We start from the raw sequence: 57671 nt of genomic DNA on the forward strand, positions 1-57671 counted from the left end.
ATTTTATTTATTTGAGACATGAATAAGTCCTCAAAAATGAATGTGACATCACTGATTTAAAAAGGTTAAAAAACAATCCACGGCCTGCGGAATCTGCGTAGGGAAAAGTTGCTGGTGATCGCGCATGCTGACAAAAAGATGCTGCCAGCCGCCTATCTCACCAGATAGAGAACATACCCGTCAATCTTAGCTACCCACCCTCGGCCTTTACCACATAACATTTCAGGGAGGGATTCTGGCGTTACACCGTACTTTGCTGAATCCGCCATGGTTGCTTTATTTTCATTTACACTCAGGCGGATGCAAAACATTTCTGTAACATCTGTAATGCCTGCAACTGTTATAAACATCGAGATACCTTACCTTTCCCTGTTTATGCTCCGAGTGGAAACACATATCTGAATAAAGTAGCAGATTTGACAAGATAGCAAAACGTATGCTGATGGCGTGAGGTATAAAAACGATAGGCATAACTTTATGTGTTGATATACCCAAAATAATTCGAGTTGGCTGTGCTCATTCACCCCAGTAACATAGTTATCTATGCTCCTGGGGATTTTCTCTCTTGCTGCCTTCCTGCAACTTATAGATCAACAGCTAAAAACCTCAGGCTAAGGCTTTAGCCTTAAGCTGCAAGTATTCACTCTCCGTAATCGTCCCCTCATCCCACAGTTTTTTGGCATCTGCAATTTGCTCAGCGGGCGATTTCCCGGCAACTTCGCGAATATACTCATTGGTCGCCGAGACATTTTTCTGCACCAGCGCACGATGCCGCTCAGCCATACCTTTACCACGCGTAATCAGGTAAACCAGCGAAGTTAACAGCGGGATGAACAGCAGGAAAATAATCCATACGGCCTTATAAAAACCGCTTAGCTCATGATCTCGAAAAAGATCAGACACGACTTGGAACAGAATAAACAGGTAGGCAATAAAAAAGAATAGCGAGAATGTCGTTGCCAGAACATCCCAAATGGTCAGTAAATGTGCGGTCATTAGCGTTCCTTAACATCAAACAAAGCATAAAAAATCTTTTTTAATCCAAGTCATGTCCGCATAATTTTAACAGTGGCTGGATTATCACCACCTCTTCACTTTCCTGTGCCCTTCGTTCTCCTGAGAATTAACGGCATAACATAACCCGGATCGACTTGATAACCACTATAACTATATGTCACGGTTTCATTTTTTCCATGTTGTGCATTAAAAATAGTGCGGGCTCCCTGCATAGCGTTACCGGCAGGGAACCCGTGAATAATTTCCTGACAAGGAATTTTATTGAGGTTTTTGCCCTATTTCCGGTTTGAAGTAACCAATGCCGATAGTTTTACGAAAACGCCATGGCTGCCACCTTGGCCATAACACCTCGGAGATCATGGCGATCGCTATCCAACGAAACCAGGTGGCAAAGGTATTGCTATACCCCTGAGGCTCTTTATAGCCCTTCACCCAGCCATCATAGCCGCGCTCACCGAGCAGCGTGTCCGGAAAACCGCCATCCGGATTCTGGAAATCCAGCAATTTTGCCAGCATGCCACGCAGCCAGAACTCGATCTCATCGCGCCGGTGTGGGCAACGGGCAACGCCGTGAGCCAGAATATCGATAATATCGACATCAATACAGCCGCTACGAATCGCGATCGGCTGCTCCAGGCAACGACTAATCGACTGGTTGAAATAGGGAATATTTTCATCCAGCGCATAGAAAACGTGGAGATTATGCGTAGCCCCACAGAGCGCAAACAGCAGCGCCTCCTGGCTGAACTGCTGGCCAGGGCCCCAGAAGCCGGAATAAGGCTCACTTTGCTGATTATGCCAGAAGATCATATCATGCAGGCGCTGGGCGGCAGCACCGCTTGGGTTTCTCTGCTGCTCAAGCAGTAAGAAGCTGCCGAGGTTGACGATATTATTCCCTTCCAGCCAGGGATCGCGCATATCGCGCTGGCCTAACCATGCCCAGAAATATTGGGGATCAAGAAACGGGGTTAAAAAAGGCAGTTCTACGCGATCCACTTGCTCTAAAACTTCCAATGCCCCCATGCAATAGTTGGTCGCATGAAAGCGCATATATTGACGAGTTGCTTCAACATCGGGGCGCTTCCAGGTGTCCTCCCAACGTAATCCCGGTAACAGGAAATAGCCCTCTTCCTGCTGATGGCTTAAAATCCAGTCTGCCAGCCGCTTTTTCTCCTCAATATGATCGCCCAACAGCACTCGGGCCATAGTTCCGTCATAAGTGCCGGAAAGCAACATCTGCGGCCACCGTTCCGGCTGATGATATTCGCTAACGCGCAATACACCCGGCACGCCATCAGGCAACTGCATGCTATTCAACCAACGCAGGCTCTGATTTTTAGCCGCCAGAATACGCTCCTGCAACAGGCTATCGGTCAATTTCATCTTATTTCCTTTTAATCGTTAAGTTTCGCCGCAGACATATTGGGGATTAAGAAGTGCATAATGAGGAAGCCAAACAGATAGGCAAAACCGCCCATCAGGAAAATAGACCAATAGCTTCCGGTGGCCTGCAAAATATGCCCCGTGGCCTGGGCAAAAATAATAGAACCGATTGAACCAATTAAGCAGCCGATACCAACCACTGCGCCCACCGCCTGTTTAGGAAACATATCCGATACGCTGGTGTAGAGATTCACCGACCATCCCTGATGAGCCGCAACCGCAATACCGATCAACCCCACCGCCAGCCAAAGATTAGAGACGTTAGAAACCAGCAGAATAGGTAAAACGCAAATGGCGCACAGCAGCAGCGTTAATTTACGTGCCTTATTGACCGCCACGCCACGATTCACCAGCCAGGCAGGAAGATAACCGCCCCCCAGCCCACCCAAGGTTGCCAGAATATTGATTAATACCAGCGGCATGGCCATGTGCGCCATATCAATACCGCGGGCGTCATGCAGCCATTTTGGTAGCCAGAAGAGGAAAAACCAGAAGATCGGATCGGTCAGGAATTTGCACAGCGCAAAAGCCCAGGTCTGGCGATGTTTTAACAGCCCTAACCAACTGATTTTTTGCGGAACCTGCTCAGCCACTTCAGGGGCATCATCCTGATTGATCCAGGCTAACTCCTCCTGATTGACTTTTTTCGTCTTGCCCGGTTTGCCGTATAAAAATAGCCAGAAAGCAATCCAGATAAAGCCCACGGCCCCCGTCACCACAAAGGCTTCACGCCATCCCCATTGCAGCGCGATCCAGGGGATAATAATCGGTGCAAAAATGTTACCGACGTTAGAGCCTGAGTTAAAAATACCGGTGGCGAAAGCACGCTCACGTTTAGGGAACCATTCCGCTGCCACCTTGACCGCAGAAGGGAAGTTGGCGCTTTCCCCCAGGCCCAGAAAGATACGGGCGTAAATAAATCCTACTACCGTACTGGCGGCGCCATGAGCCATTGCCGCCACGCTCCAGATCGCCAGGGCAATCGGCAATACCAGGCGCGCCCCGTACAGATCGACAATCCGGCCACAAATAAATAAACCAACGGCGTAGGCGGCCTGAAACGCAGTAACGATATTGCCGTACTCAATTTCACTCCAACCGATGTCTTTTTGTAACATCGGGGCCAATAGCCCCAAAATAGAACGGTCGAGATTATTAATAGTGACAGAAAAGAACAGTAATGCGCACACGGTCCATCGGTAGCGGCTCATGGTAACGCCCGACTTTACCGCCTGTTCACTGAGCTCGCTTCGTAATTCACTCATCGTATTACCCTCCAGTGCCAGATAGAAACAGCCTAAAATCACGCCATTCCAGTCTATGGGGGCGGATTAAAAACGCAGACGGGCACGAAATAGAATTGAGAACTCAAAAGGCGTCCGATTATTTTTTGTGAGCCACTTCGCGGTTGTCAGACATTATTGTGATGAAGATCACGTCAATAAAAATAACTCTGTGATGAATATCACTCTCCGAATCGGCTGAATTCAGACGTTAATCACAATTTTCTTTTTTCATCATGACTTATTTCCAGGCCATTAGCCTAGACTCCGCAACCGTAAGGCGACAGTGGTTATTCTCCAACAATACTTTAGCGCTGAAGGGAAATACCATGCTTGAAAAGTCTGACCTGGCCGAAAATGCCGTTGAATGCCTGCATAACGAACAATACGATCGCCCCTATAACCGGCAGAATCTTAATCACCACAACCTGCTGTTCTGTGGCGGTCGAGAGCGCGAAAGCCTTGGCGGAAAGTGGCGCTTTACCCTGGATCTGCACGATACCGGGCTGAGACAGAAATGGTTTTTGCTGCAACCGAGCGATGCGGAAACACGCAGAGATCCCTATGACTATGACCCATTCGCCGGGGAAACCATTTCTGTTCCCAGTTGCTGGCAGATGATGAAAGACAAGTGGTTTTATTTTGAAGGCAGCGCCTGGTATACCCGTGAGATTGATTATGTGGTGCGCGATGAGGATGAACGCGTTTTCTTGCGTGTTGGCGCTGCCAACTACGACTGCAAGGTCTTCCTCAACCATCGCTTTATCGGTAATCATTATGGCGGTTCAACACCTTTCTGCGCGGAATTAACCCCGGAACTGCAACCAGGTAATAATATCCTGATGCTGTGCGTGAATAATAACCGCACCACCGACAGACTACCGCTGCGCAATAACGACTGGTTTAACTACGGCGGAATTTATCGCGAAATCGATTTGATCCGCACGCCAGCAAGTTATATACGCGATCTTTTCGTCTATCTGGTTCCTGATGGCGGTTACAACCGCATAGCCGTCAGGATCGCCGTTGAAGGGCAGGCAACGGAGGTTAATTTTACTTTAACTGAGTTGGGTATCAGCCAAAGCTTACCGGTGGTTGAAGGGTTCGCCGAAGCCACCTTCTCCGTGCGGCCGATACTGTGGTCACCCGAGCAACCGAAGCTCTACCAGGTTATGGCATCACTGGGGCGAGATTGGGTGAGCGATCGCGTGGGTTTCCGGCAGATAGAGGTGGTGGGCACCGATATTCGCCTGAATGGCCGCTCGCTCTACCTGCGTGGGGTTAACTGCCATGAAGACGACCTGCTGTTGGGGAAAATGACCAGCGAAGCCGATATTCGCCGCCGCTTTCGCGATGCCAAGGAGTTGAACTGTAATTACCTGCGTCTGGCTCACTATCCGCACCACGAAATGGCCGCACGCATTGCTGATGAAGTGGGCCTGCTGCTGTGGGAGGAGATCCCGAACTATTGGGCTATCGATTTCAGCAACCCGGCCACGCAGCGCGATGCGCATAACCAACTGATGGAGCTGATCATACGTGACCGCAATCGCGCCAGCGTGATTATCTGGTCGGTGGGTAATGAAAACGCCGATACCGACGAGCGACTGCATTTTATGACCACGCTGGTTGAGGCGGCGCGGCAGGCCGATCCCAGCAGGTTGATTTCAGCGGCCTGCCTGGTTAATCACGCCAAAATGAAGATTGAAGATCGCCTGGCGGAACATCTCGATATCATCGGACTGAATGAATACTACGGCTGGTATGAAGAGAACTTTGAGGATCTGATCACGTTGGGGGAAAACTCATCGCCCACTAAACCGGTGGTGATTACCGAAACCGGGGCAGAAGGAGTTCTGGGCGATCACGCGCCACAATCTGGTCCGTTCTCTGAACACTACATGGCGGAAGTCTATCGTAAACAAACCGCCTATCTGCCAAAACTCGGCTACGTGCGCGGCTTCACGCCATGGCTGCTGTACGACTATCGCTCGGAACGGCGGCAGAATCCTTACCAACAGGGGCTTAATTGCAAAGGGTTGATCGCCGCCGACAAACACACCCGCAAAGCGGCTTTTTACATCCTGCGGGATTTCTATCAACAGCTAAAACAGGCTGACTAATCCTGACACAGGCTATCCGCCAGGCTGATGAGCCTGGCGGGATCGAACAGCATCGCCAGATAGTGGGGCTGCTGTTGCTCCTCCTTCTCCAACCATTCATCAATGCGCAGCGCCAACTGCCGCAACTGCGTGATCTGCTGTGCCAGATCAAATGAGAAGATGCCACTCTGGCTGCCATAGCGTTCAAGCATCAACTTCATGGCTACCCCTTTCGCCACGGCATCAAACATATCGGTGTAGTAAGCGACCCGCTCCCAGACCCGTTTGAAGAGCGCGCTCTTTTCCTCAGCAATATCAACACACTGTAATAGCTGATGTAACTGGCTGCGGGAGCTTTGTGCCAGAAAAAGTGCCCGTTGCTTTTCTAGCAGCAATTGCTGGTACTGTTCGCGGCCAGCATCCGGGCTGTCGGTGGGGAAAAGTGACGATGCCCCCAGATACCCCTGCGCATGACGCGCATGCAGTTGCAGCAGTTTCACTGCCTGCGCATAGGTTTCCGGTACTTGGCTGTAGTGATGCAGAACATGGCCCAATATATAGGGGGTTTTCTTCATCCATTCATAGCTGCTGGTATATAACTGATGGAACGCGTTCAGTTCAGCCGTTTCCACTTTATGGTCCAGCATATCGGTTAACCAACTGTGAAACGCCTGTTTTTCTGACAGACACATTTCGCGGCCAAACATCGCCAACCCATGCAGGTTGACGGAATTGACCGAGTTAATCAGCGAACTGTTAGAAATCCATTCCCAACTGAGCCTACCGGTGATGGCCTCCAGGCGATCGCCTGCCACGTTCTCACCCCAACTGAGCCGCCCCTGAATTTCCTCTAGCAGATAACAAGGCAGCAGTGTCCAGCCATACTCCAAGCCCCACATGTCAAACTCGATCCACTTGATGCGACCAGCCAACTGCGTAAGCAACGGGTTATTGGCAAACCCAGGGCGATAGCCGTTCGCCACCGCTTTTAATGACACCCGCACATCCGGCGGCAGCACCTGCAACGCATTGATCAATTGCCAAGGGGCGGCGTCGTCATCCATGTAATCACGCAACACCATTTTCTTACCCAGGCCGCGTAGTGTTTGATAAAGGTAGGGGAGCGTTGATGACCAGTTGGCGCGATAGGCCTGATGCCGGGGCAGATTGACAATCACCCCGTCGATACCGGGTAAATGTTGCAATGCTTCAACCAGCGCCTGCTGATAGAAATTTTTCCAGAACAGTTCATCGGCATGGCTGTTCTCTATCAAGGCATATTCAGGGTACTTTTCCTGTAATTTCCCACCATGAGGAAAAGCTTCACCCTGAAGCCAAACGCCGATACCGGCGAGATTGCAATAACGGGACAAGCGCTGCAGATACAATAGGCGCTCCTGCCGTTCACGCAGCAGGTTCTCACGGCTATGCAGGCAATAAAGAGAGGGCAATACCAGTAAGGCTAACAGATCCTGCTGATGAACAACCAAGCCGTTAAAACGATCCCGCTTCATGACGGCAATCACTTCCTGCAAATGTGGCCAATGCCAGATCAGCGAGGAATTCACTTCCAATAAGCGAAGCGGGATCAGCGTTTGCACGGTTCTAGGTTTTACTCATTCGGTTTACTATTTCGGGCTTAACTCAGCAGCAACCCGTCATCATCGAGCTTTTCGCCGCGCGTTTTTTCAAACATCTCCAGCAGATCGGTCACCTGCATGTTTGCCCGCTGCTTACCGCTGACATCCAGCACCACGCGGCCCTGATGCAGCATTACCGTTCGATGGCCGTGGTCCAGCGCTTGGCGCATCGAGTGTGTCACCATCAGCACCGTCAGCTGCTGCTCGGCAACAATACGGTCGGTCAATGCCAAGACAAAGGCCGCGGTTTTAGGATCGAGCGCTGCCGTATGTTCATCCAGCAGCAGTAACCGGGAAGGCTGTAACGAAGCCATCAGCAGGCTCACCGCCTGCCGCTGTCCACCGGAGAGCAAGCCCATATGATCGCCCAAGCGATTTTCCAACCCCAACTCCAGCGTGGCCAGCTTGTCACGGAACAGCTCGCGCTGTTGGCTTTTTACTGCGCGCTGGAACCCGCGGGCTTGACCACGTTGCAGCGCCAGCGCCAAGTTCTCCTCAATGCTCAAGCCTTCACAGGTCCCCGCCAGCGGATCCTGGAATACCCGAGCCACCATGCCAGCGCGGCGCCAGGCGGGCATTGAGGTGACGTCCTGTTCACCAATAAACAGCTGACCGCTATCGGGGGTAATATCACCGCTGACCGCATTGAGCAGCGTGGACTTTCCTGCCCCGTTGCTGCCAATCACCGTAACAAACTGCCCGGCTTCAATGTTCAGCGACAGGCCGCGCAATACCGGGTTCTCCAATGGAGTTCCGGGATTAAAGGTTTTAAACAACTGCTCGGCACGCATCATGATGATCGCCTTCCTTGCTTGCTTTTGAATTTCTGTTTCAGCTTCGGCAGAACCAGTGCCAGCGTAACCAGTACTGCGGTGATCAAGTTCAGATCCTGGGCCTGAAGACCAATAAAGTCGGCATTCAGCGCCAGCGCGATCATCAGGCGGTATAACAATGCCCCCAGCAAGGTCGCCAGGGTGATCAGATAAAGGCTACGAGCAGGCAACAGCGTCTCACCGATGATGACCGCCGCCAGACCAACCACGATGGTCCCGATCCCCATAGAGATATCGGCACCGCCCTGGGTTTGTACATACAGCGCTCCGGCCAGCGCAATCAGCGCATTAGAGAGCGCCATGCCGATCACCGTCAGCCGATTGGTGGCAATACCCTGAGCGCGCGCCATACGCGGATTCGCGCCGGTCGCACGCAGAGCCAGGCCGATTTCGGATGTCAGGAACGCATCCAGCGCCACCTTAACCAGCAACACCACCACCAGCAGCAGCAACGGCTGGATCAACCAGGCATTATCTTCAACCTGGCTGAGGAAGGGCGTGAACACGCTCGGCAAGCCAATGAGCGCCAAGTTAGGCGCACCCATAATGCGCAGATTGATGGAGTACAGGGCAATCATCACCAGAATACTGGCCAGCAGTTGCAGAATACCGAGCCGCACATGCAGCCAGGCGGTCAGACAACCCGCGCCAGCCCCGGCGATAGCCGCTAACCCACAAGCCAGCCAAGGATTGTAGCCACTGACGATCATGATTGCGGCAACGGCACCGCCTAAGGGGAAACTGCCGTCAGCGGTCAAATCGGGAAAGTTGAGTAAACGAAAGGAAATCAGCACCCCAAGCGCCACCAGCGCAAAGATCAGGCCGATCTCCAAAGCCCCCATCAGGGAAATTAACGACATGCAAACCTCATAAAAAACCTTGGCCCACCAGATCTGGCGGGCCATTCCCTAGAATATACCCTTCATACTTCAAGTTGCTTGGGTGTTGGCCGCGTAACTCGGCCCATACAGGGCCTCGCCCCTTCGGGGCCGCTGCAAGCAGCGGTCAAATCTGCCAAGCAGATTTGTCGTTCACCCTGGTCACATAGTTTATCTATGTTCCCAGGGGTTATGAGCCTCAAAGAGACTCACCCTTCGGGTCAGCGCAAGCGCTGCTCAAATCGGTCTCTGACCGATTTGTCACTCAGTTGCCGCCTACAAGCAACTCGAATTATTTTGGGTATAAACAACTATGCAAATACAGAACATTACTTGATCACTTCCTGCGCTGACTGCACCAGATCCGCAGGCAGGGTAACGCCCTGCTTCTGCGCGGCGGCTGGGTTCACACTCAGGCTGAGCTTGTTGCCTACTTCGGGCGCAATGGTGCCAGGCTTTTCACCCTCTAACAGGCGCACAACGATTTTACCGGTCTGCCGCCCCAGGTCGTAATAGCTCATCCCCAGTGCAGCAGCAGCACCGCGCTTGGCAACGCTGTTGTCGCCCGCGATCAGCGGGATCTTGGCCTGATTAGCTACAGCGACCAGTGACTCGTAGGTGGAGATCACGTTGTTATCGGTGTTGGTGTAGATCACATCAACTTTACCCACCAGGCTTTTCGCCGCCGGGCTCACGTCAACGGTGCGCGCTGCCGGGGCCTCAATCAACGTCATACCGCGCTTGGTTAATTCCTCTTTCAGCTCTTTCACCACCACCGTCGAGTTGACTTCACCAGGGCTGAACACCATGCCAACCCGCTTGGCGTCTGGCTTAACCTTTAAAATCAGATCCACCTGCGGGCCCATGGCAACGCGGTCAGAAACGCCGGTCACGTTGGTGCCGCTTGGCTCCCAGCTTTTGACCAGCTTGGCGGCTACCGGATCCGTTACCGTAGTAAACACCACGGGAATGGTTTTGGTGGCGGCAATCACCGACTGGGCTGCCGGGGTTGAGATCGCCACTATCGCATCGGGCTTGTCACCGATAAATTTACGTGCGATCTGCCCGGCGGTAGCCATATTCCCCTGCGCACTCTGGAATTGAATCTTGACCTTATCCTTGTCATAACCTGCGGCTTTTAACTCATCAATGACGCCGTCACGCGTCGCATCTAACGCCGGATGGTCAACGATCGAGACGATAGCCACCGATTTCGGCGTAGCCGCATAGCTGCTTACTGCAAATAAGGCTGCGGCAACGGCGACAAAAATCTTTCGATTATTTAAAAGCATAGGGGCATCCTTTTAGAGTTATAGTGAGCGCCTGAAATAGCGGCAAATCATCCTAACACAGTGTTTTACCGCCATCCACGAGCCTACATTCCGTTAACATCCAAAATCAGAAGAAATCATTTGAGAAGCTGACTGAGATCGGTGATTCAGCTCACAAATCCCCACGCTTCGGCTCGCCCCTTGCTTAATACCGGTCAGTTAAAGTGGCACTTATTTAAAAATCGCGGTGACCACGTCCTTTTCCCCCGCATAGGCGTAGCCACGGTACATCCCTTCACTGTTAAAGCTGAGGCTGATATTGCCCTGTGCATCAACGGCAATCAGGCCGCCCTCTCCGCCAATCGACGGTAGCTTTTCCATCACCACCTTATCGGTGGCCTGTTCAAGAGATAAGCCCGCATAGCGCATCAGTGCACAAACATCATAGGCGGAGAGCAGGCGCATAAAGGTTTCGCCAGTGCCGGTACAGGAAATAGCGGCGGTGTGATTATCCGCATAGGTTCCCGCGCCAAAAATCGGGCTGTCGCCAACGCGGCCGACCTGCTTATTGGTCATCCCACCGGTGGAGGTCGCCGCGGCCAGATTACCCTGGCTATCGAGCGCCACAGCACCCACGGTGCCAAACTTCTGCTCTTCATTAATCGGCGCGGGTTGTACGGTTAAGGCTTCGCCACTGTGATCGAGCGCGGTGCCCCCCTGATGATCCCGCACCCGATAAAGTTGCTCACGGCGTGCTTCGGTAGAGAAGTAGCTGCTGTCCACCCGTTCCAGACCTTGCTGCTGGGCAAAATCCTCGGCTCCAGCGCCGACAAACAGCACATGCTCGCTGTGCTCCATGATCGCGCGCGCAGCCTTGATCGGGTTCTTGATCTGGCTGACGCAAGAAACCGCACCCGCTTGCAGATCTTCGCCGCGCATGATCGCCGCATCCAGCTCATGGGTTTCCGCATGGGTAAAGACCGCGCCTTTACCGGCGTTGAATAGCGGGCAGTCTTCCAGCAGGGTTACCGCCAGGGTCACCGCATCGACGGCGCTGCCGCCCGCGGTGAGAACCTGCTGGCTCGCCAGCAAAATGTTGCGCAAAGCGGCGTGATATTCCTGCTCTTTTTCTGCGGTAACCGCCTGGCGGCTGATTGTCCCTGCTCCACCATGTATAACGATTACGGGTTTTATGGCATGCATTTGATAACCTTAATAAGTTGCTTAAACAGACTGCTGACAAAGCCCGTTATTAGGGAGAGCGTGCCGAAGGGGTCGTAGCGGCGTAAGCCGCCGGAGTGCCCCTCGGTGCGCTAGGCCCGGGTATCTCGAGCTAAATTAATTAATTCTCTCAACGTGATGGCAAGCCACCCGGGTATCGCCAAAAGCGCGCAACTGCGGCTCATCGTGCTGGCAGCGCTCATCGGCAAACGGGCAGCGCTTATGGAAAGCACAACCAGCAGGCAGATTTAACGGGCTGGGCAACTCCCCTGTGATTTTAATCTTTATTTTCCGATCTTCCGGGTGGATGATCGGCGTCGCCGATAGCAACGCCTTGGTATAGGGGTGCAACGGCTGCGCATACAGCGCAGTTTTGCTGGCGATCTCAACCGCACGCCCCAGATACATCACCATCACGTCGTGCGCTACATGCTCCACCACGGAAAGGTTATGGGAAATAAACACATAGGTGGTATTAAATTCCGCCTGTAGATCCATAAACAGGTTCAGTACCTGCGCCTGAATAGAAACATCCAGCGCCGAAGTAGGTTCATCCGCAATCACAATCTTCGGATTGAGCATCATGGCGCGCGCGATGGCAATCCGCTGCCGCTGCCCGCCGGAAAACATATGCGGATAGCGCTGATAATGTTCCGAGCGTAGCCCCACTTTCGCCATCATTATACGCACCCGCTCTTCTCGCTCTTTGGCATTAAGTGAGGTGTTGATCACCAGCGGATCGCTCAGCTGCGTGCCAATCTTGCTGCGCGGGTTTAACGAAGCATAGGGATTTTGAAACACCATCTGCACTTTGCTGCGCATTGCCTTGCGCTGGGCGGCGTTGGCCCCTACCACGTCCTGCCCGTCCAGCACCAGCGAACCTGAAGTTGGCGCTTCGATCAGGGTTAACTGACGCGCCAGGGTTGATTTACCGCAGCCGGACTCACCGACTACTGCCAGAGTTTTACCGGTTGCCAGCGAAAAACTGACGCCGTTGAGCGCCTTAACGCGCTGGGGTTTGCTCAAGAAACCTTGGCCAACCTGATAATGACGAGTCAGATCGGTGGCCTGCAATATTGTTTTCATCGTTGACCTTCGGCGCTGAGAGGAAAATGACACCTGACGGCATAGTGATCCATCACCCTGAGTTCTGGCCGCTGAATGCGGCATTGATCCTGTACATAAGGGCAGCGCGGAGCCAGCAGACACCCCACCGGGCGATCGAATTGCCCCGGCACGATCCCCGGCAGGGTAAACAGCCGTTCCGTACCTTTGCTGTGCTCAGGGATCGATTTCAACAACGCTTGGGTATAAGGATGATGCGGCTGGCGGAAGATCGCAGGCACCGCAGAGACTTCGGCAACCTGCCCGGCGTACATCACCACCGCTTTATGGGCGATTTCCGCCACCACCGCCAGATCGTGGGTGATCAGGATCAACGCCATGCCCTGCGTTTTCTGCAAGTTCAGCAACAGCTCCATCACCTGTGCCTGAATGGTGACGTCCAAAGCCGTGGTAGGCTCATCGGCGATCAACAGCTTAGGCTTACAGGCGATCGCCATAGCGATCATCACGCGCTGGCTCATGCCCCCCGACAGCTGATGCGGGTAGGCTTCTAAACGACGCGCAGGATCGGGGATCTCCACCAGCGTCATCAGTTCAATGGCACGATCGCGCAGCGCATTGCCCTTCAGGCCGTGGTGCAGCGTCAGCACTTCCATGATTTGCCTGCCCACGGTGTAGCTGGGATTGAGCGAAGACATCGGATCCTGAAAAATCATGGCAATGTCTTTACCAATGATTTTGCGGCGCTCGCGCGGCGACATGTTCAGCATGTCATTGCCGTTAAATTGCAGCATATCGGCAGACACCCGCCCCTGCTTTTCCAGCAGCCCCATCATTGCCATCATGGTGACCGATTTGCCCGAACCGGATTCACCGACGATGCCGACGATCTCCCCCTCTTCAACGGTTAAATTCACATTCTCGACGGCACGAAACGGTTTTGCCCGCGCGCCGAATTCCACAGAAAGATTACGAATCGCTAACAGACTCATGGGTTCACCTTATCCTGCCTGCTTCAGCCGAGGATCTAATGCGTCACGCAGGCCGTCGCCGATCAGGTTGATCGAAACGACGGACAGCAAAATCGTCAGGCCCGGCATGGTGACGATCCACCAGGCGCGCTCCATATATTCACGCGCCGAGGCCAGCATGGTTCCCCATTCAGGTTGCGGTGGCTGAATGCCTAACCCCAAAAAGCCGAGCGCGGCAATTTCTAGAATCGCCGAAGAGAAGCTCATGGTCATATGCACAATCAGCGGAGCCATGCAGTTTGGCAACACGGTGAAAAACATCAGGCGCAGCGTACCGGCACCGCCGACGCGGGCGGCGGTCACATAGTCGCGGTGCAGTTCCATCATCACCGAGGAGCGGGTCAAGCGCACGTAACCGGGCAAGGAGGCAATGGCGATAGCGATCATCGCATTGAGCAAGCCAGGGCCGAGCACCGCCATGATGGCAACCGCCAGCAGCAGGGTAGGCATCGACATCATGATGTCCATTAAACGCATCACGGCAATGCCGATAACACGCGGGTAAAACGCCGCCAGCAGCCCGAGGATCGCCCCCGGGATCAGGGCAAACACCACCGCACAGAAACCAATAAACAGCGATAGCCGCCCGCCGTGCATCAAGCGGGAAAGAATATCGCGCCCCACCTCATCGGTGCCTAAAGGAAAAGCGGCGCTGCCGCCGGTTTGCCACATCGGTGGCTGCATTAAATGATCGCGATATTGGGTAATAGGATCATAAGGCGCGATCCACGGGGCAAAAACAGCGGCAATCAGCACCAACAGCATGAAGAAGAACGCCACGGTCGCGCCACGGTTGGCGAAAAAACTCTGGTAAAACTCTTTCAGCGGCGAAGGGTAGCTGCTGGAGAGATCGTCCGGTTCTGCCGCCGCACCGAGAGTATTCAAAATAGTCTGAGTCATAATCAGGCCCTGTTAAGCGTGGCGAATGCGCGGATTAACCACACCGTATAAAATATCCACCAGCAGGTTGGTGATAATCACCAGCGTCGCCACCAGCAGAATACCGTTCTGCACCACCTGATAATCGCGGCGGCCAATTGCTTCGATCAGCCATTTGCCAATGCCGGGCCAGGAAAAGATGGTCTCCGTCATCACCGCGCCACCCAACAGTGAGCTGACGCTCAAGCCGATAATGGTGAGCACCGGGATCAGCGCATTGCGCAGCGTATGGCCGAAGATCACCCGGAAAGGCGATAACCCTTTGGCATAAGCAGTGCGCACATAGTCTTCACGCAGCACTTCCAGCATTGATGAGCGCGTCATGCGCGAAACAATCGCCAGCGGCACGGTGGCCAGCACGATCGAAGGCAAAATCAGGTGTTTCAGGGCATTCAGGAACGCCCCCTGATTGGCGTCAGGATCCTGATATTGCGCGATCAGCGAGTCGATCAGCATAAATCCGCTGTGCGGCTCAATGTCGAAATCCAGATCGATGCGCCCCGAGACCGGCGTCCAACCTAGCTGTACCGAAAAGAACATGATCAGAATCAGGCTCCACCAGAAGATCGGCATGGAAAAGCCGGTTAACGACAGCCCCATCACTCCATGATCAAAAATAGAGCCGCGCTTTACCGCCGCCAGCACGCCGATCGGAATACCGACGATAATCGCTAGGATCATCGCCAAGGTGGCCAGTTCCAGCGTTGCCGGGAACAGGGTTAAAAACTCATGCAGCACGGTCTCGTTTGAGGTTAACGAGATGCCTAAATCGCCGTGCAACAGGCTGAGCAGATAGTTGAAATACTGCTGCGGCAGCGGCAGGTCCAACCCGAGCTTTTTTAGCATTTCTGCGTGATAGGCAGGATCCAGACCACGCTCGCCCATCATGATCTCCACCGGATCGCCGGGGATCAGGTGCACAAGCATAAACGTGATCAGGGTGATGCCGATAAACGTCGGGATCAGCATCAGTAACCGCTTGATAATAAATTTGATCATTGCAATACCTGCCCGTTACTTACCGCCATCCACCGACAGCGTTTGCCCTGATACCCAGCCCGAATCCGGCGAGGCAAAGAACAGCACAGCATTGGCGATATCCTCTACCTTGCCCAAACGGCGCATGGCGATTTGGCTCAAAATAGCCTGTTGTCTGGCTTCACCAAACTTCTGCCACTGACGTTCGCTGCTAGGGTTGGAACGCACAAACCCCGGCGCAACGCTGTTGACGGTAATGCCGAATGGCCCCAGTTCATGCCCCAACTGGCGGGTCAGGCCAATCTGCGCCGCTTTCGCCGCCGCGTAGGCCTGGATGCCGGTCAGGCTGATACCCAGCCCTGCCCCGCTGGAGATATTGATGATCCGGCCATAGTTGGCAGCTTTCATCGAGGGCGCTACCGCTTGGGCAAACCAGAAGGTGCTATCCACGTTGACCTGAAATAGCGCGTGCCACTGCTGCGCCGTCACGTTTTCCAGCGGGTGGCCTTCCTGGCCGCGCACCCCACCGGCGCAGTTCACCAGCACATCTACCTTACCCACTTCGGCCACAAAGGTGCTGACCTCGGCCTGCACGGTAACGTCAACAACCCGCGCCTGGGTCATCGCCCCGCATTCCTGCTGGGTGATCGCCAAAGTCTCGGCATCAACATCACATACCCATACCTTGCCGCCCAGCGCGGCGAAAGATTTGGCAATCGCCCGGCCAATCCCCTGTGCCGCACCGGTGACCACGATGGTCTGCCCTGAAAAATCGAGATTCATTGGTCACTCCTTTTAAGTAATGCAGCCACCCGATCAAGGTTGGCCCAAGATAGCGCTGCACCCTGTTCGATCTGATGAATACCGGCGATCACCGCCTGCAACAGCGGCGTGGCGATGCCAAGCTGAGCAGCTTCGCGCACGATGACGCCGAGCTGTTGATCGACTTCGGTTTTACGCTTGTGAACGGCTAAATCACGCCAGATGCCGCTGTGGGTTTTGGCTGAACGCCGGTTGAACGCCACCATCGCATCCATTGAGGCATGGCTTTCTGCCAAAGGCGCATTGGCGCTGAACGCCGGGGGATGGAAACCATTAAATCCTTCTAGCGGGATCTTGGCCGCCTCGGCAACCGCGCAAACCTCTTTGCCGATGGCAATCAACACTGCGCGATAGTCAGGATGCGCCAGCACCTCGACGATGGATTCATTGGTTAACGCCGTGCCAAACAGCAGCGCGCCGTAGCCTAACTTGCCCCACAGATAGCTGAAAATCCGCTCCGTTTGCAGCGCGTTCGGTTCAAATACCTGCATCAGTTGCAGAATATCGGCCAACCGTGGCGTTAAAGCACCGTTCAGTTCGCCCACTACCACCGCACCGCGCCCGGCGTAGTGAATGTGGCCGGGCTCCAGAATATCGGCACCAAAGTTGATAAAGCAGCCGATACAGCGTGATTTGCCAACGATCTCGGCGATGATCAGCTCATTTAAGCCGTTTTGTACCGAGATCACTTCGCCCTGCGCCGCGAGATGCGGTACCAGAGCACGGCAGGCGGCTTCGGTATGCTGCGCTTTAGTGCAGAGGAAAATGCGTGGATACTGGTTCGGGATCGCCGCACCCTGCGCATCAACAGAAAAAAGCTGTTCCGGTAACAGCGCTTTGGCAGTAACGACGAACTCTTCTATCGGCCCGCTGATGCGCAGTCCGTGCTGGTTAATCGCCGCCACATGAGCCGGATTGTTGTCCACCAGCAGCACGTTCTTACCGGCACGGATCCAGTAGGCAGCCAGCGTGCCGCCCATGGCACCTGCGCCCCATACAACAATCGGTGAATCACTCATTGCCATGGTCCTTCAAGAATCGCGCGGGTTTCAGCGACTGCGACTTGCCACATAGCTTCCTCCACCTCGGCAGGGCGTTGATAGTAGCCACCAAAGTTGCCGTCACCCAGATAGTCTTTGGCCTCTGCCGCATTCATCACATGGAAACGCTGATAGTCGATTGGCGCTTTGCGCGCATCTGGGCACGGCGCATTGGCTAAACGCGTCCAAGGCAGGTTTTCCATCCAACTGGCGTGAGAAGAGGTAGGGTCCACCGAGCGCACGTTGGCCAAGGTGTTGGGCGCATTCCACCAGTTATAGAAGCGGACTTTAACTTCGGGATGGCTGAGCATCCATTCGGTTGCCGCGCTGTGAGCGGGCTGATTGCCGCCATGGCCGTTGACCAGCACGATACGTTTGAAACCTGAGCGGGCCAGGCTGTCCAGCAGATCGTGGATCACGCGCACGTAGGTTTCGACGCGTAAAGACACGGTGCCGGGGAAAGCGGCAAAATAAGGCGTAACGCCAAACGGTATGGCCGGATAAACCGGAATGCCCAAAGGCTCTGCCGCATCCACCGCCACTTTCTCTGCCAGGATCATATCCACGGCAACGCTTAAATAGGCGTGCTGTTCAACGCTGCCCAATGGCACGACAACGCGATCGTCCTGCTGTAAGTAGCTTTCGATCTGCATCCAGTTCATATCTGCAATTTTCATTATTTCCCCTCATTTTTTTAAAGCTACAACTCATAGTTACCCTAAATAATTCGAGTTGCAGGAAGGCGACAAGCGCGCGAAGCCCCAGGAGCATAGATAACTATGTGACCGGGGTGAGCGCGCGTAGTCAACGCACCTGCGGCTTGAATTATGACGGGTACAGCTTGGTAAATTTCTGCTCCAGATAGTCCAGATACGGCGTGGCATCCAGGCCCTTACCGGTGGCGCGCTGTAATAACTCGTGAGGTAAATAGGTGCGGCCATGTTGCAGAATATTTTCCGTCAGCCACTGCTTGAGCGGAGCGTAATTCCCCTGAGCCAATGCCGTGGCTAATGACGGCTGCTGCTCCAGAGCGGCGGCCATAAACTGTGAGCCCATCACATTGCCAAGGGTGTAGGTCGGGAACGAGCCGATCATGCCTTTTGACCAATGAATATCCTGCAACACCCCCTGGGTATCCGTAGTGGGTTTCACCCCCAGATAGGCCTGGATTTTCTCTGCCCAAAAGCCCGGCAAGTCGCTGACCTTAAGGCTGCCGTCGATCAGCCCCATCTCGATCTCAACCCGCAGCATGACGTGGAAATCGTAAGTCAGCTCGTCGGCTTCCACGCGGATCAGGCTCGGTTCCGAACGGTTAATCGCGCGATGGAACTGCTCGAGCGAAATGTCGTCCAGCACGCCGGGGAAGGTGCTCTGCAAGGTGGCGTAATGGTTTTGCCAGAACGGCAGAGAGCGGCCCACGCGGTTTTCCCACAGGCGTGACTGCGACTCATGCACGCCATAGCTGGCACCGGCCACCGCATACAGGCCAAACAGATCCAGCGTGAGTGCCGTGCCGCTTAAGGCAGGGGAAACATTCTGCTCATAAATGGCGTGGCCCGCTTCATGCAGGGTGCCAAATAACCCAGCGTTGATAAATTGCGGGTTAAAGCGCGTGGTAATGCGCACATCGTCGCGAGTAATAGATATTTCGAACGGATGGGTGGTGGTATCCAGGCGGCCACGTTGGAAATCATAACCAATCATCGCTGCCAGTTGAGTAGAGAGCTCACGCTGCTGCGCCACCGGAAAGTGGCGGTGTAAAAAGGTATTATCGGGTTTAGCTGCCGCATGCACCCGTTTCACCAGCGGTAATAAACGCTCCTGCAACTGGGCAAACAGGGTTTTCAGCGCAGGCACGGTTAAACCGGGCTCATATTCATGCGTCAGCGCTTCGTACGGGTGGTTTTCATAGCCGATGACATCGGCAAAGCGGCGCTTTAAAGCAACAATCTGCTCTAAATAGGGCTGGAACAGGTGGAATTTATTCTGCTCCCGCGCCTCGCGCCAGGCCACTTCGGCGACGGCCACCAGTTGCGCCTGCTCCATTACCAGGCTGGCAGGGACTTTTTTATAATGCGCGATCGCCTGCTCTAACGCCTGATGCGATCGCTGCTGATGCAGGGTTAAACCCGCTAGTTGCTTCTCCTGCGCCAGCGCCGAGGCCAACTCATCGGACAAAATCATATTTTGTGCCAGGCTGCTCAGGGTGGCAATTTGTTGCCCACGATGGATGCTGGCCCCATTTGGCATACCGGTGCTGGCATCCCAGTTTAATAAATTAATCACGTTCAGCAGATCGCCCAGGCGAGTGACCTGCTCTTTTAATGGAGCATGGCTCATGATATTCCTCAAAATAGCGGCCTCATCACCCTTATAAAATAAGGATGATGAGGTTTATCAACAGTGTTAAATAATTACAGCGAAAATTCTCGAATATTATTTAGCAATATCCGCATCGGCATAATTATTTAAGGTTAATGGGCTGGCCACTACCCCGGTGACTTTTTTATTGGTTGCCAGCGCATTAAGCGGATGGAAGAGTGGGATCCAGGGTAAATTATCCTGGAAGATCACCTGTGCGTGTTTATACATTTCCGTGCGCTTGCCAATATCCGATTCTGCCCGAGTATCTTTCAGCAATTGATCGAAGGGTTTATCACACCAGCGCGAGAAATTACTGCCATCTTCCAATCCTGAACAGGAGAGATTGTTTGACAGGAAGTTATCCGGATCGCCGTTATCCGATGCCCAGCCCAATACCACCGAGGTATGTTCGCCGTCACGTGCGCGGCGCAGCAACTCGCCCCACTCGATGGTTTTGATATTGACGTTGACGCCAATTTTCTTGAAGTCGGCCTGCAACATTTCGGCGGTTAATTTAGGATTCGGGTTAGAACCGCTGGTGCCCGGGCGCACCCAAATGTCCATATCAAATCCGTTAGGGTGCCCGGCTTCTGCCAGCAGTTGCTTGGCTTTATCAATATTCAGCTCCAGCGGTTTGATGTCGGTATTATAACTCCACTGCGACGGAGGATAAGGGTTGGTCATTGATGATGCCGCATTGGCGGTAACCACTTTAATCAGGTTAGGACGATCCACCGCCAGGGCTAATGCCTGACGCACCAGCTTATTATCCAACGGCGGCTTCTGAGTATTCACCTGTAAATAAGAGCTGGTCAGCGCCTGGCCTTTAATCAGATTAAATTTACTGTCGGCCTCAAGCGCTGGCCAATCCTGCGGGCTTGGATACAGCATAATATCGCACTCCCCCGCTTTCAGGCGCTGCAAACGCACGGAGGCATCGGGCGCAATACTGAAAATCAGCTGATCGATTTTCGGCTTGCCGCGAAAATAGGTGGGATTGGCCTCATAACGCACCATCTGATCTTTGCTATAGCGTTTAAACACAAATGGCCCGGTGCCAACCGGTTTCACATCCATATCCCGCAGCTTATTTTCTTTTTCTAACTGGGTGGCATATTCACGCGAAAGTATTGAGGTAAAGCCCATGGCTAAATCCGCCAAGAACGGTGCTTCAGGGCGATTTAATTCAATGCGCACGGTAGAGTCATCCACCCTCTCAACGGATTTAATCAACTCTTTAAATCCCATGGCCTGAGCATAAAACCAACCTTGTACGGCGGTTTTGTACCAAGGATTATTCGGGTCAATCTGGCGTTGCAGGCTATAAACCACATCGTCCGCATTCATATTACGCGTGGGTGTAAACCAGGGCGTGGTATGGAACTGCACATCTTTGCGCAGATGGAAGGTATAGGTTTTACCGTCTGGGCTAATCTCCCAGCTTTCTGCCAGCGCAGGCCGGAGTTCAGTGGTGCCGGGTTTAAAATCAATCAGGCGATTATACAGTGCCTCGGAGGAGGCATCTGCCGTGGAGTTGGCATGATATAAGGAGTAGTCAAAGCCATCGGGGCTTGCTTCCGTACAGACTTTCAGGGTTTTTACCGGTTCGGCAGCATTCGCCATGCTCGCCATCAGCAACACCGTGGCACCGACACTCAACGTGAATTTCTTTATCATGATAGCTCCTGAAGAATTAATTAAAATGGCTCACTGAGTTGAACGTTGGCGCGTCTGGCGGCATTTTGCAGATGCAACTCCATTGCCGTCCGCGCTAAATGAGGCTCACCCATTTTTATGGCTAAAAAGATCCGCTTATGCTCCGCCAGCGCCGGTTCCATATCCTCAAAACTGCCGTGCGGCGGGGTTTTACTCTGCTCATAGGGTTGACGGATCAGTTTGATGATCTCTTGCAACAGGCGATTACCCGCAATACGGATGATCTGAGCGTGAAAATCCAGATCGCACAGCTTAACCAGCAGCAGATCGCCCTGTTTTGCCGCCTGATAAGCATCGGCAATCGAGGCTTCCAACAGAGCAATCTCTTCCGCCCCTGCGTTTACGGCAGCATGCGCAGCCGCAAAGCCTTCAAGCTGCTGGCGCATGGTCATCACCTCGGCAAACGAGTAGTTTTCAAACCCCCATTGCCGCTGTTCCGTGGGTAAGCGCGCGGTGACATACACCCCTTTCCCTGGCTTGATACTGACCAACCCTCGCGACTCAAGATGACTGAGCGTTTCTCGCAGTGAAGCGCGGCTGAGTTCCAGCATTTTTGCCAGCTCATGCTGTGAAGGCAGACGCTGCCCCACCGCCCATTCCCCCACGCCAATCCGCGTTTCAATCTCTTGAATGGCTTGTTGCACTACAGACATTTTGGTCGTCACGACAGGATCCTTAGTATTTGGCCTAACAGGTCAGACAGGTTCGACTTGTTAGCATCTAGAAAATGCTGGATAGGATTTTTTTTGTCAATTATTGCTGTGCGTGATTTTTTTACACATTGAAACCCAATTTATTGCATTAAATTCAATAGATTAAATCATAATTGGTTCTTATTGGCTTGGTTAAAAATATGTTAACTACAGAGAGTGATGCTTTTAGACCGGGATAAAACATGATTAATAACCATAGGGAATGAATATTTCAGGATGAGACGGATATCCCCTAAGTCATTTGAGTTGCGGGAAGGCGACAACGCGGATCTAAGTACTCCCAGCAAGAAAATCTGTCAGGCCCCCCAATAGCGCTGGGTGGAGTACTCCACTATTATTTCTTTGATGCTATGAAAGTTCAGAGCACAAGTCAGATACCGACGAAATCATAAGGCAATTCATGAAAAAGCTCCCCAAGTTACAACAAATGCTGGTTTTCCAATCGGTTACAGATATGGGAAGTATACGCGCCGCTGCTGCTGTACTACATTTATCACAACCTGCCTTAACCCGAAGTTTGAGAGAGTTAGAGGAGTTCCTGGGGGTTGATCTGGTTATAAGAGGAACAAATGGAATTACGCTGACGGATATAGGAAAAGTTTTCAAAACCCGAGTACAGCAAATTATTAAAGATGTTGAAAGCAGTATCAAAGAGATTGAACATATTACTCAATTCAATGACAGCACTATTTCCCTCGGATTTTCATCCTCATTGATTTACACGGTCTTACCTGAAGCGGTAAGACGTTTCCAAGAACGTTTTCCTAAAACCAGGATTAAATTGACTGAAGGGCAACTGACAGAGCTGTTGCCTGCGTTACGAACTGGACAATTGGATTTTGCCATCGGCATTATTGCCGACGATATATCAATAAAAGAATTTTCTCTAGATTCACTTTTTACTATCCCATTCTGCATTGTTGCACGTAAAGGACATCCACTAGAGCACTGTACCTCGATTTCTGAGCTGCAAGATGCTCACTGGTGCTTACCATCCGCTCAGTTTGGCTATCAAAAGCAAGTTGAAGCTGTCCTGTTTTCCCAAGGCTGTAATAACCCTGTTTTAAGGGGGGACTCTGGTCAAATCAGAACACATATGGCTGTCAATGCGAATTACCTGACGCTGGCACCAGAGGCTATCTTGAATGACCCATGCATGAATGATTTACTGACAGTTATCAAAGTGCAGGAGAAAATACCTAACGCTCTATATTGCGTGATTTACCAAGACAAATTCCCATTATCCCCAGTATCAAAGTGGTTAATTGACGAATTTAAACGGGATATAAATATATATTGTGTAAATTAACCTGACTATATTTTAATGCTTTGATTTTGATTTATTTTTTATCATCTATCAGCTTTTGTTATCACCGATTGACAAATGTTGTCTTCACATGAATTTAGAAAAATCTTATAGTTCACCTCGTCAGAAAAAATGCTGACAAAGAGGACAGCGATTTTCAATTGCACGCTCCTGAACCTAATTACAGATAATATTGAAATTTTCTGTATAAAAACAACTAACGAGGACGTTTCTTAATGATAAGGACGTCATAACAATTGAAAAAAGGAAATTAATAGTGAAAAAAATCATTTTGTCTGTTATCGCCGCAGCTATTCTGTCTAGCGGCATGGCACAGGCTGCCGATGGTGTAAAAAAAGAAATCACCATCATCGCTACCATTAACGATGCTATCTTTGTTTCCAAGCCAGACGGCAGTACCTGGTATGACAAAGAAGAATTGTTCGCCAAGGATTACACCCAGACCGAATTCGCGTCCAATGACCTGCCAGTCCGTATTTATACTACGGATACTGAAGTTAACGTTTCACTGGTTCAGCCATTGACCATTAGCCGGACCGATGGCGCTCAATTATCTAACGTGACGGTTAACTTTGCAGGTAAGTCTATTGTTCAGGGAACACCGGTTAAAATCACCCAGACAACGACTGCACCCGGTGGTTACAACAACACCTATATTCTGAAGGTGAACGCCAAGGCACCAACCAATGCCACAGGTAGTACCAATGGGCAGTATCAAGGCGATCTAGTCATGATGTTCGAACCAAAAGCCTAAAATGGTTCTGGTTTTGAAAATCTGATCAACAGCTTTTGCATACTCGTCTTACTGCAACTCGAATTATTTAGAGTATATAAATAAAATAGGGTTATTCCCCAATAGCCCTATTAAGTCAGTTATTGATGAAGAGTAATATCTGGGGTTCATTTTTGCCTTATACGACGAGAAATATAAACAGAACAATAGCAGGTTAGCTAATAAATCATTGGCAGTATTATTTATCTTATTTACGGAACGGACTCTCATGGTTAACGTTACTTCAGGATGGGCAACAGGTTTATTATTACTGGTTCCATCAGCTGTTACCTATGCTGAAGGAACTCAGATCGAATATCAGGTGCCCGCCGGGTTTTCCGAGGCTGAACAGGATTCCTCCATGCAATTCCTGACTACCCTCGACAGCACCCCCCTGCCGGGCCCGGTCAGTTGGTCGGCTAAACAAAATCGCCTCTCCTTTGATGAGGCGCTCTATCGGCGGAACGGCGTGTCCGCCGAACAGATAGCGCTACTGAACAAGGTACTGACCCAGATCCCTTATGCGGTCTGCCCCAACGGTTGTGATTATACCGTCAACGGTCAAATCGTCTCGCTGGACAAGGTCAAGCAGTCGCTGACCATATCCGATGGTAACCAGCGTTACGTCCGGCCCCAGACCATGATGGGCTTCATCCACAATCAGTCATTGGATGTGCGTACCGCCTCCAATGAGTACCGTGCCGTCTCGGCTTATGGCCAGGGCTACCTCGGCTTGCCAGCGCAGAGCTATGGTTACCTCAGTTGGTACTACAACGACAGCCAGAACTTCGATACCCGAACCACTGACCAAGGGGTCAGTACCTGGTATCTACAAAAGAACTTTGCCAGCACCTATCTGCGCAGTGGCAGGCAAGATAGCCGCGACAATGCCGCCGGTAGCGTCAGCACCTCGCTCAACCCGAGCTTCGACCAGTTTGTCACCTTGGGCAGTCAGGACAATCTGAAGCGCGATAACCAGTCCGCGGGCAAGATGGTGTTGTTCGCCACCACCGACGGCGACTACGAGTTCTATCGCAATGGGCGGTTGATCCGCCGCTTGCCTGCGGTGATTGGCCGCAACGAGATTGACTACAACCAGTTGCCCGGCGGCTTCTACAGCACCGAGGTACGCTTGGTCAATCGTAGCGGCCAGGTGATCAGCAGCGAAAATCAGCAGATTGCCAATATCAACTACGGTGGCAGCACCGGTTGGTATGTCACGTTGGGTAAAGAGCTTGATACAGAGAAGAACCTCTTTAGTACCGGAGCCAACTTCCAGACCAACTGGTTCGCCGCCAGCAGCGTACTGCTTAAAGGCAGCGGCAAAACTTGGGCAATGGAGCATAACGTCACCCGTCCCATGCAGGTCGCGGACGTGGAAGTAACGCCAACCATGGGCCTGATGGCCGGTGAAAAACGTGTCGGCGGCTATGCCAGCCTGAGCGCGGGTAGCCAGCAACTCGGTTACCTGACCGCCTCGCAGTATCAGAATACGGCAGTATCCGAATTCTACCCGGCAAGCAACAGCACTACGTTTAGCTATAGCCGCCAGTTTGGACCCACCCGATTGGGGTACAACTACAACCGCTATGCCAACAGCGAGCGCCATCAGTGGCAAAGCAGTTGGAACTGGCGTGGCAATGGAGTTTGGGCGGTGATTTCCACCGGAGTGCAAAAAGGTGGCTATAACAACAGCAGCAACAACTACGGGCTGTATCTGAACACCACCATCATGCTGGATCGCAATACCGGCACGCTAAACGCCGCTTACAACAATGGCAAGCTGCACACCGGCGGCAGTTATAGCCGTGAGTTTGAAGACAGCACTGGCACCACCTATGCGGGCGTGGACTTCAGCGAAATCGGCCGCACCAATGCGGTCGGTCTGAACGCCCGCCGCAGTGGTACCCGTGGTGATACTTCTCTGCGTGTGGGAGTGGATGACCATATCACCAGCGGCAGCTTCAACTACAACGGCATGCTCGCCGCCAGTAAAGACGGCATTGCCCTGGGGCGCACCAGCCCAAGCGGCGCGGCGATGTTGGTGACTACCCCAAAACTGGGCGATACCAAATACGGTTTCAAGGTAGAAGGTAACCCGGTCGGAGGGGGCAGCACTTACGCGGTGCCGTTGGCCAGCTACCAGGATGTGATCTTTGCCCAGGCTCAGGCGGTGGATGCCAACATGGACATGAATATCCGCCTACCGGCCAACGTGATACGTGCCCATCCGGGGCAGGTGTACCCGGTGCAAGCCGACATAGAGATGAACCTGCTGTACAGCGGCTTTCTGGTGGACAGCCATGGGGCGCCGGTCAGCGGCACCCTGCAGGAAACCGGCGATCCGGTCTACCCTAACGGCCTGTTCTCGGTGGCCTCTTCGACATTGCTCAAAGAAATCACCGTCACTGGCAAGCAGGGGCGCTATCGCTGTGATCTGAGCCAGCCAAAAGATAAACGATACCTTTGCGTTGCTGACTGAAACAGACAGTAGCAAGCGCTATTTACCCGATTAGAAACAGTGAATACAAACGAGAACGCTATGAAATTGATGATAAACCCACTACGCATTGCTTTGACGCTGGGCCTCCTCGCACTCGGCGAAGGGGCGCGAGCTGATGGTCAGTTGATGGTGATGCCAGCACGCAGCACCGTCGAAGGTCAGCAGACCCGTACCGTACAGGTCAGTAACCTGGGCGACAAGCCGCTGTACTTGAAAGTTGACCTGGTACGAATTGAAAACCCCGGTGAAAACCCAGAACGCAAAACCAACCTTGGTGATATCGCCGTGCCCGAGATGATGGCCAACCCGGCCAAACTGACTCTGGGGCCCGGTCAAAAACGGGATATCAATCTGGTAGCGCTGAAAGTACCAGCCAGGGAGACCCTATACCGACTGTATATCGTTCCGATCTCCAGCATCAAAGTGGTTGGCAATGAGCACAAGGACAAAATCAGCGCCCCACTTACCTTTGGGGTGGCCTATGGCGTACTGGTCCACCATCTGCCGTCCTCTGGATCGCAAGTCCGTAGTTGGGCCCACCAATGTACGGCAAGCGGGCTGCAACTGACTGCAACCGGGAATATGCACACGTTGTTTAATCAATTACAGGTTATCCCGGCAGGCAGTATGCCAGCGGAGCAGAAAGTGTTCCCCGGCACACCGTTGGTGTTCCCGGTGAAAACGCTGAAAGGAAACGCCGATGGCCAACCGTTTGACGTGCACTGCCCATAAGGCCGCAGGATTACTGTTATGCACACTGCCATGGGGAGTGGCGCAGGCACTGATCGATATCAACCCGAAAGTTATGGAAATGAGGGACGACCAGGCAGTGGTCCGGGTCACTAATAACGGCGATGCACCGGAGTTTGTCAACATCACGTTGTATCAAGTCACCAACCCTGGAGTGCCACCAGAAGACGAACAGATGATACCGGTAGGGCTCATTAAAGAGCCTTACCTGTACGCCACCCCTTTCAAACTCTCTCTGGGGCCACGCCAAGAAAAACAAGTGCAATTAACCGCTCTGAAAAGGCCTGAAAAAGAGCGTGTGTACCGCCTGGCGGTGATACCGCAACACAAGGCCAGCATCAGCGGAACCCATAACAATGTGATGTTGGTCAGTCTTGGGTTCAATGGACTGGTACGCCAGTTACCCAGTAAGGCGGTCGCCACCTGGCAACATCGCTGTGAGACAACGGGAATTCGACTGGAGGCCACCGGCACGGTACGGGTGGAGTTCAGCGAACTGAAGCGGAATGGCAATACCGTGGATGACGTTAATGTGTATCCAGACACACCGCATCGGATAGAGGCAAAGAGCCTGAGCGGCAAAGCGGAAGGCAAATCTTTTAGCCTACAGTGCGACACATGAAAAAAGATGATAAAGGGATAAATAATATGACGTTATGGCAACAGGTAACAAGCACAGCCTTGCTGCTATGGGGAGGCGGGATCAATGCAGCCAATCTTCCCCTCGGCGGGGTCCCGGTCAATATTACCCTGACCAATCAGCCGCAAATCACGGTAGAAAAACCGGGCGGTGGCTGGTACGACACCTTGATGCTGAACAACAGTGCGGGCAGTGATACCCGTCGCTATCAGACGCAGGTGCCGGTTCAGGTGAGCATCCGCAATGAACGCCATTTTATGGTATCGCTGGTCAATCCGCTGGTGCTGACGCATGAAACCAATGCGTCACTCACATTTACCACTGAGCATGTTTCTTTCGGTGGTAACACGGCCTCATTGCTCCCCCTGAGCATGATACCAACGGACTTCAGTGCACCGCCCACCAGCGAGGACGTCTCCACAGGCAACTATCTGTTATCAGTCTCTGTGCGGCAACCCATCGGGGAGTGGCGGAATATTTCCGGCAATTACCAGGGGAAACTGGTGTTGCTGTTTGAGGTGAAGGTTTGAAATAAACAACATCAAAATATAACAGCGTTTGGTACGAGTGAAATAGTCGAGTCAATGCTGATTGATTAATTAAAAAGGAAATATATGCAAGCAACATCAACTCTATCCAGATTGCTAACAAGCACTCTATTTTTATTCGTTACCCCGGCCCTCGCCATTCAGTACTCTCCAGGGTTTAGCAATTGCGATATCATCAATATTGGCCCCGACTTATGGCAGGCTAAATTTGATTTGGTCATCAGCAAATGTAGCGATTGTGCAGACTCAACGGATAATACTTTTACCGCTTATGTGCCGGAACTGAATGCACAAGGCAAACCACGGCCAGATACCAGCACCGTTGCAAACTTCAGCCATTTGACAACAGGGTCATCTGTGCGAGGTGGTATTGGTACAAAATCAATCAGATTTGACAGCACCTCGTCAGGGAACAATAAGGTGATCAAAGGAAACTCATCCATTGTTGTCAATTTTAGTACAGCGGGGAACAATGCTTACCCGGCGCTATTTATTCGCTATACGGATATGACTGTAAGTGGTGGGATGTCGTCTTCTCCATTATGGGTATTCCCCAGTTCCTGTTATGAAGGCTCTGCTATCCCCCCAACATTGCCGCCAATTGAAGAAATCAATCCGCCGGAGCCTGCATTTAACATTAAATCTGCTGTCTGGGAAATAAATACGGTAGACGTAGGTGATTTACCTAACGTGTTGGCGAGCGGAACAGGCTATACCGCCTCAATTAAAAATATCGCCAGTAACAATCTATGTGTCAGTTACGTTACCGCAGGGGTTAAAAATAAAGCTTATGCGCTGGGAATAACCAATAGCACCAGTCTGCAAGGAGGACGTGATCTTTTTATGATGCAGGGGGGAACCAGTCAATTATTTTATAACCTGCAGTTGAGCAGTAATGATGGTGTGCCAGGAAATAACTTTGACTTTCCGACAGGAACAGCCAAGTACATTACTCTTTCGCAAACGGCTAGCAGCATAGATAAACGCAGTGAGATGTGTTGGACTCCTAAAATAAACCTTTTTAAGAATGTATCTACTAATGCCGGCATGCATACAGATATGTTAAATTTTGTTATCACCCCAAAAGCATAATGGTGTATTTCACTTGCCATTTCATCAAATAAAATTAAATTATATTATAACTGCATTAAGGAATATGTAATGAGAAAGAAAAAAATTGTATTGCAATGCGATTGCCACTTTATTCGCGCTGGGGTGGAAGGCGTAATAAACAGCCCAGCGTTGTCTAAAAATATTGAAATGATGGCCAGTGTTGATGAGCTTACCCAGTGTGCTGAGCTCTTGTTCGAACTGCACAATATTGACATCGTGATTTTAACGCTGAGTTACAAGAATTATGAGCCTGGGCTCCTGTTAAAGATAATCAGCAATCTCCTACCAAGAGTTCATCCTGGCAGTAAGGTATTAATATTAAACAATCTATTAAATATTGAATCACTGAAGAACTACCTGAGAAAACTAAAAAATGTTCATGCCATTATGGATGTCTCATTATCGATAAATGCACTGCATGAGCAACTTCTAAGCATATCCCAAGATGTCAGTCATTCGGAGCAGAAGACTTCTTGGGTTAGCAATCCACTTTCATCACGTGAATTAGAGATATTACAGCGATTACTCAAAGGAGATGCTGCGCTCCAGATAGCCAGAGACTTACGAATAAACTATAAGACCGTCAGTTGCCATAAACGCTCTGCGTTAACAAAACTCGGTATTCGCTCGCTACAGCCGTTACTGTCACTTCACGCAGGGAGATTATGAATAGGCAGCAAAACATTCCTATCATTATTTTGATTAATCATTACTCATAATATTAATTTAATAATTTTTAATAAAAAATTCTCTAAGGAGAACGGATTAAGTATTTTAAATTAAATGGATAAATCGTACATGATACACTTGCCGAAACCCAATCAGTTACAAATATTCCTTTCGATTATAAAACACGGCAGTTTTCGCGCTGCCGCCAAAGCCCTTAATCAGAGTCAACCAGCATTGACTCGGTCGATGAATGAGCTTGAAAAAATGCTAGGTACCACACTGGTTGTACGTGGTGCTCGTGGGGCACTTCTTACTGAAGCGGGCAAACTTTTCGAACCCCGTATCCAGTTAGTTCTTAAAGAGCTTGAACGGGCAGTTAATGAAGTAGAACAAGTCAGTGATACATCCAAGGGAAGGGTGGCACTAGGGAGTTCATCTCTGCCATCATTTACGATGATACCTGGTGCAATACAGCAATTTCAAAAACGATTTCCGCAGGTCAATATCAATCTCATTGAGGGACAACTCTCTGAACTATTGCCAGCATTACGCATGGGAAAGCTGGACTTCGCCATCGGGGAGAGTTCCGCAGATATTGCACTTAATGAATTTATTGAGGAACCCTTCTTTTCCGCCCCCTTTAGCATACTGGCGCATAGTGAACATGCCTTGGCCCAGTGTACTTCACTAAATGAGTTGAACAATGCCAAATGGTATTTTCCGGCATCAAAATTTGGCTATTATAACCAGCTCAGTAAAATTCTCTTCCCTGAGGGAAAAAGCAATAACAATAGCGATAATATCATCTGGGGAAACACCCTATTTATGGCTCTGCAAATGGTTCTGAATGCAAATTTTTTGACTGCGGCACCCCAGGAAATTTTAAATGCGCCTTATTTAAATGAAAACCTATGCAAGATACCGATTAAAGAATCATTACCGGATATTTCTTATAGTTTTATCTACTCTCAGCGTTTACCGCTGACATTCTTGGCTAAAACACTTATGGATGAATTGCGCTGGGAGCGCAAAAGATACCCAATGGGCCGCTAAAGCAACGACACACAAGAGGCAGAACAGAGAAACTGTACGTCAACAGCAAACCAGCCTTAACATTCGACTCAAATGACCAAGTGCCAAGTCAGCGATAGCCCCCTGTTTACCGTTGAGTGTCACCTCTTTCAATATAGCTGAGGAGAGTAACAGCATTGGCGCCACCGACGCCGTTAAAGTCTACACCGACTATATCGAATCCCCAAGTTCCCGCCGCGTGCCCGCTACAGTACCGATAAAACAGGGCTTAACACTGTTACCGTTACACCAGAAAGCATAACGCCGCACAAAGTTATCACACCATTTCCACCAAGTTATTTACCTCTCCATAGGTTATCAAAAGCAGATACATCATAAATAACCCATATTTATCAAATACATAAAATAAAACATTGTTTCTATTTTAGAAAAACCTGATTAGTCGAACGTTTAAACCCACTTTCCCCTTTTGTGATGTCACTCAATTTACAAAGTTGTATAATAAGTTACTTTGTGTGATATCTGATTGGCTTGTGACATAGTTGGCAACACATTAAAAAACCTACTGATTTGTATGGACGTTAATTGTCTGACGGTCAGCTCACGCCTCAAACAGGCTTATTGAACATGGCTAAATAACGCCGGATCAATATCAGATTAAAAATGATACCTGGGCCACATTTCATCAGGCTTTTGATTCACTGAATCCCCCAGGTTCCTTAGCTCACCTCTGGAGATCTCCCAATGAAACTGTCCAAGACGCTACTCAGCCTTTGCCTCACGTCGGCAACGTTGCTTATGAGCCACTCTTCCATTGCCGCGCAGCAGATCAAAGCCGCAGATGTTCACCCTGCCGGTTACCCGAACGTTGTCGCCGTTCAGCATATGGGTGAGAAGTTAAAACAGGCGACCGACGGCCGCTTGGAAATCAAAACCTTCCCCGGTGGTGTGTTAGGTGATGAAAAGCAGGAAATTGAACAGGCGCAGATCGGTGCGATTGATATCATCCGCGTCTCCATGTCGCCGGTGGCCGCCATTCTGCCAGAGGTCGACGTCTTTACCCTGCCCTATGTCTTCCGCGATGAAGACCACATGCACAAAGTGCTCGACGGCGAAATCGGCCAGGAAATCGGTCAGAAAATTACCGACAACACCAAGTCAAAAATGGTCTTCCTCGGTTGGATGGACGGCGGTACGCGCAACATGATCACCAAAAACCCAATCAACAAGCCGGAAGATCTGCAAGGCATGAAGATCCGCGTTCAGGGTAATCCGGTTGCGCTTGCCACGCTGAAAGCCATGGGTGCCAACGCGGTCAGCATGGGCGTGAGCGAAGTGTTCAGCGGCATGCAGACCGGCGTTATCGACGGTGCTGAAAATAACCCGCCGACCTATGTGGCGCATAACTACATGCCGGTAGCGAAACACTATACCCTGACCGGCCACATGATCATCCCTGAAGTGTTCCTGTACTCCAAAACCAAATGGAACAAACTGTCTGCGGAAGATCAGCAGTTGGTTCTCAAACTGGCGAAAGAAGCACAGGCCGAACAGCGTGAACTGTGGGCCAAATATAACCAGGAATCCCTGGATAAGATGAAGGCAGGCAGCGTAAATATTCAGACCATCGATCGCGATTATTTCTACAAGGCCACTCAACCGGTGCGTGACCAGTTTGGTAAGAATTACCAAGAGCTGATTCAACGTATCGAAGCCGTCAAATAATGGCCTAGGGGTGGAAAAATATACCCAAGCGACTTCAAATTGCAGGTAGGCGGCAACTGAGAGAAGCCCCAGGAGCTTGGTAAACCAAGTGACTGGGGTGAACGAAGGCAGCCAACACCCCTGCGGCTTGAAGGGCGATGGGTATATCCACCCCACTTTTCCTGACTAGGATGTAGGGGATTATCATGTCTCACTCTTATATATCGCTAATGGATTTCCTTTACCGTTGTTCCATCTGGCTTTCTGGCCTTGCTCTGCTGGTCATGACCGCCGTGATCCCCGTCGGTATTTTTGCCCGCTATGTATTGAACGCCGGTCTGTCGTGGCCGGAACCCGTGGCCATTATCTGTATGGTGACCTTTACCTTTATTGGCGCCGCCGTCAGTTACCGTTCCTGCTCGCATATCGCGGTCAGCATGATGACTGATCGCCTTTCAGAGCCGATGAAAAAGGTCTGCTCAGTGCTTACCGATCTGATGATGCTGGCGATCAGCCTGTTTATTCTCTATTACGGCTATAACCTGTGCCTGGAACTGTGGGAACAACCCGTGGCTGAATTCCCGGTGTTAACCGCAGGGGAAACTTACCTGCCGCTGCCAATCGGTTCATTTATCACGCTACTGTTCATTATTGAGCGAATCTTTTTTGGCCCGCAAAATCACCGCCCGGTGGTTATGCTGGGTAATTCCTAAGCGGTCACTAGGAGCCTGTAAATTATGGACGCATTGATTCTGTTGTTAACCCTTGGCGTGATGCTCGCCATTGGTGTCCCCGTGGCCTACGCCGTTGGTATCAGCGCCGTCGCTGGGGCGTTCTGGATCGATCTACCGCTCGAAGCCGTGATGATTCAGATCACCAACGGCGTGAACAAGTTTTCGCTGCTGGCCATTCCGTTCTTTATTCTGGCCGGAGCCATCATGGCGGAAGGTGGTATCGCCCGCCGCCTGGTTAACTTTGCTTATATCTTCGTGGGCTTTATTCGCGGTGGTCTGTCGCTGGTCAACATTGTGGCCTCAACCTTCTTTGGTGCCATTTCCGGTTCGTCGGTGGCGGATACCGCCTCTATCGGCTCGGTGATGATCCCGGAGATGGATAAAAAAGGGTACCCACGCGATTTCGCCGCCGCGGTCACCGCCAGCGGATCGGTACAAGCGATTCTGACACCGCCAAGCCATAACTCGGTGATCTACTCGCTGGCGACCGGCGGCACCGTTTCCATCGCTTCGCTGTTTATCGCCGGGATCCTGCCGGGCATGCTGCTGAGCCTGACGCTGATGGTGATGTGCGTCTGCTTCGCGCACAAGCGTGGTTACCCGAAAGGCGAACGCGTGCCGTTCCGTCAGGCGCTGAAGATCTTCGTTGATACCCTGTGGGGCTTAATGACGGTGGTCATCATCATGGGCGGGATCCTTTCCGGTGTCTTTACCGCTACCGAATCCGCTGCCATCGCCTGCCTGTGGTCATTCTTCGTCACCATGTTCATTTATCGTGACTACAAATGGTCTGAACTGCCCAAGCTGATGTTCCGCACGGTGAAAACCGTCACCATCGTGATGATCCTGATTGGCTTTGCCGCCAGCTTCGGTGCGATCATGACCTACATGCAGCTGCCGACGCGGATCACCGAGTTCTTCACCTCCATCTCCGACAACAAGTATGTGATCCTGATGTGGATCAACATCATGCTGCTGCTGATCGGCACCTTGATGGATATGGCTCCGCTGATCCTGATCCTGACGCCGGTGCTGCTGCCGGTGGCGATCAATCTGGGCATCGATCCGGTGCACTTCGGTATGATCATGCTGGTCAACCTGGGCATCGGCCTGATTACGCCGCCGGTGGGTTCAGTGCTGTTCGTCGCCAGTGCGGTCAGTAAGCAGAAGATAGAACACGTGGTAAAAGCCATGATCCCGTTCTATATCGCCCTGCTTAGCGTGCTGATGCTGGTAACTTATGTTCCGGCGATCTCACTGTTCCTGCCTAAGCTGTTTGGTGTCCATACCGGATAACGATTTCCATTAAGCTGTTAGACTTTGCCCGTTTTTGCCGAAAAACGGGCTTTTTTTGTTTTTAGGCCGCAAAATTTTTAACCCTGTCTCTTTCCATTGAACTGCCCCAGCAACAACCACGGCTTGTTGTTCCTGCTTGCACTGGCTGACGTGAAACAACCAGGTTTGCAGCATCACTACAGCTACATATGACGCAGGGTATTCAGCGTTTCCAAAGCTACTGCCAGAGCATGATCGGCAACCTGAGGGAGGCCCATTAATTCACCAAAATATCCCCGGGCGGCGGGCCCTACCACCAGCAAGCGCGAATTTGCCCTTCCACCGCGATCGATCGCCTGTGAATGTTCGTTAACCAGTAAGCCCAACCCCAGAGGGTCGGGTTGGATAGCCCCGATCTGACTCAGGCTCTGGAATAACTCCTGGCTGGAAGTCAGAGTGCTATGCGCCGGACCGGTGGTTACAATCAGATGTTCTACCTGGCGCTGTAACCGTTTCCCTCCCCGTAGCCCCAACGTCAGCGTGAGGCGGTTTCCATCGGCTGTCGCAGCCAGCAGACGGGCGGCACGGACTTCCAGTTGCCCTTTCTGCCTACGACGATCCAGCATATCAGCCACCTGGGGAGCGATCCGGTAACGATGTACGTCCCACCAACTGCGTAGATGATGCAGAAAACGCTGTTGCTGTTCTAAAGGCAAATGTTGCCAGATACTCTGGCCCTGACTGCGTACCTCATCCATGACTTTCTGCCAAGGGATACCTTGCAGAGTCGCTTGGTGAATATCACGCCGGATAAGGCGTAACCACTGACGGATACAGGTAATGTCATGGCGTTGGTAGTCCCCTGACCAGTCCGGGTAATCCCCAGATAAATTAGGGCGCGGCAACAAACCCCGTCGGGAAAAAGCCAGTATTGAGCCATGATGGCCCCGGTCGTCGAGTGAAGCCACCACATCCGCCATCGTCAAACCGCTGCCGATAATCGCTACACTGGCGTCGGGCGCAATATCATCAAAACGCGATACCTGCCACGGATTAGCGATGATGCCCGGATGATCCGCCAGCGGCCCTAACAGCCCAGGTAACGCAGGAGGAGGATGGCTCACCGCCAGCACCACAACGTCTGCCTTCACGTGTTCTCCACTTGCGGTAAGGACTTGCCCCGATGTGATCGCCACAGCCCGATCCTGCAAGTGGCGTAATGTGATGCCGTCTTGCAAGGCCGCCTGTGAGAAGTGCCAAGCCACATAACGGCCAAACAACTCCCGGCGCGGATAGAGCGCCCCATCCGCACTGAGGGCGGCCGGATCTTGATAATACGCCTCCTGCTCACAGTACCAACGCTCAAAATCGCCCTGCTCCGCCCCGCTCAACTGCATACGGGAGGCGGGAACATTAATCCGGTGGGAGGGTTCAGTGGTAGAGTAAGCAACACCCTGCCCGGGAACCGGGCGGGGTTCCACCAGCGTGAGATTCAACGGCCCGGTAGCCAGACGCGCCAGATGGATGGCCAGTGCTGTGCCGCTGAAACCGCCACCAATGACCACCACATGCGCATCACTCATGAGTCAATTCCTTCGTCAATTGTTGTTCAAGCTCCCGCACCAGAGGGATGATTTCACGACCAAAGAATTCAACTTCTTCCTGAAAATGCAGAAATCCCAGTAATAATAGGTCCACTCCGGCTTTTTTGTATTCAATAATGCGCTGGGCAATCTGGAGCGGTGTACCGATCAGGCCCGGTTTGAAGCCATCGTTATACTGCACCAGATCGTCAAATGTCGACTTCGCCCAGTTACCTTCTTTTTCTGGCGAAGCGCCTCCGGCATTCTGGACTTCATGGCGGAAACCTTTAACAGCCTCAATATCCGCGTGATCGAGAATGGCCTGGAGTTCCGCCTGGGCCTCCTGCTCCGTAGGGCGCGCAATGACAAAGGCGTTCATCCCAATTTTCACCTGATGCTGATGCTTGCTGGCTTTCTGGGCGATATCTTCCACCTGCCTGCGTATCTCTTCAACGCTGTTGCCATTGGTAAAGTACCAGTCGGATAAGCGGGCCGCCATATCCCGTGCTGCTCTGGAACTACCCCCCTGGAAGATTTCCGGACGCGGAGCGAGCGGCTTTGGCTTCAGGCTGTAATCGCGGAAGCGGTAAAAATCCCCGGCAAAATTGAAAGAGGGCTCCTGCCAGATCCCTTTAAGGCACTGGATAAACTCCGCAGAGCGTAGGTACCTTTCTTCATGATCCAGCCAGGGTTCGCCTATCGCCTTAAACTCCCCCCTAAACCAACCACTGACGATATTTACCGCAATGCGTGCGCCGGAGAGATGGCTGATGGTGGCGATTTGTTTCGCCGCCAGTACCGGATTCCACGGCCCCGGTAACAGAGCGGCAATGACTTTCAACCGTTTGGTCGCGGCTAGCAGATCCTGAGAAAAACTGACCGATTCATGTTGATTATCGGCACCGTAACCGGCAGTGAAGCGAATTTGCGTCAGGGCATAATCAAAACCAACCTGCTCGGCGATTTGTGCCAACTTTCGGTTATAGGGGGCATCCCACTGGGTGCGCTGGGGGATCTTGCTCACCACCAGACCGCCGGAAACATTGGGTACCCAGTAAGCAAACTGCAACGGACGTTGTTCAGACATATATCCTCCTCAGCTCGCGCTGACCTGTTTAAACGGACGGCGGTCGCCGCCGATGGTTTCCCCGAACGGACCGGTATTCACCGTTTTTTCTCGCTGCGGGTTCTTCCCGGCAAGCGGCAGAAGCGGCATCACCAGTTCCGCAAAGCGGTGGGCTTCTTCCAGATGTGGGTAGCCAGAAAAGATAAAGCTGCTAATTCCCAAAGCCTGATATTCGCGGATACGTTCTGCCACCTGTTGTGGGTTCCCGACCAAGGCAGTGCCAGCCCCACCGCGAACCAAACCAACGCCCGCCCACAAATTAGGTGCGATGCGCAGTTTTTCACGGGAGCCATTGTGTAATGCACTCATCCGCGCTTGCCCGCTGGAATCCATTCGGGAAAAGATCTGCTGCGCCTGGGCAATCGTTTCATCATCCAGGTGGGCAATGAGCCGTTCGGCCGCCGTCCATGCCTCCTCTTCGGTTTCCCGGACGATAACGTGTAAACGAATACCAAACTGTAGCGTTCGGCCACGGGTGGCGGCGCGCTCACGGATGACCGCCAGCTTCTCTGCCACCTGTTCCAACGGCTCTCCCCAGGTAAGATAGGTTTCCACCTGATCGGCAGCGACATCAATGGCGTCCTCAGAAGAGCCGCCAAACCAAAGCGGTGGCCCATTTGGCTGCACCGGTGGAAATAGCACTTCGGCCCCTTCAACATGAATATGTTTTCCCTGGTAATCCACTTTCTCCCCTTTTAATAAACGGGAGTAGACATCGAGGAATTCTCGGGTGACCTCATAGCGTTCTTTGTGGTTGAGGAAGATCCCATCTCCTTTGTTTTCGACCGGATCCCCGCCGGTGACCACGTTGATCAGCAAGCGTCCCTCTGATAAGCGATCCAGAGTAGCGGCCATACGTGCCGCCAGCGTGGGGGGTTGTAATCCAGGTCGAACAGCCACCAGGTAGCGCAGGCGACGGGTAATAGGTGCCAGTGCAGAAGCCACCAGCCAGGAGTCTTCACAACTTTTCCCGGTCGGAATTAACACCCCGTAATAGCCCAGATGGTCTGCGGCCAGTGCCACCTGTTGCAGATAGGAGAGATCGACAGGTCGCCCACCGTGGGAAGTGCCAAGGTAACGTCCATCACCGTGGGTGGGCAAAAACCAGAGTACGTTGATTTTATCGTCAGTGCGTTCAGTCATTATGCAGCCCTTATATAACCATATCTAATATTTGTATTATTAGATTTCCATTTTGGTTATATGATTGTTAGCGAATTGTGTGCCAACTTTGTATTTTTACAATTACTGTTATTTATCAAAGCATTAAATAAACGCTATTCAGTTCTGTTGTTGCAAATGCAGCAGTTTGTCGACAGAAACTGTTGTATTTGCAGCAATAGCCCACGGGTTTGTACGCAGTCATGAGCATGAACAAGGGATACCGTCAAACGGTCAGCCAGGCAGGAGAATATGATGCAAAACGTACAGCCAGCAGACAGCAGCGCTCCGGTACTTATTGATCCGGCGTCAAAAACCTTCCAGAAATTGCTGGACAAGCTCGCCCCAACTGACGCCACCGTGCTGATTGTGGGAGAAACCGGGACCGGTAAAGAGGTGGTGGCACGTTACCTGCACCACCACAGTTCCCGCCGCCATAGGCCATTTCTGGCGGTAAACTGCGGAGCCTTAACGGAAAGCCTCGCCGAAGCGGAACTGTTCGGCCATGAAAGAGGATCGTTTACTGGCGCTACCCAGGCCCAGGCGGGCTGGTTTGAAGCTGCGGAGGGAGGAACGCTGCTACTTGATGAGATTGGTGAGCTGAGCCTTCCATTACAGGTGAAGCTCCTCAGAGTGCTTCAGGAAAGAGAAATCACCCGGGTAGGCTCCCGTAAACCGGTTAAAGTGAATGTACGGGTTATTGCCGCCACCCATGTCGATCTGGTGCAGGCAATTCAAGCTCGGCGCTTTCGGGAAGACCTCTGGTATCGCCTGAATATTGCTGCCGTTGAACTGCCCCCACTACGCCAGCGGCGTCAGGATATTCCTGTCCTTGCCCACCACTTTTTGTCTCTTTACGCGCGTCGTTTGGGGCGCCCGGTCCAGAGACTGACGCCAGAAACAATAGCCACCCTGCTGAATTACAGTTGGCCAGGAAATGTGCGGGAACTGGAAAACACCTTGCACAACGCCGTGCTCCTCAATAATGAAGAACTGATTACGCCGGATCAATTGCGCTTCAATCTGCGCCCGGATCGCCAAGGTATAGTGAAGAATGAAGATGAGATTGAGCAGTTTATTCTGCGGTTACTGACAGCAGGCCAAAGCAAAGTCTATCAGCGGTTGACCGAGACGTTGATCAGTAATGCCCTGACGCTAAGTGAAGGGAACCAAACTCAGGCTGCTACCCTGCTAGGCATCAGCCGTAATACTTTGCGTACTCAACTGGCTAATCTAGGCACGATCCGTGGCCGGCGCAAACCGGCCACCGCAGTGGTTCCCGCCCCACGTCAGGAGCGGGAATTACGGACCGGGAACAGCGGCGAATAGCGGATCGTTTCTACGCCTTGGGGCCGATTGTCGTGGATCACAAAATCAGGCCCCCCTCGTCACTCCTTTCCGTTGATTTTCATATTCGCCTGAGGAAAAACGCTATCCAGGTCAATCCAGCAGGTCGGAGTAATCACCGCGTTGATAATCAGCAAGTTGCTGCCAGGGCAGGCTCTGCGGATCGGCAAACGGGGTCGCCGTCATGCGTTGGATTGATGTGCCGTGGCTGTCGCTCTGCTCAATACTGCGAGCATACTGACCGGCCACGTCCCAGGCCACCTTGGTGGTGCGTTCCCCCTTCTGCAACAAATAGTGCTGGATGCCCTGTTGCTCCGGCCCCTGCTTTTCCATGCGGCTTAAGGCGGCAGGCTCGATCAACCAATACGCCGCAACCCAGGATCCGCCATACCCCACGTTGCCATAATGGGCCAGTTCCACATCAATCACCCGGCGCAGATTGTGCAATACCGTCTGCACGCTCACCTTCCCGGTTTCAGCATCGCGGCGTATCAGCAAGGGCGCGCCCTGCGCTTCGTTATGCGCATGACCAGCATGGGGAGAAGCGCGATCGTCATGCCCATGTGCTTCACTTTCACGCACACCTTGCGGCAGTTCCCGTTCAATCCACACCAGACCGGCACGACGGTACATCAGATCGGTATAGCGGCTATCGCGGATGATGCCGTCATGCCCTATCGAGCGGTTTTCATAGCTCAAGCGCAGATTCACCGCCGGTGCAGCGGCGGGCTGCACCGTGGTCTGAGCCTGCAAAGGCAGAGCCACCGCCATCAGCAACGCCAGGCTGAATATTCCTCGCCAGTGGATCATAAACCAGCCGCCTCTTTCACTTTAAAGAAGACTTTGGTGTTATCCATGGTGCCTTTGAAGATCTGGGAACCAGCACCGCCTGCATATAACATCACATCGCCACCGGCATGGGTTTCTGAACCCGGCGTACCCAGATTGATTCCAACTTCCTGCAGGAAGTTATCCTGCGTGGTATCAACATCGGTCAGATCTTCGCGCTCTGCGCCGCGTGCCGGTGCCACCCAAGGAGCGTTGCCATCTTCCACGTTAACCTGGCTACTGCCGCTGGCGTTAGGACGCCCACCGTTGCCAAACACCAATGCCGTATAGGGTTTACCGTCGGCAGCCTTGGCCAGTTCACCGTTCTGGTAATCGTACACCTTGCCCAGAATCGGGTTACCGATCTTGCCGTAACCGTTGAAGGCGATGGAGTGGTCATGGTCAGCCGTCACCACGATCAACGTGTTCTTCAGCCCAGGATCTTTGGCTTCCATAAACGCCAGCGCGGTTTTGATCGCCTCATCCATCGCCAAGGTATCTTCCAATGCGCGTTTGGCATTGCTGCCGTGCAGGGCATGGTCGATACGCCCGCCTTCCACCATCAGGAAAAACCCTTTGTCATTACGGCTGAGCACTTCTAACGCTTTTTCAGCCATTTCCGCCAGGCTCGGCTGATCCAGATTCTGATTCACCCGATCCAGTTCGTAAGCCATTTCACTTTGAGCGAACAGCCCAAGCAGTTTATTGACGGAGCCGGTATTCAGACTGCGTAATTGCGCACCGCTGTCGACGTAGGTGTAACCCGCGCCCTGCATGGCACTCACCAGATTCTGGTTGTCGCTGCGCTTGCTGCTGGGATTGAGCGATTTCGGCAGATAGTTGCGTTGCCCACCGCCCATCAAAACGTCTACGCCGTCACCTAACTCGTTATTGTAGTTAGGGTTACCCGGCACCGATTGCTCCGCGATGGTGTTGTAGCCATTACGGTTGCAGATATGAGCATAGGTTGCCGCAGGCGTAGCGTGGCCAACCCGCGTGGTTGACACTGCGCCGACCGAACGCCCTGCCGCCTTGGAGAGCTCCAGCAACGTTTTGGCCCGTTGGCCATTATCCGCTTGGCAGGTGCTGTCTTCACCCGAGATATATTGCTCACCGGTCGCGGTGTAGGCCTGCGTATCCGCAGACATTGAGATCACCTCATTGTTTGCCTTCACGCCGGTCATATAAGCGGCCATCGACGGCGCACTGTCGGTGGTTTGAGCATCATTGGAGAAGGTCTTAACGCGTGCCGCATTGCCCAGCGACTGCATGACCAGTTCTGCGCGCTCACTGCTGCTTAGAGAACCCGGCTCAGCCGCCAGCTGCTTCTCGCCTTTATAGATACGGGCAGCCGTCACGGTTACCGGCCCCATGCCGTCGCCGAGGAAAAAGATCACGTTCTTGGCTTCGTTTGCCGCCTGAGCATGGCCGCCCGCCAGCGATAACAGGCTCAACAGGAACAGTGTGCAGCTATTGATCTTGCCGACAAATTGTCTTTTTTTCATGATTTTGCTCATTCTGGAAAGAGGAATTTACGCTTCGCGTGCGGATGTTCACTGCAAGTCAATCGCTTGTTTAATCAGGCTAAATACCCGATCGTTATTCAGCGTTCCGGTGAACTGCTCAGCACCCAGCCCTTGCGCCGCGAGGAAAACATCGCCGCCGCCATGCGTTTCGCTTTTCATTGGAACAACGGATTCCTGCAAGAAATCGGCACTTTCCAGAGCACTTTCGTCGATCGGCCCACGGGTCGCCTGATGAGCCGGGCCATTGCCGAAGCCGATGATGGTATAAGGATTACCGTCCACGTCCGTTGAGTTGGCTCCGCTGACATAACTCTTCACCACTCCCAGCACGCCGGGGTTGCCCTCTTGCGTTTTACCGGTACGCTGCGCATAGCCGTTCATCTGCAACGTGTGATCGTGATCGGCAGTCACCACAATCAAGGTATTTTTCAAACCGGGATCAAGCTGCTGCATTTTGTCTAAGGCCAATTTGATCGCGTCATCGAACGCCACCGTATCCTGTAACGCACGACGAGCGTTGGTGGCATGCAGGGCGTGATCGATACGGCCCCCTTCCACCATCAGGAAGAAGCCCTTGTCTTTGGCGGCCAGCGCATCAATGGCCTTTTCGGTCATTTCTGCCAGGCTCGGTTCCTGCGCCGGATCGCGATCCAGGTCATAGGACATATGATTCGGGGTGAACAGCCCAACCAGCTTGCTGCCATCAACCGGCAGTTGATCAAACTGCTGCTTGTTCGCCGCATAGTGGTAATTGGCCGCCTGTAACTCGGTAATCAGGTTGCGCTGATCGCCACGGGTGCCGCCCGCCGTCGCTGGCGTGAAATAGCTGGTTCCACCGCCGAGGATCACGTCAATACCGTCCCCCAGCTTGGCGTTGAACCCTTGGCCGCCCGGCACCAGCGCGGCGGCAATGGTGTTTTCCCCATCGCGATGGCAGATATGGGCATAGGTCGCCGCCGGTGTCGCATGGGTAATCCGGGTGGTGGTCACTATCCCGGTGCCGTAGTTGGCCGCTTTCATTTGTTCCAACAGCGTTTCAACCGCATGGCCGTTGTCCGGTGGGCAGGTGCTGTCGAAGTTAACCTGATAAGGCTTGCCCTGTGGATTGGTGGCTTTAGTGTCAGGGGACATCGAGATCACTTCGTTATTGGTTTTGATCCCCGTCATATAGGCCGACATGGAAGGCGCACTGTCGGTGACCTGCGCGTCACTCGAATAGGTGTGAACAAACGCCGTCTCCGGCAGGGTATCGATGGTTAAATCACCGTCTTCCCCGACGCTGTAAATACGTGCCGCAGTTAACGTGGCAATCCCCATACCATCCCCTAGAAAGAACAACACGTTCTTGGTGGGGGTTGGTACTGGCGTCGGTGCTGGCGTTGGCGTTTCGCTGTTGGTACTGGTAACAGAATCACTGTCATTACAGCCCGTTGCAGCAAAAACTAAACCGAGAATCATCAGGCAGAGCATATTGCGTTTCATTCAACCTCCCTATTTAAAGCTTCAGGTAAACGTCTTTTTTGTATTAATTGGCAACATATGAAAACGTATAGACATATAAATTAGAGAGGATGTGTGACAGAAAGATGTCAGAAAAAAAGAGTACAAGAAGATTGGCGCACGACAGTTTGCCGATTATTCCATTGCATTGCTAAACCGGTTCTTTTAAATTAGCTAATATTTGATAAAGCAACTATGCCCTAAATAATTCGAGTTGCAGGACAAAAACGCAACGCGTTTTTGAACAGCACTTGTGCTGGCCCCGAAGGGGTGAGGCCCAGCATGGGCCGAGTAACGCGGCGACGCAGAGAAGCCCCAGGAGCATAGGCCACTATGTGACTGGGGTGAGCGAGGAAAGCCAACGCACATGCAACTTGAAGTATGACGGGTATATAAGGGAAGTCATATGGCTAATCGAGTATGGGTGCTGGGTGACGCCGTTGTCGACCTGATCCCAGAAAATTCAGAACGTTACCTCAAATGCCCAGGAGGAGCACCGGCCAATGTGGCGGTGGGTATTGCACGTCTCGGGGGGAGCAGTGCCTTTATTGGCCGAGTAGGTCAAGACAGCTTTGGCACATTTCTGCGCCAAGTGTTGGATGAAGAACGGGTAGATACTCGTTGTATGATACCGGACAGCAATCACCACACCTCTACCGTGTTGGTAGATCTGGACCCACAGGGTGAGCGTTCGTTCACCTTCATGGTCAACCCCAGCGCCGATCTCTTTCTGCAACCCGATGATTTGCCTCTATTCCAGCCTGAAGAATGGCTCCATACCTGCTCGATTGCGCTGTCACGGGAGCCGAGCCGCGGCACCACCTTCACCGCAATGGAAAATATCCGGGCAGCCGGTGGTTGGGTCAGTTTTGATCCCAATATCCGTGAAGATCTCTGGCAGCAACCAGAGGCGCTACGCCCTTGCCTGCATCAGGCTCTGCAACTGGCAGACGTAGTGAAAATCTCTCTTGATGAACTGCATTTCATCAGCGAAATCTCTGAAACAGAGCACGCCATTGACTGGATGATGGATCAATTCCCGCTGCATCTGCTGCTGGTAACCTTGGGCAGCGACGGTGTCTATGTGCATGATCGCCAAAAGCTCCGCCATTTCTCTGCTATGCCGGTTATTCCTATCGACACCACCGGTGCCGGAGACGCCTTCGTTGCCGGTTTGCTGGCCGCGCTGGCAGAACTGGGGCGCCTGCCTTGCGCAGCAGAATGGACCTGCGTTATTGCTCAGGCTCAGGCCTGCGGCGCACTGGCCACCACTGCCAAAGGCGCAATGACCGCGCTACCCCACGCCAATGAGTTAAACGCTTTTCTGCAACGCCACGCCTAATCCCCAACGGTGAGTCTCCCACTCACCGTTCCCCCTATTTCCCAAAGATTTGCGAGCAGGATCACAATGGCTAAATCGGGTTAGCAAACTTGATTGCCAGTGACCTAGCTTCTCGCTTATCTTTTTCTTGAAAAACCGGTTTAGCAATTTAGCAAACAATAATAATTAACCTCTCGGGTGATGGAAAATCATGAAAAAATTTCGCTATCTGGCTGTTACTACAGGATTATTACTCTCAACCCCGGGAGTAGCCCTTGCCGCCCCCAGCGCCAGCATCGAAGCACGCCTTAATTCGCTGGAACAACGCCTGCAACAGGCGGAACAACGGGTACAACAGGCTGAAGCCCGAGCCGCTTCTGCCGAGCAACGCGCACAGTTGCTGGAACAACGTACGGTCAAAACCGAGCAACAAACCGTACAGGTCGCTCAGCGCACCGCCACGCTGGAGAAAACGACCGCTCCTGCCAGCCAGCTAAAACTGAATAACTTTGGCGATCTGAAGCTGTACGGCGATGTCGAGTTCAACCTCGACGGCGCCAGCCGCAGCGGCCAACTCACTTCGCTGAAAAGCTCTAGTCATAAAGACTGGAAACCCGGCGACGGAGAACGCTGGGATATCAATGGCCGCATTCTGATTGGGCTGGACGGTTACCGCCGCAACCAGGACGGTAATTTCTCCGGCTTCAGCGTCCAGCCGCTGGCAGATATGAGAGGTAAAATGAATCTCGATGATGCGGCCTTCTTCTTCGGCAACGAGAAAAACTGGCAGGCAAAAATCGGCCGCTTTGAAGCCTACGATATGTTCCCGCTCAATCATGACACCTTCGTTCAGTATTCCGGCAACACCGCCAACGATCTGTATGCCGACGGCTTTGGCTATATCTACATGATGAAAGAGGGACGAGGCCGCAGCAACAGCGGTGGCAACCTGATGCTCAGCAAGTATGCCGGTAACTGGTACTTTGAACTGAATACGCTGGTCGAAGACGGCACCTCGCTGTTCCAGGATCAGCAATACCACGGTAATGATTTGGAAAATAAAAAGAACGTAGCCTATCTGCGCCCGGTGATCGCCTGGAAGCAGCAGGAATTCAGCGCCGCAGTGGCGATGGAAAGCAACGTGGTAAACAATGCCTACGGCTACCAGAACGCCGAGGGTCAATGGGTTAACCAGTCAAAGCGCAATGGTTATGGCATCACGCTCGGCTGGAACACTATGGCGACGCATCCTGATGATGGTGTCGTCGCCAACCTGAATACCGCCTATCTGGATGCGTCCGGCGAGCAGAACTTCACTACCGGCATTAACGCACTGTGGCGGCGCTTTGAGCTGGGCTATATCTATGCGCACAACGATATCAAAGAGTTCAATACCAGCGGGATCGCGGCAAACATCGATAACCCACTGAGTGAACCAGGTAAATATGATATCCATACCATCCACACTTCGTATCTCATCCCTAATATTATGGATATGAAGAACTTCAATCTCTACCTGGGGGCCTATTTCTCGATGCTTGAAGCCAATGGCGAGAACAAAATCGCCAATGGCGATAACGATCAACGCTACGGCGTGCGTGCCAGATTCAAATACCTCTTTTGATGCAAATTAATCTGTCTCTACCGTGGGCATTTGCGGGCACTGGAACGCTGGCTGCGGACGCCATGCATGCTAGAATGACGCATCCTATGATGAACACAGATGCCGTCAGTGAAAAAAAATAAACGCATAACCATCAGCGATATTGCCGGGCTGGCTGGAGTGTCGAAGTCGACCGCCAGCCTGGTGCTCAACGGCCGCAGCAAGGAATTCCGGGTTGCCAACGAAACCCGCGACCGCATTCTGGCCTTGGCCAATGAACATCACTATCAGCCCAGCTTCCACGCCCGCTCATTGCGTTCCACTCGCAGCCACACGCTCGGTTTAGTCGTGCCGGAAATGACCAACTACGGTTTTGCCGTCATTTCACGTGAGTTGGAAACCCTGTGCCGTGAAGCAGGTTTACAGTTACTGATTGCCTGCACTGACGAAAACCCCGGTCAGGAGATGATGGCCGTGAACAGCCTGGTGCAGCGCCAGGTTGATGGTTTGATCGTCGCCTCCAGCCAGCTCAATGATGTGGAATACCAGAAGATCAACGCTCATCTGCCAGTAGTACAGATGGATCGCTTGATTCCAGGCTCAAACCTGCCCTTGGTAATTACCGATTCCGTTGCGTCAACCGCCACCTTGGTAGAAACCGTTGCGCGCCAGCATCCTGATGAGTTCTATTTTCTTGGTGGGCAACCGCGTATTTCACCGACCCGCGATCGCCTGGAGGGTTTCCAGCTTGGGCTGGAACGCGCAGGTGTCGCCTACCAGCCGGAATGGATCATTAACGGCAATTACCACCCCAGCTCAGGCTACGAAATGATTGCCCAACTTTGCGCTCAGCTCGGTCGCCCGCCTAAAGCGCTCTTCACCGCTGCCTGCGGTTTGCTGGAAGGGGTCCTGCGTTATCTGAATCAGCACGCGCTGATGGAAAGCAAGATTCATCTGTGCAGCTTTGACGATCATTACCTGTTCGACTGTATGACGCTGAAAATCGACACCGTGGCGCAAGACTGCCATGGCCTGGCACAGCACAGTTTCGATCTGGTTACCGCACTGATTGAAGAGCGCCCGGTCGAGCAGAACAGGCTATACCTGCCAGGCCAGATCCACTGGCGCCACGCAGGTTCACAGGCGCTGTTAAAGCAGATATGACCATCAATTTCGCTTGTTGCCAGATAAAGCAAAAGGGGCATTTAGCCCCTGAGGTTGATGACAAAGTCGCTTTCTAGCCCGAGATACCCGGGTCTAGCGCACCGAGGGGCACTCCGACGGCTTACGCCGTTACGACCCCTTCGGCACGCTCCCCCTAATAACCGGCTTGTCAGCCTTCTGTGAGGCATTTAGCCCCTTCGGATTGTTTTAGCAGCGAGGCGGGTTCGCACCATTACCCCCCTATTTAGCCACGCCTTCCATCCCCACCAGCCCCACTTTCAGGTAACCGGATTTACGCAGCGTGTCCATCACGCTCATCAGCGTTTCATAATCGACGCTCTTATCCGCCTGGAAGAAAATGGTGGTTTCTTTATTCGACTGGGTGCGTTGATCCAGCACCGACGTCAGTTGCTCGGCCACCACTGGCTCATCGCCTACATACAGTTGCTTATCAGCCTTCACCGACAGAAACACCGGTTTTTCCGGGCGCGGCTGCGGCTTGGCGGTCGAAGCGGGCAGATCGACACGAATGTCCACCGTGGCCAACGGTGCCGCCACCATAAAGATAATCAACAACACCAGCATGACATCGATAAACGGCGTTACGTTGATTTCATGCAGTTCGCCGCTGTCGTCCAGATCTTCATTCAAGCGCATCGCCATAAATCACCCCACCCGCAGTTGGTGCTGGTGCTGTGCGCGTTTAGCCTCAATCGTAGCCGCCAGATCCAGATCGCGCCCCAACAGCAGCAGCACCTGCGCAGCCATATCACCGACTTCGGCACGATGGCCGCCAATCACTCGGGCAAAAATGTTGTAAATCACCACCGCAGGAATCGCCGCCACCAGACCGAGTGCGGTTGCCAGCAGCGCTTCGGCGATCCCCGGTGCCACCACCGCCAGATTGGTGGTTTGCGATTGTGCGATGCCGATAAAGCTGTTCATGATGCCCCAGACGGTGCCGAACAGGCCAACAAACGGTGAAATCGCACCGATGGTAGCCAGGAAACCGTTGCCACGCCCCAGTTGACGCCCATAGGCTGCCACGCGGCGCTCAAGGCGAAAGCCAGCGCGTTCTTTAATACCGTTGTTATCGTTGGAGGCCGCCGACAGATCCAGCTCGTTCTGCGCATCGTTCAGCAATACCGCACTGATACTTTCTGCGGAAAAGCTTTGGGCCAGTTCGGTAGCATCGTCCAGAGAGAGGACATCGGCCAGTGACTGTTGTTCACGGCGCAGACGGCGTTTGGAGCGAATCAGTTCGCCGCCTTTGGCAAACAGAATGGTCCAGGTGACGATAGAAGCCAGCACCAGGCCGATCATCACGGTTTTGACTACCACGTCCGCATGCTGGTACATCCCCCAGACGGAGAGATCCATGCCACGGGTTTCTGGCGGTTGGATCGTTGGTGCCGGGTTCACTGGCATCATCCTATTTTCCGCCGGAGCCGTTGCGGCGGCCACGCTTTCAGCGATTGCCGGTGCATTGGCAGGAGCCGCCTGCACGCTGCCCGCCAGCCCAGCCACCAATACCAGTGAAGCGATCAGCTTGCGCCCCAGCGCACTCCATTGCCCACGGCCTGCGCCACAGACTTCTTGATTCATTGTTCTGACAGCCGTTTTCACGCTGTGCCTCCACCCATCTCGACATTTACGGAAGAATTCCGCTGGCGATGATATCAAATTAATCCGCAATTGATAGTGGTTATCATTACTATTTACTCAATAGACTTGTCTTATATCAAGCGGTATGTACGTTGGCTGTGCACACAACGATCCCCCCATTTCCTTTCTTAGCAGTTAAAACGTCTGGATGGCTATTAAACGCCATGCTAACGTAAGCGCTATCGCAGGGGAGCAAGGCAAAGGGAAATCAAGCATGACGTCAAAAAATATCGAAACCGCGCTGATCGTGGCCGGACGCAGCAAACGCTATACGCAGGGCTCCGTTAACCCGGTCACCCAACGCGCGTCTTCACTGGTGTTTGAATCGGTTGCCGCCAAAAAGCATGCCACCGCCAAACGTGCCCAAGGTGAACTGTTTTACGGGCGACGCGGCACGCTCACCCATTTTGCCTTTCAGGACGCGATGACCGAACTGGAAGGCGGCGCGGGCTGCGTGCTGTATCCGTGTGGGGCCGCTGCGGTAGCGAATGCCATTCTGTCTTTCGTCGGTGCGGGCGATCATCTGCTGGTAACCGGTTCTGCTTATGAGCCCACGCAGGATTTCTGCACCCATATCCTTGGCCGTATGAATGTGGCCACCACCTATTTTGATCCACTGATCGGTAGCGGGATCGCCGACCTGATCCAGAGCAACACCAAGGTGGTGTTTCTCGAATCCCCCGGCTCTATCACCATGGAAGTGCAGGACATTCCGGCAATCGTCAGCGCCATCCGCGCCGTGAACCCGGAAATTGTCATTATGATCGACAATACCTGGGCGGCTGGCGTGCTGTTCAAAGCGTTGGAGTTTGACATCGATATTTCGATTCAGGCCGGTACCAAATACATCATTGGTCATTCCGACTATATGCTCGGCACGGCGGTGGCCAATGCCCGCTGCTGGGATCAGTTGCGTGAATATTCCTATCTGATGGGCCAGATGGTCGACGCCGATACCGCCTACATGGCCAGCCGCGGCCTGCGCACGCTGAACGTGCGGTTGAAACAGCATGAACAGAGCAGCATCGCGGTGGCACAGTGGCTGGCGCAGCGGCCAGAAGTGGCGGTGGTCAATCACCCGGCCCTGCCAAGCTGTAAAGGCCATGAATTCTATCGCCGTGATTTCAGCGGCTGCAACGGCCTGTTCTCCTTTGTGCTGAAACAGCGGTTGAGCGATCGACAACTGGCCGACTATCTCGACAACTTCAGCCACTTCAGCATGGCCTATTCCTGGGGCGGTTATGAGTCGCTGATCCTGGCCAATCAGCCGGAAGAGTTGGCGGCCATTCGCCCAGCGGGAGGTGTTGATTTCTCCGGCACGCTGGTGCGTCTGCATATCGGGCTGGAAAACGTGCAGGACCTGATCGACGATCTGGCCGCCGGTTTTAAACGCATCGCCTCGTAACGTTAGCGGGCGGCAACTCTGCCGCCCTTTTTTTACGCGTTTTACCCTTCGTAGCACATTTCTACGTTCTGTTTAATGTCCACTTAAGCGAATAGCGGTACACTCAGCACACAATTGAGCATGATTAAAGCATGGTAGCCCGCAAAAAATCAGATCAGGCACCACAGGACAAGAAATGGATGTATTAAGAGAGATTGTTCACGCACTTTGGACGCACGACTTTGCTGCCTTGGCTGAGCCCGGCGTGGTTTGGGTCGTTTACCTGGTACTTTTCGCCACCCTGTTTTTAGAAAACGGATTACTGCCCGCCTCCTTCCTGCCGGGTGACAGCCTGCTGTTATTGGCCGGGGCACTGATAGCCAAAGGCGTAATGGGGTTTCTCCCCGCCCTGATTATCCTGACCGTTGCCGCCAGCCTGGGTTGCTGGCTGAGTTATCTGCAAGGACGATGGTTAGGCCATACTTCGCTGGTAAAAGGCTGGCTGCTACAGCTACCGCTGCAATATCATCAACGAGCCCACGTCCTTTTTAACCGCCACGGCCTGATGGCCCTGCTGATTGGGCGCTTTCTGGCGTTCGTCCGCACGCTATTGCCGACCATGGCGGGGATCTCCGGCCTGAGCAATACACGCTTTCAGATCTTTAACTGGTTGAGTGGCCTGCTTTGGGTCGGTTCCGTGATCACCCTGGGTTACGCCTTCAGCCAGATCCCGCTGGTGAAACGCCATGAAGATCAGGTGATGGCCGGGTTGATGATCCTACCCGTCGCACTGCTGGTCTTCGGCCTGCTCGGTGCGATGTTGGTGATTTGGCGCAAGAAGCGCGCGAGCCGCGCTAGCGCTTAACCCTGCATCATTATCACGTTGTTGTCCCGCAGCCGGGCGAGTTCATCGCTCGGCGTAATGCCAAACAGGCGCTTAAACTCACGGCTGAACTGGGAAGCACTTTCATAACCCACGCGGATCGCCGCCGTGCTGGCTTTCAGCCCATCATGCACCATCAGCAACCGCGCTTTGTGCAGGCGATAGGATTTCACATACTGCAACGGTGACGTATTGGTTACTGCTTTAAAGTTATGGTGGAACGCCGAAATACTCATATTCACCTCGTTGGCCAACTGCTCGACGTTGAGGTTATCGGCGTACTGGCTTTCAATCCGCCGCAGCGCTTTGGCAATCTGGCTGAAGTGAGTATGGCGGTTGACCAACTCCTGCAACGACGCGCCGCAACTGCCGCGCAGCACGTAATACAACAACTCGCGCACAATCTGCGGCCCCAAGACGCGGGCATCGAGCGGTTTTTCCATCACGTCCAGCAGGCGTTCGGTGGCGCACAGCATTTCGTCCGTCAGCGGTGAAAGATTGACGCCGCTGCTTTCGACGCGCGGTTTCATCAGGTAATCATCGTCACCAATGTCGATCAGCAGATCCTGCAACATTTGGATATCAATATTCACCGCCAGGCCCACTAGCGGCTGATCCAGGCTGGCGAAAGTTTCGCATTCAAACGGCAGCGGCACCGTCATCAGCAGATAATTGCGCGGATCGTACTGGAACACCTTGTTGCCACAGTAGCCCACCTTATGCCCCTGAAAGATGATCACAATACCGGGCTCGTACATCACCGGCTGACGCGGGCAATACTCATTGACGTACAGGATATTCACCTTGGGCACTGGCGAAGGGCTGTAACCTTTCACACTGGCAAAACGCATTGCCTGGCGCGCCATGCGGCTGCGCAGCTCATCAAGTTCAGTCATGGAAACCCCTCTTGCACCCAGAACAATCCAGCACAGATAATAGTAAAAAACAGGTTTTTTTCTACAGCATTCAGTAGAAATAGGCAAGACATCGATAGGAATGTGCATTGTGTAGCAGGGCTAAGTTACTGACAATACACTCCAGTTATTTTTGCGCCTTTGGCGCTACCCTGATACCCGAGAGAAATCGATCATGCATAACTTTATTCTCCATACCCCGACCAAAATCCTGTTTGGCAAAGGCCAGATCGCCGAGTTGGCTAAACAGATCCCGGCAGAAGCCCGCATCCTGATCACCTACGGTGGTGGCAGCGTGAAGAAAAATGGCGTGCTGGATCAGGTTTACTCCGCACTGGCGGGCCGCAACGTGCAGGAGTTCTCCGGCATTGAGCCGAACCCGACCTATGAAACGCTGATGAAAGCGGTAGAGATCGTCCGGGCAGAAAATATCGACTTCCTGCTGGCGGTCGGCGGTGGTTCGGTGGTTGATGGCACCAAGTTTATCGCCGCAGCAGCCCACTACACTGCCGATCAAGATCCGTGGCATATCCTGAAGACCGTAGGCAGCGATGTGGCCAGCGCGGTGCCAATGGGCTGTGTACTGACCCTGCCAGCCACCGGTTCTGAATCCAACAGCGGTGCCGTGATCACCCGCAAAAGCAGCGGCGATAAGCAGCACTTCTTCTCGCCACATGTGCAACCCCTGTTTGCCGTACTGGATCCGGTAGTAACCTACTCGCTGCCGCCACGCCAGATCGCCAACGGCGTAGTAGATGCGTTTGTGCATACCCTTGAGCAGTACCTGACTTACCCGGTCGATGCCAAAGTGCAGGATCGCTTCGCCGAAGGCCTGCTGCTGACGCTGCTGGAAGATGGCCCGCGCGCATTAGCTGAGCCGGAAAACTACGCGGTGCGTGCCAATGTGATGTGGAGCGCCACTATGGCGCTGAACGGGCTGATCGGTGCCGGTGTGCCGCAGGACTGGGCAACCCATATGCTCGGCCACGAACTGACCGCTATGCACGGTCTGGATCACGCGCAAACCCTGGCCGTTGTACTGCCAGCGCTGCTGGTGGAGAAAAAGGCGCAGAAACGCGCCAAGCTGTTGCAATACGCCGAGCGCGTCTGGGGCCTGCGCGACGGCTCTGAAGACAGCCGTATTGATGCCGCTATCGCCGCTACCCGCACCTTCTTTGAAAAAATGGGCGTGCCGACCCGTCTGTCTGATTACCAGCTCGATGGCAGTTCAATTCCGGCGCTGATCGACAAGCTGCATCAGCACGGTATGACCGCGCTGGGTGAACACCAGGACATCACGCTGGAAGTCAGCCAGCGGATTTATCAGGCTGCACGTTAAACACACATCACAGTTTCCTGCTAGGCTTTAATCTCTGACCTTCTCTGTGCCCGGCCGATCACCGGGCACAGTTTTGCGCTGCAACTGCGCTTTCGATCGCATCGCATGACATCGTCTCGTTAACCAATGGGAGAATATTATGGCGAACCAATCCGACAATACCATCCATGCCTGGGCTTCCCCCGGTAAGGGAAAGCCCCTTGAGCCTTTCAGTTTCGACGCCGGAGAGTTAGGCGATGATGATATCGAGGTGGCGATCGACTACTGCGGCGTCTGCCACTCCGATTTATCGATGCTGAATAACGAATGGGGCATCACCCGCTATCCGTTCGTTCCAGGGCATGAAGTGGTCGGAAAAGTGGTCAAACTCGGGGTACACGCGCAGAACAAAGGGCTGAAAGTCGGCCAGGCGGTGGGCGTCGGCTGGAATCGCGGCAGCTGTATGCACTGCCACCCTTGCATGTCTGGCGATCAGCATTTATGCCATAAGGTGCAACCGACCATTATTGGCCGCCACGGCGGCTTTGCCGATCGCATCCGCAGCCACTGGGCCTGGGCCATTCCGCTGCCGGAAGGGGTCGATATCACCAGCGCCGGGCCGCTATTCTGCGGTGGGATCACCGTTTTCAACCCGCTGTTGCAGTACAATGTACGCCCGACCCAACGCGTTGGCGTGGTAGGCATCGGCGGTTTGGGGCATATGGCAATCCGCTTTATGCACGCCTGGGGCTGTGAAGTCACCGCCTTTACCTCATCTAACAGCAAACGTGACGAAGCCCTGGCGCTGGGTGCGCACCGGGTTATCGCCAGTAATGACAGCGCAGCCTTGAAAGCCATTGCCAACCAGCTCGATTTTATTCTGGTCACCGCCAGCGCTTCGCTGGACTGGAATGCGTTCCTCGGCACGCTGGCACCCAAAGGCCGCCTGCACTTCGTCGGCGCAGTGCCTGATCCGGTACCCGTTCAGGTGTTCGCGTTTATCAGCAAACAGGCGGAGCTTTCTGCTTCCCCAACCGGTGCTCCTTCGCGGTTGGCGGATATGTTGGCGTTCTGCGCCCGGCATGGCATTGAGCCGCAGGTGGAACATTTCCCACTCAGCAAAGTAAACGATGCTATGGTGCATCTGGAAACAGGTAAAGCACGTTATCGTATCGTACTGGATATGCACGCTTAGACGGTAATCTCAGCAATGCCTGGGGTTGCCAACTAAAATTAATCTTGTCTTGGAAGTTGTTATTTAAGGAGACAACGCATGCAACCCATCATCAAACTCCACGATGGTAATCTGATGCCGCAGTTGGGTCTCGGCGTTTGGCAGGCAAGTATTGCAGAAGCCACCCATGCGGTCACCAAGGCGCTGGAAGTCGGCTATCGCTCCATTGATACTGCTGCGATCTACAAAAACGAGGAAGGGGTTGGCGACGCGCTGCAATCCACCTCGATCCCGCGCAGTGAGCTGTTTATCACCACCAAACTGTGGAACGACGATCAGGGCGATCCGCAAGCAGCATTGGAAACCAGCTTGAAAAAGCTGAAGCTGGACTATGTCGATCTGTATCTGATCCACTGGCCAAAACCAGAGCAGGATCAGTATGTCGACGCCTGGCGCGGCCTGATCAAGCTGCGTGAACAAGGGCTGGCAAAAAGCATCGGGGTATGTAACTTCCACATGCCACACCTGCAACGCCTGCTGGATGAAACCAACACCGCACCGGTGATCAACCAGATCGAACTGCACCCGATGCTGCAACAGCGGCAACTGCGCGCCTGGAACGCCACGCACCACATCGTCACAGAATCCTGGAGCCCGCTGGCGCAGGGTGGTGAAGGCGTTTTCGATCAGCCCATCATCAAGCGATTGGCCGAGAAATACGGCAAGACTCCGGCGCAGATCGTGGTGCGCTGGCACCTGGACAGCGGCCTGGTGGTGATCCCGAAATCGGTCACTCCTGCACGTATCCGTGAAAACTTTGAGGTGTTTGATTTCAAACTGGATAAAGACGAACTGAGCGAGATCGCCACACTGGACGTCGGCAACCGCCTGGGGCCAGATCCCGAGTCACTGTAATGTCAGTCTGAGGTGTATCTCTGCAAGGGCCGATATAAAGTCGGCCCTTTTCAGTTCAGTGCAGATTTGCATCAACCCGCAGCAAGGAGAGTATTAATCGGTGGGTAGCGGTGCAGGGCGATCAGGTTGTGGGCTTCCCAACGATCGTGTGCAGCCTGTAGGTTAATCCAGAAGTCATCATCAAGTTCAAACAGTGCTGCCAATTTGCTCGCCTCTTCTACGCTGAGGCGGCGTGTATTGTTGACAATTTGCCCAATGACCTTACGTGATAATTTCATCGCATCAGCTAATTGTTGCTGGGTAATATTTAATGGCTTCAGGAACTCTTCGTTCAACATTTCACCTACAGTAGTAGGCTCGGCAGTAATCGTGTCCATATTATCCCCCCCATTAGTATTTATGTGGATCCAGATAGACATCGTAGGCCGCACCGTCTCGCCAGCGGAATATAAGCCGCCACTGAATGTTCACCCGTATACTTGACCAGCCTTCCAAGTTGCCCGAAAGTCGCTCATAATTATTACTACGCGGCTGAAACAATGACCGTTCAGTGCTTGCTGCCGCCAACATACTGAGCTTTCGTCGTAATTGGCTTTCAATACTTGCAGGAATCATCCCGCTCCGCTCATTGTATTGGTAAAACCTGCATAATATGCCGGGTTCTCCATCCCTGAAACTTCCTATCATTGGTACACCTGACAGTATCCGTTGATAAGCGTCATTGTATCCTAAAAGGCACTTTATGTATCCATTTTGGCACAAAATGAGTCACAAATGGAACATTTAATGAAGAAATAGGTCTATTGAAAGAATATTGGCCACTCTAGCGAATCTCT

General features: G+C 52.8%; 53 protein-coding genes and 1 pseudogene (1 of these 54 only partly in view). 22 read left to right on the top strand and 32 right to left on the bottom strand.

The window, feature by feature from the left end; translation table 11 throughout:
* The 5 genes from AC2A1E_RS05520 to AC2A1E_RS05540 form a co-directional block, all read right to left on the bottom strand.
* A protein-coding gene (locus AC2A1E_RS05520; protein WP_484382929.1) for an AAA family ATPase crosses the window boundary here: on the bottom strand, positions 1 to 20 show its beginning. It extends 532 nt beyond the left edge of the window; only the first 20 of its 552 coding nucleotides appear in the window; it begins with the start codon at positions 18 to 20; its stop codon lies beyond the left edge, outside the window.
* A 132-nt stretch (positions 21 to 152) separates the two neighbouring features.
* On the bottom strand, positions 153 to 350 hold the full coding sequence (locus AC2A1E_RS05525; protein ID WP_484382930.1) for a hypothetical protein: 198 nt from the start codon (positions 348 to 350) through the stop codon (positions 153 to 155).
* 256 nt (positions 351 to 606) lie between these two features.
* Positions 607 to 996 (bottom strand): PLDc N-terminal domain-containing protein, encoded by a 390-nt coding sequence (locus AC2A1E_RS05530; RefSeq protein ID WP_459399969.1) that lies wholly within the window; start codon positions 994 to 996, stop codon positions 607 to 609.
* Positions 997 to 1275: 279 nt separating this feature from the next.
* Positions 1276 to 2400 carry a hypothetical protein gene (locus AC2A1E_RS05535; RefSeq protein ID WP_484382931.1) on the bottom strand — a complete coding sequence of 375 codons (1125 nt, stop codon included), beginning with the start codon at positions 2398 to 2400 and terminating at the stop codon, positions 1276 to 1278.
* 11 nt (positions 2401 to 2411) lie between these two features.
* A complete protein-coding gene (locus AC2A1E_RS05540; protein ID WP_484382932.1) occupies positions 2412 to 3725 on the bottom strand; it encodes an MFS transporter in 1314 nt (437 codons plus the stop codon).
* A gap of 347 nt (positions 3726 to 4072) precedes the next feature.
* Here AC2A1E_RS05540 and AC2A1E_RS05545 point away from each other — a divergent pair, with 347 nt between their 5' ends.
* Positions 4073 to 5866 carry a glycoside hydrolase family 2 protein gene (locus AC2A1E_RS05545; RefSeq protein ID WP_484382933.1) on the top strand — a complete coding sequence of 598 codons (1794 nt, stop codon included), beginning with the start codon at positions 4073 to 4075 and terminating at the stop codon, positions 5864 to 5866.
* Here AC2A1E_RS05545 and AC2A1E_RS05550 read toward each other — a convergent pair.
* From AC2A1E_RS05550 to AC2A1E_RS05620, 15 genes are all read right to left on the bottom strand, one after another.
* Entirely contained in the window at positions 5863 to 7446 is a 1584-nt protein-coding gene (locus AC2A1E_RS05550) for a hypothetical protein (protein WP_484382934.1), read from the bottom strand. The two genes, AC2A1E_RS05545 and AC2A1E_RS05550, sit on opposite strands and share 4 nt — an antisense overlap.
* A 38-nt stretch (positions 7447 to 7484) precedes the next feature.
* Positions 7485 to 8279: an ABC transporter ATP-binding protein gene (locus AC2A1E_RS05555; RefSeq protein WP_459399974.1), complete on the bottom strand. Its 795-nt coding sequence runs from the start codon at positions 8277 to 8279 to the stop codon at positions 7485 to 7487.
* A complete protein-coding gene (locus AC2A1E_RS05560; RefSeq protein WP_484382935.1) occupies positions 8276 to 9178 on the bottom strand; it encodes an ABC transporter permease in 903 nt (300 codons plus the stop codon). The genes AC2A1E_RS05555 and AC2A1E_RS05560 overlap by 4 nt, the downstream gene beginning before the upstream one ends.
* A 347-nt stretch (positions 9179 to 9525) precedes the next feature.
* On the bottom strand, positions 9526 to 10488 hold the full coding sequence (locus AC2A1E_RS05565) for an ABC transporter substrate-binding protein (protein ID WP_484382936.1): 963 nt from the start codon (positions 10486 to 10488) through the stop codon (positions 9526 to 9528).
* Positions 10489 to 10698: 210 nt separating this feature from the next.
* On the bottom strand, positions 10699 to 11670 hold the full coding sequence (locus tag AC2A1E_RS05570) for an isoaspartyl peptidase/L-asparaginase family protein (RefSeq protein WP_484382937.1): 972 nt from the start codon (positions 11668 to 11670) through the stop codon (positions 10699 to 10701).
* Positions 11671 to 11805: 135 nt separating this feature from the next.
* Positions 11806 to 12774 carry a peptide ABC transporter ATP-binding protein gene (locus AC2A1E_RS05575; protein WP_484382938.1) on the bottom strand — a complete coding sequence of 323 codons (969 nt, stop codon included), beginning with the start codon at positions 12772 to 12774 and terminating at the stop codon, positions 11806 to 11808.
* Complete coding sequence (locus AC2A1E_RS05580; protein ID WP_484382939.1) at positions 12771 to 13745, bottom strand: ABC transporter ATP-binding protein; 975 nt, start codon at positions 13743 to 13745, stop codon at positions 12771 to 12773. Before AC2A1E_RS05580 ends, AC2A1E_RS05575 begins: the two co-directional genes overlap by 4 nt.
* A 9-nt stretch (positions 13746 to 13754) precedes the next feature.
* Complete coding sequence (locus tag AC2A1E_RS05585) at positions 13755 to 14684, bottom strand: ABC transporter permease subunit (protein WP_459399980.1); 930 nt, start codon at positions 14682 to 14684, stop codon at positions 13755 to 13757.
* 12 nt (positions 14685 to 14696) lie between these two features.
* Positions 14697 to 15722 carry an ABC transporter permease subunit gene (locus AC2A1E_RS05590; RefSeq protein ID WP_484382940.1) on the bottom strand — a complete coding sequence of 342 codons (1026 nt, stop codon included), beginning with the start codon at positions 15720 to 15722 and terminating at the stop codon, positions 14697 to 14699.
* A gap of 15 nt (positions 15723 to 15737) precedes the next feature.
* Positions 15738 to 16484, bottom strand: coding sequence for an SDR family NAD(P)-dependent oxidoreductase (locus AC2A1E_RS05595; protein WP_459399982.1), 747 nt, complete (start codon positions 16482 to 16484; stop codon positions 15738 to 15740).
* The gene (locus tag AC2A1E_RS05600; RefSeq protein ID WP_484382941.1) at positions 16481 to 17542 is read right to left on the bottom strand and encodes a ketopantoate reductase family protein; all 1062 of its coding nucleotides are present in this window, start codon (positions 17540 to 17542) and stop codon (positions 16481 to 16483) included. The genes AC2A1E_RS05595 and AC2A1E_RS05600 overlap by 4 nt, the downstream gene beginning before the upstream one ends.
* A complete protein-coding gene (locus AC2A1E_RS05605) occupies positions 17539 to 18240 on the bottom strand; it encodes a creatininase family protein (RefSeq protein WP_484382942.1) in 702 nt (233 codons plus the stop codon). The genes AC2A1E_RS05600 and AC2A1E_RS05605 overlap by 4 nt, the downstream gene beginning before the upstream one ends.
* 148 nt (positions 18241 to 18388) lie before the next feature.
* Positions 18389 to 19903: a carboxypeptidase M32 gene (locus AC2A1E_RS05610; protein WP_484382943.1), complete on the bottom strand. Its 1515-nt coding sequence runs from the start codon at positions 19901 to 19903 to the stop codon at positions 18389 to 18391.
* Positions 19904 to 19999: 96 nt separating this feature from the next.
* On the bottom strand, positions 20000 to 21604 hold the full coding sequence (locus tag AC2A1E_RS05615; RefSeq protein ID WP_484382944.1) for an ABC transporter substrate-binding protein: 1605 nt from the start codon (positions 21602 to 21604) through the stop codon (positions 20000 to 20002).
* 20 nt (positions 21605 to 21624) lie between these two features.
* A complete protein-coding gene (locus tag AC2A1E_RS05620; RefSeq protein WP_484382945.1) occupies positions 21625 to 22308 on the bottom strand; it encodes a FadR/GntR family transcriptional regulator in 684 nt (227 codons plus the stop codon).
* A gap of 448 nt (positions 22309 to 22756) precedes the next feature.
* On the opposite strand from AC2A1E_RS05620, the gene AC2A1E_RS05625 reads away from it, so the two are divergent.
* From AC2A1E_RS05625 to AC2A1E_RS05680, 12 genes are all read left to right on the top strand, one after another.
* Positions 22757 to 23665 (top strand): LysR substrate-binding domain-containing protein, encoded by a 909-nt coding sequence (locus AC2A1E_RS05625; RefSeq protein ID WP_484382946.1) that lies wholly within the window; start codon positions 22757 to 22759, stop codon positions 23663 to 23665.
* 274 nt (positions 23666 to 23939) lie between these two features.
* Positions 23940 to 24437, top strand: a complete 498-nt coding sequence (locus AC2A1E_RS05630; protein ID WP_484382947.1) for a CS1 type fimbrial major subunit — start codon at positions 23940 to 23942, stop codon at positions 24435 to 24437.
* Positions 24438 to 24816: 379 nt separating this feature from the next.
* On the top strand, positions 24817 to 26937 hold the full coding sequence (locus AC2A1E_RS05635; protein ID WP_484382948.1) for a TcfC E-set like domain-containing protein: 2121 nt from the start codon (positions 24817 to 24819) through the stop codon (positions 26935 to 26937).
* A 60-nt stretch (positions 26938 to 26997) separates the two neighbouring features.
* Positions 26998 to 27690 carry a pilus assembly protein gene (locus AC2A1E_RS05640; protein ID WP_484382949.1) on the top strand — a complete coding sequence of 231 codons (693 nt, stop codon included), beginning with the start codon at positions 26998 to 27000 and terminating at the stop codon, positions 27688 to 27690.
* The gene (locus tag AC2A1E_RS05645) at positions 27659 to 28330 is read left to right on the top strand and encodes a fimbrial biogenesis chaperone (protein WP_484382950.1); all 672 of its coding nucleotides are present in this window, start codon (positions 27659 to 27661) and stop codon (positions 28328 to 28330) included. Before AC2A1E_RS05640 ends, AC2A1E_RS05645 begins: the two co-directional genes overlap by 32 nt.
* Positions 28331 to 28356: 26 nt before the next feature.
* Positions 28357 to 28878 carry a fimbrial protein gene (locus AC2A1E_RS05650; RefSeq protein WP_484382951.1) on the top strand — a complete coding sequence of 174 codons (522 nt, stop codon included), beginning with the start codon at positions 28357 to 28359 and terminating at the stop codon, positions 28876 to 28878.
* Positions 28879 to 28962: 84 nt separating this feature from the next.
* Complete coding sequence (locus AC2A1E_RS05655; RefSeq protein ID WP_484382952.1) at positions 28963 to 29988, top strand: hypothetical protein; 1026 nt, start codon at positions 28963 to 28965, stop codon at positions 29986 to 29988.
* Between the two features lie 69 nt (positions 29989 to 30057).
* A complete protein-coding gene (locus AC2A1E_RS05660; RefSeq protein ID WP_484382953.1) occupies positions 30058 to 30678 on the top strand; it encodes a LuxR C-terminal-related transcriptional regulator in 621 nt (206 codons plus the stop codon).
* Between the two features lie 129 nt (positions 30679 to 30807).
* On the top strand, positions 30808 to 31731 hold the full coding sequence (locus AC2A1E_RS05665) for a LysR substrate-binding domain-containing protein (RefSeq protein ID WP_484382954.1): 924 nt from the start codon (positions 30808 to 30810) through the stop codon (positions 31729 to 31731).
* A gap of 723 nt (positions 31732 to 32454) precedes the next feature.
* Complete coding sequence (locus AC2A1E_RS05670; protein WP_484382955.1) at positions 32455 to 33435, top strand: TRAP transporter substrate-binding protein; 981 nt, start codon at positions 32455 to 32457, stop codon at positions 33433 to 33435.
* Positions 33436 to 33620: 185 nt separating this feature from the next.
* Complete coding sequence (locus AC2A1E_RS05675) at positions 33621 to 34127, top strand: TRAP transporter small permease (RefSeq protein WP_473189894.1); 507 nt, start codon at positions 33621 to 33623, stop codon at positions 34125 to 34127.
* A 24-nt stretch (positions 34128 to 34151) separates the two neighbouring features.
* Positions 34152 to 35444, top strand: a complete 1293-nt coding sequence (locus tag AC2A1E_RS05680; protein ID WP_484382956.1) for a TRAP transporter large permease — start codon at positions 34152 to 34154, stop codon at positions 35442 to 35444.
* A 9-nt stretch (positions 35445 to 35453) separates the two neighbouring features.
* On the opposite strand, the gene AC2A1E_RS05685 is transcribed toward AC2A1E_RS05680, so the two are convergent.
* The 4 genes from AC2A1E_RS05685 to ssuD are packed head-to-tail and all read right to left on the bottom strand — an operon-like array spanning position 35454 to position 39275.
* A complete protein-coding gene (locus tag AC2A1E_RS05685; protein ID WP_484382957.1) occupies positions 35454 to 35621 on the bottom strand; it encodes a hypothetical protein in 168 nt (55 codons plus the stop codon).
* 5 nt (positions 35622 to 35626) lie between these two features.
* Positions 35627 to 37006: an FAD/NAD(P)-binding protein gene (locus AC2A1E_RS05690; RefSeq protein ID WP_484382958.1), complete on the bottom strand. Its 1380-nt coding sequence runs from the start codon at positions 37004 to 37006 to the stop codon at positions 35627 to 35629.
* The gene (gene sfnG, locus AC2A1E_RS05695) at positions 36999 to 38093 is read right to left on the bottom strand and encodes a dimethylsulfone monooxygenase SfnG (RefSeq protein WP_484382959.1); all 1095 of its coding nucleotides are present in this window, start codon (positions 38091 to 38093) and stop codon (positions 36999 to 37001) included. Before sfnG ends, AC2A1E_RS05690 begins: the two co-directional genes overlap by 8 nt.
* Positions 38094 to 38102: 9 nt before the next feature.
* A complete protein-coding gene (gene ssuD / locus AC2A1E_RS05700; RefSeq protein WP_484382960.1) occupies positions 38103 to 39275 on the bottom strand; it encodes an FMNH2-dependent alkanesulfonate monooxygenase in 1173 nt (390 codons plus the stop codon).
* A gap of 273 nt (positions 39276 to 39548) precedes the next feature.
* Here ssuD and AC2A1E_RS05705 point away from each other — a divergent pair.
* Positions 39549 to 40607: pseudogene (locus tag AC2A1E_RS05705) on the top strand (sigma-54 interaction domain-containing protein); the annotation flags it as partial.
* 126 nt (positions 40608 to 40733) lie between these two features.
* Here AC2A1E_RS05705 and AC2A1E_RS05710 read toward each other — a convergent pair.
* Genes AC2A1E_RS05710 through AC2A1E_RS05720 form a run of 3 tightly spaced genes read right to left on the bottom strand, consistent with a single transcriptional unit; the run spans position 40734 to position 44476 of the window.
* Positions 40734 to 41450 carry a hypothetical protein gene (locus AC2A1E_RS05710; RefSeq protein ID WP_484382961.1) on the bottom strand — a complete coding sequence of 239 codons (717 nt, stop codon included), beginning with the start codon at positions 41448 to 41450 and terminating at the stop codon, positions 40734 to 40736.
* Positions 41447 to 42973, bottom strand: coding sequence for an alkaline phosphatase (locus tag AC2A1E_RS05715; RefSeq protein WP_484382962.1), 1527 nt, complete (start codon positions 42971 to 42973; stop codon positions 41447 to 41449). Before AC2A1E_RS05715 ends, AC2A1E_RS05710 begins: the two co-directional genes overlap by 4 nt.
* A gap of 48 nt (positions 42974 to 43021) precedes the next feature.
* Complete coding sequence (locus AC2A1E_RS05720) at positions 43022 to 44476, bottom strand: alkaline phosphatase (RefSeq protein ID WP_484382963.1); 1455 nt, start codon at positions 44474 to 44476, stop codon at positions 43022 to 43024.
* Between the two features lie 424 nt (positions 44477 to 44900).
* On the opposite strand from AC2A1E_RS05720, the gene AC2A1E_RS05725 reads away from it, so the two are divergent.
* From AC2A1E_RS05725 to AC2A1E_RS05735, 3 genes are all read left to right on the top strand, one after another.
* On the top strand, positions 44901 to 45836 hold the full coding sequence (locus AC2A1E_RS05725) for an aminoimidazole riboside kinase (RefSeq protein ID WP_484382964.1): 936 nt from the start codon (positions 44901 to 44903) through the stop codon (positions 45834 to 45836).
* Positions 45837 to 46026: 190 nt separating this feature from the next.
* A complete protein-coding gene (locus AC2A1E_RS05730; protein ID WP_484382965.1) occupies positions 46027 to 47439 on the top strand; it encodes a carbohydrate porin in 1413 nt (470 codons plus the stop codon).
* Between the two features lie 99 nt (positions 47440 to 47538).
* Complete coding sequence (locus AC2A1E_RS05735; protein ID WP_484382966.1) at positions 47539 to 48582, top strand: LacI family DNA-binding transcriptional regulator; 1044 nt, start codon at positions 47539 to 47541, stop codon at positions 48580 to 48582.
* Positions 48583 to 48822: 240 nt separating this feature from the next.
* Here the strand turns inward: AC2A1E_RS05735 and exbD are convergent, their stop codons facing one another.
* Both exbD and exbB read right to left on the bottom strand, forming a co-directional pair.
* The gene (exbD, locus tag AC2A1E_RS05740) at positions 48823 to 49245 is read right to left on the bottom strand and encodes a TonB system transport protein ExbD (protein ID WP_484382967.1); all 423 of its coding nucleotides are present in this window, start codon (positions 49243 to 49245) and stop codon (positions 48823 to 48825) included.
* A 3-nt stretch (positions 49246 to 49248) separates the two neighbouring features.
* Positions 49249 to 50208 carry a tol-pal system-associated acyl-CoA thioesterase gene (exbB, locus tag AC2A1E_RS05745; protein ID WP_484382968.1) on the bottom strand — a complete coding sequence of 320 codons (960 nt, stop codon included), beginning with the start codon at positions 50206 to 50208 and terminating at the stop codon, positions 49249 to 49251.
* 253 nt (positions 50209 to 50461) lie between these two features.
* Here exbB and metC point away from each other — a divergent pair, with 253 nt between their 5' ends.
* Positions 50462 to 51652: a cystathionine beta-lyase gene (gene metC, locus AC2A1E_RS05750; protein ID WP_484382969.1), complete on the top strand. Its 1191-nt coding sequence runs from the start codon at positions 50462 to 50464 to the stop codon at positions 51650 to 51652.
* Between the two features lie 175 nt (positions 51653 to 51827).
* Positions 51828 to 52496 (top strand): DedA family protein, encoded by a 669-nt coding sequence (locus tag AC2A1E_RS05755; RefSeq protein ID WP_484382970.1) that lies wholly within the window; start codon positions 51828 to 51830, stop codon positions 52494 to 52496.
* Here AC2A1E_RS05755 and AC2A1E_RS05760 read toward each other — a convergent pair.
* The gene (locus tag AC2A1E_RS05760) at positions 52493 to 53410 is read right to left on the bottom strand and encodes an AraC family transcriptional regulator (protein ID WP_484382971.1); all 918 of its coding nucleotides are present in this window, start codon (positions 53408 to 53410) and stop codon (positions 52493 to 52495) included. The two genes, AC2A1E_RS05755 and AC2A1E_RS05760, sit on opposite strands and share 4 nt — an antisense overlap.
* Before the next feature lie 193 nt (positions 53411 to 53603).
* Here AC2A1E_RS05760 and yqhD point away from each other — a divergent pair, with 193 nt between their 5' ends.
* The 3 genes from yqhD to dkgA all read left to right on the top strand — a co-directional run bounded on the left by yqhD (position 53604) and on the right by dkgA (position 56835).
* The gene (yqhD, locus tag AC2A1E_RS05765) at positions 53604 to 54767 is read left to right on the top strand and encodes an alcohol dehydrogenase (protein ID WP_484382972.1); all 1164 of its coding nucleotides are present in this window, start codon (positions 53604 to 53606) and stop codon (positions 54765 to 54767) included.
* Positions 54768 to 54906: 139 nt separating this feature from the next.
* Complete coding sequence (gene ahr, locus AC2A1E_RS05770) at positions 54907 to 55941, top strand: NADPH-dependent aldehyde reductase Ahr (RefSeq protein ID WP_484382973.1); 1035 nt, start codon at positions 54907 to 54909, stop codon at positions 55939 to 55941.
* Between the two features lie 78 nt (positions 55942 to 56019).
* On the top strand, positions 56020 to 56835 hold the full coding sequence (gene dkgA, locus AC2A1E_RS05775) for a 2,5-didehydrogluconate reductase DkgA (protein WP_484382974.1): 816 nt from the start codon (positions 56020 to 56022) through the stop codon (positions 56833 to 56835).
* A 71-nt stretch (positions 56836 to 56906) separates the two neighbouring features.
* Here dkgA and AC2A1E_RS05780 read toward each other — a convergent pair whose 3' ends face one another.
* Positions 56907 to 57212 carry a HigA family addiction module antitoxin gene (locus AC2A1E_RS05780; protein ID WP_459400012.1) on the bottom strand — a complete coding sequence of 102 codons (306 nt, stop codon included), beginning with the start codon at positions 57210 to 57212 and terminating at the stop codon, positions 56907 to 56909.
* A gap of 13 nt (positions 57213 to 57225) precedes the next feature.
* Positions 57226 to 57522 (bottom strand): type II toxin-antitoxin system RelE/ParE family toxin, encoded by a 297-nt coding sequence (locus AC2A1E_RS05785; protein WP_484382975.1) that lies wholly within the window; start codon positions 57520 to 57522, stop codon positions 57226 to 57228.
* Positions 57523 to 57671: the final 149 nt, after the last annotated feature.

Source organism: Serratia sp. HNCC26DJ206, from assembly GCF_057180605.1.

Coding starts and splice junctions, on each gene's coding strand:
- AC2A1E_RS05525 (WP_484382930.1), bottom strand. CDS start 350: ATGTTTATAACAGTTGCAGGCATTACAGATGTTACAGAAATGTTTTGC.
- AC2A1E_RS05530 (WP_459399969.1), bottom strand. CDS start 996: ATGACCGCACATTTACTGACCATTTGGGATGTTCTGGCAACGACATTC.
- AC2A1E_RS05535 (WP_484382931.1), bottom strand. CDS start 2,400: ATGAAATTGACCGATAGCCTGTTGCAGGAGCGTATTCTGGCGGCTAAA.
- AC2A1E_RS05540 (WP_484382932.1), bottom strand. CDS start 3,725: ATGAGTGAATTACGAAGCGAGCTCAGTGAACAGGCGGTAAAGTCGGGC.
- AC2A1E_RS05545 (WP_484382933.1), top strand. CDS start 4,073: ATGCTTGAAAAGTCTGACCTGGCCGAAAATGCCGTTGAATGCCTGCAT.
- AC2A1E_RS05555 (WP_459399974.1), bottom strand. CDS start 8,279: ATGATGCGTGCCGAGCAGTTGTTTAAAACCTTTAATCCCGGAACTCCA.
- AC2A1E_RS05560 (WP_484382935.1), bottom strand. CDS start 9,178: ATGTCGTTAATTTCCCTGATGGGGGCTTTGGAGATCGGCCTGATCTTT.
- AC2A1E_RS05565 (WP_484382936.1), bottom strand. CDS start 10,488: ATGCTTTTAAATAATCGAAAGATTTTTGTCGCCGTTGCCGCAGCCTTA.
- AC2A1E_RS05570 (WP_484382937.1), bottom strand. CDS start 11,670: ATGCATGCCATAAAACCCGTAATCGTTATACATGGTGGAGCAGGGACA.
- AC2A1E_RS05575 (WP_484382938.1), bottom strand. CDS start 12,774: ATGAAAACAATATTGCAGGCCACCGATCTGACTCGTCATTATCAGGTT.
- AC2A1E_RS05580 (WP_484382939.1), bottom strand. CDS start 13,745: ATGAGTCTGTTAGCGATTCGTAATCTTTCTGTGGAATTCGGCGCGCGG.
- AC2A1E_RS05585 (WP_459399980.1), bottom strand. CDS start 14,684: ATGACTCAGACTATTTTGAATACTCTCGGTGCGGCGGCAGAACCGGAC.
- AC2A1E_RS05590 (WP_484382940.1), bottom strand. CDS start 15,722: ATGATCAAATTTATTATCAAGCGGTTACTGATGCTGATCCCGACGTTT.
- AC2A1E_RS05595 (WP_459399982.1), bottom strand. CDS start 16,484: ATGAATCTCGATTTTTCAGGGCAGACCATCGTGGTCACCGGTGCGGCA.
- AC2A1E_RS05600 (WP_484382941.1), bottom strand. CDS start 17,542: ATGAGTGATTCACCGATTGTTGTATGGGGCGCAGGTGCCATGGGCGGC.
- AC2A1E_RS05605 (WP_484382942.1), bottom strand. CDS start 18,240: ATGAAAATTGCAGATATGAACTGGATGCAGATCGAAAGCTACTTACAG.
- AC2A1E_RS05610 (WP_484382943.1), bottom strand. CDS start 19,903: ATGAGCCATGCTCCATTAAAAGAGCAGGTCACTCGCCTGGGCGATCTG.
- AC2A1E_RS05615 (WP_484382944.1), bottom strand. CDS start 21,604: ATGATAAAGAAATTCACGTTGAGTGTCGGTGCCACGGTGTTGCTGATG.
- AC2A1E_RS05625 (WP_484382946.1), top strand. CDS start 22,757: ATGAAAAAGCTCCCCAAGTTACAACAAATGCTGGTTTTCCAATCGGTT.
- AC2A1E_RS05635 (WP_484382948.1), top strand. CDS start 24,817: ATGCAATTCCTGACTACCCTCGACAGCACCCCCCTGCCGGGCCCGGTC.
- AC2A1E_RS05640 (WP_484382949.1), top strand. CDS start 26,998: ATGAAATTGATGATAAACCCACTACGCATTGCTTTGACGCTGGGCCTC.
- AC2A1E_RS05645 (WP_484382950.1), top strand. CDS start 27,659: ATGGCCAACCGTTTGACGTGCACTGCCCATAAGGCCGCAGGATTACTG.
- AC2A1E_RS05650 (WP_484382951.1), top strand. CDS start 28,357: ATGACGTTATGGCAACAGGTAACAAGCACAGCCTTGCTGCTATGGGGA.
- AC2A1E_RS05655 (WP_484382952.1), top strand. CDS start 28,963: ATGCAAGCAACATCAACTCTATCCAGATTGCTAACAAGCACTCTATTT.
- AC2A1E_RS05660 (WP_484382953.1), top strand. CDS start 30,058: ATGAGAAAGAAAAAAATTGTATTGCAATGCGATTGCCACTTTATTCGC.
- AC2A1E_RS05665 (WP_484382954.1), top strand. CDS start 30,808: ATGATACACTTGCCGAAACCCAATCAGTTACAAATATTCCTTTCGATT.
- AC2A1E_RS05670 (WP_484382955.1), top strand. CDS start 32,455: ATGAAACTGTCCAAGACGCTACTCAGCCTTTGCCTCACGTCGGCAACG.
- AC2A1E_RS05675 (WP_473189894.1), top strand. CDS start 33,621: ATGTCTCACTCTTATATATCGCTAATGGATTTCCTTTACCGTTGTTCC.
- AC2A1E_RS05680 (WP_484382956.1), top strand. CDS start 34,152: ATGGACGCATTGATTCTGTTGTTAACCCTTGGCGTGATGCTCGCCATT.
- AC2A1E_RS05690 (WP_484382958.1), bottom strand. CDS start 37,006: ATGAGTGATGCGCATGTGGTGGTCATTGGTGGCGGTTTCAGCGGCACA.
- sfnG (WP_484382959.1), bottom strand. CDS start 38,093: ATGTCTGAACAACGTCCGTTGCAGTTTGCTTACTGGGTACCCAATGTT.
- ssuD (WP_484382960.1), bottom strand. CDS start 39,275: ATGACTGAACGCACTGACGATAAAATCAACGTACTCTGGTTTTTGCCC.
- AC2A1E_RS05710 (WP_484382961.1), bottom strand. CDS start 41,450: ATGATCCACTGGCGAGGAATATTCAGCCTGGCGTTGCTGATGGCGGTG.
- AC2A1E_RS05715 (WP_484382962.1), bottom strand. CDS start 42,973: ATGAAAAAAAGACAATTTGTCGGCAAGATCAATAGCTGCACACTGTTC.
- AC2A1E_RS05720 (WP_484382963.1), bottom strand. CDS start 44,476: ATGAAACGCAATATGCTCTGCCTGATGATTCTCGGTTTAGTTTTTGCT.
- AC2A1E_RS05725 (WP_484382964.1), top strand. CDS start 44,901: ATGGCTAATCGAGTATGGGTGCTGGGTGACGCCGTTGTCGACCTGATC.
- AC2A1E_RS05730 (WP_484382965.1), top strand. CDS start 46,027: ATGAAAAAATTTCGCTATCTGGCTGTTACTACAGGATTATTACTCTCA.
- AC2A1E_RS05735 (WP_484382966.1), top strand. CDS start 47,539: ATGCCGTCAGTGAAAAAAAATAAACGCATAACCATCAGCGATATTGCC.
- exbD (WP_484382967.1), bottom strand. CDS start 49,245: ATGGCGATGCGCTTGAATGAAGATCTGGACGACAGCGGCGAACTGCAT.
- metC (WP_484382969.1), top strand. CDS start 50,462: ATGACGTCAAAAAATATCGAAACCGCGCTGATCGTGGCCGGACGCAGC.
- AC2A1E_RS05755 (WP_484382970.1), top strand. CDS start 51,828: ATGGATGTATTAAGAGAGATTGTTCACGCACTTTGGACGCACGACTTT.
- AC2A1E_RS05760 (WP_484382971.1), bottom strand. CDS start 53,410: ATGACTGAACTTGATGAGCTGCGCAGCCGCATGGCGCGCCAGGCAATG.
- yqhD (WP_484382972.1), top strand. CDS start 53,604: ATGCATAACTTTATTCTCCATACCCCGACCAAAATCCTGTTTGGCAAA.
- ahr (WP_484382973.1), top strand. CDS start 54,907: ATGGCGAACCAATCCGACAATACCATCCATGCCTGGGCTTCCCCCGGT.
- dkgA (WP_484382974.1), top strand. CDS start 56,020: ATGCAACCCATCATCAAACTCCACGATGGTAATCTGATGCCGCAGTTG.
- AC2A1E_RS05780 (WP_459400012.1), bottom strand. CDS start 57,212: ATGGACACGATTACTGCCGAGCCTACTACTGTAGGTGAAATGTTGAAC.
- AC2A1E_RS05785 (WP_484382975.1), bottom strand. CDS start 57,522: ATGATAGGAAGTTTCAGGGATGGAGAACCCGGCATATTATGCAGGTTT.